The organism is Staphylococcus sp. HMSC070D05, from assembly GCF_001815595.1.
Taxonomy (GTDB): Bacteria; Bacillota; Bacilli; order Staphylococcales; family Staphylococcaceae; genus Staphylococcus; species Staphylococcus hominis.
This window is the reverse complement of the sequence record NZ_KV821145.1, coordinates 24,394-82,064: the sequence shown is the minus strand read 5'-3', so window position 1 is coordinate 82,064 and position 57,671 is coordinate 24,394. Positions and strand designations below refer to the sequence as shown.

At 30.9% G+C, this 57,671-nt stretch carries 48 protein-coding genes, 1 pseudogene and 1 riboswitch (1 of these 50 running past the window's edge); of the genes and pseudogenes, 15 read left to right on the top strand and 34 right to left on the bottom strand.

Annotation, left to right across the window (positions count from 1 at the left end; genetic code table 11):
- The 3 genes in view from HMPREF3046_RS07585 to HMPREF3046_RS07575 are tightly spaced (at most 38 nt apart) and all read right to left on the bottom strand, a layout consistent with a single transcriptional unit that may run on beyond the window.
- Positions 1-780, bottom strand: the 5' portion of a protein-coding gene (locus HMPREF3046_RS07585; protein WP_070718263.1) for a toxic anion resistance protein. 360 nt of this gene lie to the left of the window's left edge; the window shows 780 of its 1,140 coding nt (coding positions 1-780); the start codon lies at positions 778-780; its stop codon lies off the left edge, out of view.
- Between the two features lie 38 nt (positions 781-818).
- The gene (locus tag HMPREF3046_RS07580; RefSeq protein WP_070718259.1) at positions 819-1,442 is read right to left on the bottom strand and encodes a 5-bromo-4-chloroindolyl phosphate hydrolysis family protein; all 624 of its coding nucleotides are present in this window, start codon (positions 1,440-1,442) and stop codon (positions 819-821) included.
- Positions 1,443-1,459: 17 nt separating this feature from the next.
- Positions 1,460-1,732 carry an acylphosphatase gene (locus HMPREF3046_RS07575; protein ID WP_070718257.1) on the bottom strand — a complete coding sequence of 91 codons (273 nt, stop codon included), beginning with the start codon at positions 1,730-1,732 and terminating at the stop codon, positions 1,460-1,462.
- Positions 1,733-1,899: 167 nt separating this feature from the next.
- On the opposite strand from HMPREF3046_RS07575, the gene msaA reads away from it, so the two are divergent.
- Positions 1,900-2,208 (top strand): regulatory protein MsaA, encoded by a 309-nt coding sequence (gene msaA, locus HMPREF3046_RS07570; protein WP_070718252.1) that lies wholly within the window; start codon positions 1,900-1,902, stop codon positions 2,206-2,208.
- Between the two features lie 205 nt (positions 2,209-2,413).
- Entirely contained in the window at positions 2,414-2,614 is a 201-nt protein-coding gene (gene cspA, locus HMPREF3046_RS07565) for a cold shock protein CspA (RefSeq protein WP_001831260.1), read from the top strand.
- A gap of 333 nt (positions 2,615-2,947) precedes the next feature.
- On the opposite strand, the gene lysA is transcribed toward cspA, so the two are convergent.
- The 9 genes from lysA to HMPREF3046_RS07520 all read right to left on the bottom strand — a co-directional run bounded on the left by lysA (position 2,948) and on the right by HMPREF3046_RS07520 (position 13,292).
- Positions 2,948-4,213 carry a diaminopimelate decarboxylase gene (lysA, locus tag HMPREF3046_RS07560; protein ID WP_070718249.1) on the bottom strand — a complete coding sequence of 422 codons (1,266 nt, stop codon included), beginning with the start codon at positions 4,211-4,213 and terminating at the stop codon, positions 2,948-2,950.
- 1 nt (position 4,214) lies between these two features.
- Positions 4,215-5,288, bottom strand: coding sequence for an alanine racemase (locus tag HMPREF3046_RS07555; protein WP_070718246.1), 1,074 nt, complete (start codon positions 5,286-5,288; stop codon positions 4,215-4,217).
- Positions 5,289-5,294: 6 nt separating this feature from the next.
- Positions 5,295-6,446 carry an amidohydrolase gene (locus HMPREF3046_RS07550; RefSeq protein WP_070718244.1) on the bottom strand — a complete coding sequence of 384 codons (1,152 nt, stop codon included), beginning with the start codon at positions 6,444-6,446 and terminating at the stop codon, positions 5,295-5,297.
- A gap of 108 nt (positions 6,447-6,554) precedes the next feature.
- Complete coding sequence (gene dapD, locus HMPREF3046_RS07545) at positions 6,555-7,274, bottom strand: 2,3,4,5-tetrahydropyridine-2,6-dicarboxylate N-acetyltransferase (RefSeq protein WP_070718240.1); 720 nt, start codon at positions 7,272-7,274, stop codon at positions 6,555-6,557.
- A gap of 24 nt (positions 7,275-7,298) precedes the next feature.
- Positions 7,299-8,024 (bottom strand): 4-hydroxy-tetrahydrodipicolinate reductase, encoded by a 726-nt coding sequence (gene dapB, locus HMPREF3046_RS07540; RefSeq protein WP_070718238.1) that lies wholly within the window; start codon positions 8,022-8,024, stop codon positions 7,299-7,301.
- A 2-nt stretch (positions 8,025-8,026) separates the two neighbouring features.
- A complete protein-coding gene (gene dapA / locus HMPREF3046_RS07535) occupies positions 8,027-8,908 on the bottom strand; it encodes a 4-hydroxy-tetrahydrodipicolinate synthase (RefSeq protein WP_070718235.1) in 882 nt (293 codons plus the stop codon).
- Position 8,909: 1 nt separating this feature from the next.
- On the bottom strand, positions 8,910-9,899 hold the full coding sequence (locus tag HMPREF3046_RS07530; RefSeq protein WP_070718232.1) for an aspartate-semialdehyde dehydrogenase: 990 nt from the start codon (positions 9,897-9,899) through the stop codon (positions 8,910-8,912).
- Positions 9,900-9,957: 58 nt separating this feature from the next.
- Positions 9,958-11,163 (bottom strand): aspartate kinase, encoded by a 1,206-nt coding sequence (locus HMPREF3046_RS07525; protein WP_176746079.1) that lies wholly within the window; start codon positions 11,161-11,163, stop codon positions 9,958-9,960.
- Between the two features lie 77 nt (positions 11,164-11,240).
- Positions 11,241-11,416: riboswitch (Lysine riboswitch) on the bottom strand.
- A 271-nt stretch (positions 11,417-11,687) separates the two neighbouring features.
- Positions 11,688-13,292, bottom strand: a complete 1,605-nt coding sequence (locus HMPREF3046_RS07520) for an ABC-F family ATP-binding cassette domain-containing protein (RefSeq protein ID WP_070718225.1) — start codon at positions 13,290-13,292, stop codon at positions 11,688-11,690.
- 148 nt (positions 13,293-13,440) lie between these two features.
- Between HMPREF3046_RS07520 and cvfB the strand changes: the two genes are divergently transcribed.
- The 6 genes from cvfB (at position 13,441) to phoU (ending at position 19,233) form a co-directional block, all read left to right on the top strand.
- Positions 13,441-14,337 carry an RNA-binding virulence regulatory protein CvfB gene (gene cvfB / locus HMPREF3046_RS07515; RefSeq protein ID WP_070718222.1) on the top strand — a complete coding sequence of 299 codons (897 nt, stop codon included), beginning with the start codon at positions 13,441-13,443 and terminating at the stop codon, positions 14,335-14,337.
- Positions 14,338-14,571: 234 nt separating this feature from the next.
- Positions 14,572-15,522 carry a PstS family phosphate ABC transporter substrate-binding protein gene (locus HMPREF3046_RS07510; protein WP_070718220.1) on the top strand — a complete coding sequence of 317 codons (951 nt, stop codon included), beginning with the start codon at positions 14,572-14,574 and terminating at the stop codon, positions 15,520-15,522.
- Positions 15,523-15,705: 183 nt separating this feature from the next.
- Positions 15,706-16,632, top strand: coding sequence for a phosphate ABC transporter permease subunit PstC (gene pstC / locus HMPREF3046_RS07505; protein WP_070718217.1), 927 nt, complete (start codon positions 15,706-15,708; stop codon positions 16,630-16,632).
- A gap of 1 nt (position 16,633) precedes the next feature.
- On the top strand, positions 16,634-17,554 hold the full coding sequence (gene pstA, locus HMPREF3046_RS07500) for a phosphate ABC transporter permease PstA (protein WP_002449903.1): 921 nt from the start codon (positions 16,634-16,636) through the stop codon (positions 17,552-17,554).
- A 77-nt stretch (positions 17,555-17,631) separates the two neighbouring features.
- Positions 17,632-18,576, top strand: coding sequence for a phosphate ABC transporter ATP-binding protein PstB (gene pstB, locus HMPREF3046_RS07495; protein WP_070718214.1), 945 nt, complete (start codon positions 17,632-17,634; stop codon positions 18,574-18,576).
- A gap of 6 nt (positions 18,577-18,582) precedes the next feature.
- Positions 18,583-19,233 carry a phosphate signaling complex protein PhoU gene (gene phoU / locus HMPREF3046_RS07490; protein WP_070718211.1) on the top strand — a complete coding sequence of 217 codons (651 nt, stop codon included), beginning with the start codon at positions 18,583-18,585 and terminating at the stop codon, positions 19,231-19,233.
- A 105-nt stretch (positions 19,234-19,338) separates the two neighbouring features.
- Here the strand turns inward: phoU and pepF are convergent, their stop codons facing one another.
- Positions 19,339-21,147, bottom strand: coding sequence for an oligoendopeptidase F (gene pepF, locus HMPREF3046_RS07485; protein WP_070718208.1), 1,809 nt, complete (start codon positions 21,145-21,147; stop codon positions 19,339-19,341).
- Between the two features lie 167 nt (positions 21,148-21,314).
- On the opposite strand from pepF, the gene HMPREF3046_RS07480 reads away from it, so the two are divergent.
- Positions 21,315-21,659, top strand: a complete 345-nt coding sequence (locus HMPREF3046_RS07480) for a hypothetical protein (RefSeq protein WP_070718205.1) — start codon at positions 21,315-21,317, stop codon at positions 21,657-21,659.
- Between the two features lie 66 nt (positions 21,660-21,725).
- On the opposite strand, the pseudogene HMPREF3046_RS07475 reads toward HMPREF3046_RS07480, so the two are convergent.
- The 10 genes and pseudogenes from HMPREF3046_RS07475 to HMPREF3046_RS07430 all read right to left on the bottom strand — a co-directional run bounded on the left by HMPREF3046_RS07475 (position 21,726) and on the right by HMPREF3046_RS07430 (position 34,610).
- Positions 21,726-22,740 (bottom strand): annotated as a pseudogene (locus HMPREF3046_RS07475) (ABC transporter substrate-binding protein).
- Positions 22,741-23,923: 1,183 nt separating this feature from the next.
- Complete coding sequence (locus HMPREF3046_RS07470) at positions 23,924-25,183, bottom strand: aminoacyltransferase (protein ID WP_070718202.1); 1,260 nt, start codon at positions 25,181-25,183, stop codon at positions 23,924-23,926.
- A gap of 18 nt (positions 25,184-25,201) precedes the next feature.
- A complete protein-coding gene (locus HMPREF3046_RS07465; RefSeq protein WP_070718200.1) occupies positions 25,202-26,464 on the bottom strand; it encodes an aminoacyltransferase in 1,263 nt (420 codons plus the stop codon).
- A 343-nt stretch (positions 26,465-26,807) separates the two neighbouring features.
- Entirely contained in the window at positions 26,808-27,542 is a 735-nt protein-coding gene (trpA, locus tag HMPREF3046_RS07460) for a tryptophan synthase subunit alpha (RefSeq protein ID WP_070718197.1), read from the bottom strand.
- Positions 27,535-28,749 carry a tryptophan synthase subunit beta gene (trpB, locus tag HMPREF3046_RS07455; protein WP_070718195.1) on the bottom strand — a complete coding sequence of 405 codons (1,215 nt, stop codon included), beginning with the start codon at positions 28,747-28,749 and terminating at the stop codon, positions 27,535-27,537. The genes trpA and trpB overlap by 8 nt, the downstream gene beginning before the upstream one ends.
- Entirely contained in the window at positions 28,730-29,380 is a 651-nt protein-coding gene (locus tag HMPREF3046_RS07450) for a phosphoribosylanthranilate isomerase (RefSeq protein ID WP_070718192.1), read from the bottom strand. The genes trpB and HMPREF3046_RS07450 overlap by 20 nt, the downstream gene beginning before the upstream one ends.
- A complete protein-coding gene (trpC, locus tag HMPREF3046_RS11545; protein ID WP_256278226.1) occupies positions 29,377-31,107 on the bottom strand; it encodes an indole-3-glycerol phosphate synthase TrpC in 1,731 nt (576 codons plus the stop codon). The genes HMPREF3046_RS07450 and trpC overlap by 4 nt, the downstream gene beginning before the upstream one ends.
- Positions 31,052-31,681: an anthranilate synthase component II gene (locus tag HMPREF3046_RS07440; RefSeq protein ID WP_070718190.1), complete on the bottom strand. Its 630-nt coding sequence runs from the start codon at positions 31,679-31,681 to the stop codon at positions 31,052-31,054. The genes trpC and HMPREF3046_RS07440 overlap by 56 nt, the downstream gene beginning before the upstream one ends.
- On the bottom strand, positions 31,678-33,087 hold the full coding sequence (locus HMPREF3046_RS07435; protein ID WP_070718188.1) for an anthranilate synthase component I: 1,410 nt from the start codon (positions 33,085-33,087) through the stop codon (positions 31,678-31,680). The genes HMPREF3046_RS07440 and HMPREF3046_RS07435 overlap by 4 nt, the downstream gene beginning before the upstream one ends.
- A 488-nt stretch (positions 33,088-33,575) precedes the next feature.
- Positions 33,576-34,610, bottom strand: a complete 1,035-nt coding sequence (locus HMPREF3046_RS07430; RefSeq protein WP_070718184.1) for a M42 family metallopeptidase — start codon at positions 34,608-34,610, stop codon at positions 33,576-33,578.
- 135 nt (positions 34,611-34,745) lie between these two features.
- Here HMPREF3046_RS07430 and HMPREF3046_RS07425 point away from each other — a divergent pair, with 135 nt between their 5' ends.
- Positions 34,746-35,837, top strand: a complete 1,092-nt coding sequence (locus tag HMPREF3046_RS07425; protein ID WP_070718180.1) for a prephenate dehydrogenase — start codon at positions 34,746-34,748, stop codon at positions 35,835-35,837.
- A gap of 51 nt (positions 35,838-35,888) precedes the next feature.
- On the opposite strand, the gene HMPREF3046_RS07420 is transcribed toward HMPREF3046_RS07425, so the two are convergent.
- Complete coding sequence (locus HMPREF3046_RS07420) at positions 35,889-37,151, bottom strand: Y-family DNA polymerase (protein WP_070718179.1); 1,263 nt, start codon at positions 37,149-37,151, stop codon at positions 35,889-35,891.
- 148 nt (positions 37,152-37,299) lie between these two features.
- On the opposite strand from HMPREF3046_RS07420, the gene HMPREF3046_RS07415 reads away from it, so the two are divergent.
- Positions 37,300-37,485 (top strand): 2-hydroxymuconate tautomerase, encoded by a 186-nt coding sequence (locus HMPREF3046_RS07415; RefSeq protein WP_065581262.1) that lies wholly within the window; start codon positions 37,300-37,302, stop codon positions 37,483-37,485.
- A gap of 78 nt (positions 37,486-37,563) precedes the next feature.
- Here HMPREF3046_RS07415 and HMPREF3046_RS07410 read toward each other — a convergent pair whose 3' ends face one another.
- Positions 37,564-38,547 (bottom strand): LCP family protein, encoded by a 984-nt coding sequence (locus tag HMPREF3046_RS07410; RefSeq protein ID WP_070718176.1) that lies wholly within the window; start codon positions 38,545-38,547, stop codon positions 37,564-37,566.
- A 140-nt stretch (positions 38,548-38,687) separates the two neighbouring features.
- Between HMPREF3046_RS07410 and msrA the strand changes: the two genes are divergently transcribed.
- Positions 38,688-39,203, top strand: coding sequence for a peptide-methionine (S)-S-oxide reductase MsrA (gene msrA, locus HMPREF3046_RS07405; RefSeq protein WP_070718174.1), 516 nt, complete (start codon positions 38,688-38,690; stop codon positions 39,201-39,203).
- A gap of 37 nt (positions 39,204-39,240) precedes the next feature.
- On the opposite strand, the gene mprF is transcribed toward msrA, so the two are convergent.
- From mprF to parE, 6 genes are all read right to left on the bottom strand, one after another.
- Positions 39,241-41,763 carry a bifunctional lysylphosphatidylglycerol flippase/synthetase MprF gene (gene mprF, locus HMPREF3046_RS07400; protein ID WP_070718172.1) on the bottom strand — a complete coding sequence of 841 codons (2,523 nt, stop codon included), beginning with the start codon at positions 41,761-41,763 and terminating at the stop codon, positions 39,241-39,243.
- A 211-nt stretch (positions 41,764-41,974) separates the two neighbouring features.
- On the bottom strand, positions 41,975-43,204 hold the full coding sequence (locus HMPREF3046_RS07395; protein ID WP_002455368.1) for an AI-2E family transporter: 1,230 nt from the start codon (positions 43,202-43,204) through the stop codon (positions 41,975-41,977).
- A 63-nt stretch (positions 43,205-43,267) separates the two neighbouring features.
- The gene (gene glcT / locus HMPREF3046_RS07390) at positions 43,268-44,122 is read right to left on the bottom strand and encodes a glucose PTS transporter transcription antiterminator GlcT (RefSeq protein ID WP_070718169.1); all 855 of its coding nucleotides are present in this window, start codon (positions 44,120-44,122) and stop codon (positions 43,268-43,270) included.
- Positions 44,123-44,251: 129 nt separating this feature from the next.
- A complete protein-coding gene (locus HMPREF3046_RS07385; protein ID WP_070718166.1) occupies positions 44,252-45,712 on the bottom strand; it encodes a glutamine transporter AlsT in 1,461 nt (486 codons plus the stop codon).
- Between the two features lie 209 nt (positions 45,713-45,921).
- A complete protein-coding gene (gene parC / locus HMPREF3046_RS07380; RefSeq protein WP_070718161.1) occupies positions 45,922-48,321 on the bottom strand; it encodes a DNA topoisomerase IV subunit A in 2,400 nt (799 codons plus the stop codon).
- Positions 48,318-50,306 (bottom strand): DNA topoisomerase IV subunit B, encoded by a 1,989-nt coding sequence (gene parE / locus HMPREF3046_RS07375; protein WP_070718282.1) that lies wholly within the window; start codon positions 50,304-50,306, stop codon positions 48,318-48,320. Before parE ends, parC begins: the two co-directional genes overlap by 4 nt.
- A gap of 216 nt (positions 50,307-50,522) precedes the next feature.
- On the opposite strand from parE, the gene plsY reads away from it, so the two are divergent.
- Both plsY and HMPREF3046_RS07365 read left to right on the top strand, forming a co-directional pair.
- Positions 50,523-51,131, top strand: a complete 609-nt coding sequence (plsY, locus tag HMPREF3046_RS07370; RefSeq protein ID WP_037555986.1) for a glycerol-3-phosphate 1-O-acyltransferase PlsY — start codon at positions 50,523-50,525, stop codon at positions 51,129-51,131.
- Positions 51,132-51,289: 158 nt separating this feature from the next.
- Positions 51,290-51,589, top strand: coding sequence for a HesB/YadR/YfhF family protein (locus HMPREF3046_RS07365; RefSeq protein ID WP_002449780.1), 300 nt, complete (start codon positions 51,290-51,292; stop codon positions 51,587-51,589).
- 48 nt (positions 51,590-51,637) lie between these two features.
- Here HMPREF3046_RS07365 and menI read toward each other — a convergent pair whose 3' ends face one another.
- The 3 genes from menI to HMPREF3046_RS07350 form a co-directional block, all read right to left on the bottom strand.
- Positions 51,638-52,108 (bottom strand): 1,4-dihydroxy-2-naphthoyl-CoA hydrolase MenI, encoded by a 471-nt coding sequence (menI, locus tag HMPREF3046_RS07360; protein ID WP_002449842.1) that lies wholly within the window; start codon positions 52,106-52,108, stop codon positions 51,638-51,640.
- Positions 52,109-52,304: 196 nt separating this feature from the next.
- Positions 52,305-55,010 carry an aconitate hydratase AcnA gene (acnA, locus tag HMPREF3046_RS07355; RefSeq protein WP_070718158.1) on the bottom strand — a complete coding sequence of 902 codons (2,706 nt, stop codon included), beginning with the start codon at positions 55,008-55,010 and terminating at the stop codon, positions 52,305-52,307.
- Positions 55,011-55,382: 372 nt separating this feature from the next.
- On the bottom strand, positions 55,383-57,029 hold the full coding sequence (locus HMPREF3046_RS07350) for a glycine betaine uptake BCCT transporter (protein ID WP_070718155.1): 1,647 nt from the start codon (positions 57,027-57,029) through the stop codon (positions 55,383-55,385).
- Between the two features lie 217 nt (positions 57,030-57,246).
- On the opposite strand from HMPREF3046_RS07350, the gene mscL reads away from it, so the two are divergent.
- Positions 57,247-57,603 (top strand): large conductance mechanosensitive channel protein MscL, encoded by a 357-nt coding sequence (gene mscL / locus HMPREF3046_RS07345; protein WP_070718152.1) that lies wholly within the window; start codon positions 57,247-57,249, stop codon positions 57,601-57,603.
- The last annotated feature ends 68 nt before the right edge of the window (positions 57,604-57,671 follow it).

The following is a 57,671-nucleotide window of genomic DNA, read 5'->3' as shown; positions in this document are numbered from 1 at the left end:
AATTTTTTCAGCTAATGCTTGATTCACATTTTGAATCATACGAATTTGCGGCGCTGTTTGAATTGCAATTTGACGTGATAATTGTAAGTCATAAATTTTTTTATCTAATCGATCAACAAATTGCTCCATATCAGCGACATTTTGAATATCCATTTGATTACCAGTTTGTTCTGCATGTTGACGCAATTTAGGTAATTCACTAGCATTTATTTCTTGTTTTTTACGCTGTGCAGCAGCAATATATAGAGAAACATCATCAAAATATACTTTATTTTGTTCATAAAGATGATCGAGTAACTGAATGTCTTTAGTTAAATTTCCTTTATGCTTATCCAATTGAATGGTGATTCTATCAACTTGTGAACTTACTGATTGCATTCTAGAGAATACTTCGTTTATTGAAGCTTTTGTTCGTCTAAATAAACGTTTAAGTTTAGATTGATTGTCTTGATTCAAGTCATCAGGATTAACTTCTCTTAACTTAGACATTAATTGATTTAAAGTATCACCAATAGGACCTACATCTTTCGATTGAACTTCATCTAACATTTGATGTGAAAATTGAGACATGTTCTGTTGTAAATGTGTCCCAAAAGATAATAGGCCTTCACTATCTAATGGTTTGATTTGTTGGCTAATTGAATCAATTTTTTTTAAGTCTTGTTCGTTAAATTGTTGTTCAAAGTCTTGCTTAACATTTTGAGTTGAAACATCATGCGTTTGATGATCTATGTAATCATCTAATGGATGTGAGTTAATAAATTGGTCTTTTTGATTCATTTAAAAATTCTCTCCATTCTTATCTTAACTTTAAATTATTATTTTTTATATCGTTTTTGTTGTAACCGATTAAGTTCCATTTCAATATCTAAACGTTCATAATCATCTTCATTAAGTCTTTTTAAATCTGCAATCAGTGTACGTTTCACTTCATCTAAAGTAATACGTGTTTGCTCTAATTTTTGCTTTTCTTTAGCAGATTTTTTTGGCATTTTAGATAAACGGGTATATGCATCAATTAAATTTAGTGCATTATCTATATGCGAATAAAAGAAACTTTCTACCTTGAAGAATGATGAAGGTCTCTGTTTAACAGCAAAATGAATAGACTTAGAAATTTTATAAATATCATTAATTTGACGAAAATCTTTAATCGATCTGATATTAATATATGATTTTAAAATATTACGAATTTTATTATGTGCTTGATTGAGTTGCTGATTAACAAAACGATAGTCTCTACGTGATAATCCAATTTCATTTAAATATTTTTTGGATGTTAATCTTTGAGTAGGAAAATAAGATACAAAAAACATTCCAATACCTATTAGGGCATCAAGTATAAAGGATAAATCAAATCCAAATACACTTGTCACCCATGAGATAATAGCTATTGGAATTCCTACTAAAACACCCAGAAGCCGAGAAAGGTTATATCTCAATAGTCATCTTCCTTTATTTAATAAATCGTTTTAAATTCTGAGTATCTATTTGTTGTGTCTAAATTTTCAATACTATAATCAGAAACTGAAGATGCAGGAGAAGCACCAGCAATCACTTTATCAATAAACGATTTTATTTGTTCCTCGTCACCTTGAGCATATATATCTACATAACCCTCAACATTTTGAACAGTACCAAATATATCAAGTTTTTTTGCAATTAATTCAGTATGATGACGGAACCCTACACCTTGGACAGTTCCAAATACTTGTATATGTTTATGTTGCATCATTATCACCTCTTAATTATATTATACGTATTTTTCCTACAAAAAACTAATAATTAATATACATATCATCTCTATCTCAATTAAAAGAACGAAGTCTTTAAGCTTGAATTCGTCTAAAAAAAAGTTACAATATTTATTAGAGTTTTAATTTGAGAGGGGACTTAGTCATGTGGACAGTTGCAAAGATTCGTGCTGACTACGAGGGATGGTGGTTATTTAGCGACTGGACAGAAAAAATCGTAGAACAACATCATTATAGTAGCTATGAAGAAATGTTAGAAGATTATCAATCAATTATTAAAAAAAGTAAAAAATATTATAATAATTATGTTATTGGGAAATATAATATTTATGCATTTTATAACAATTGTGATTTAAATTTTTGTGAAGATTGTGATGAAGATTTACAAATATTTTATAGTTTTATTGTTTTAAATAATAAAGAAGTTTTTTATAATCTACCAAAAATTAATTAAAAGAGAATTTTCTATAATTATATTGCAATTTAGTTCAAATTAACATATAATAGTTACCAAGCAATAGTTTTATTCCATATTGCAAAGAATATATGTAATATTGATTAATAGCATTTTGTTATTTATACATATTTATAACACGTATTTTTTGTAATATGCGAATAACGCATATTGAATGAATTTTAGTCTTGGAGGTTTCACAATTATGAAACAAGGTACAGTTAAATGGTTTAACGCTGAAAAAGGTTTTGGCTTCATCGAAGTTGAAGGAGAAAACGATGTATTCGTACACTTCTCAGCAATTAACCAAGAAGGTTATAAATCATTAGAAGAAGGTCAATCAGTTGAGTTTGAAGTAGTTGAAGGCGATCGCGGTCCTCAAGCTGCAAACGTTGTTAAACTATAATTTATAGATTGCAAAATTGACTTTAGTAACACCTTACCAAGATGTAGGGTGTTTTTTATATATAAATGAGGCTGGGACATAATCCCAGAAAAATAGCCAGTAAATGAGTTTTAAAACTTATTTACTGGCTTCTTTATTTATGATACTTTCTGTTGTTTTCTTACTTTCTTAAAGGGCAGCTTCATCCTGTAGTCTTCAGCTTCTCCTGTTCCTTCAAGAATCTCAGCAACATATTTTATCTTCAGTTAAAACAATTCTTGATATTTGAATTCAATGAATTCAGATATCATCATGGTGCAACATTAACGGGTAATAAGCATAAAAACTTTCTCTTTATTTTGTATCATTAATTATTAATTGACGTAATGATTGACGTTTAATAACTTCACGTGCTTTTCCATCTTTTAAGAAGAAAACAGGTGGTTTCTGCATTTGATTATAATTAGATGCCATAGAGTAATGATATGCGCCAGTAGATAAAATGGCTAAATAATCGCCACGTTTTACAGAAGAAGGTAGCATAGCCTCTCGAATAATAATATCTCCAGATTCACATAACTTTCCGGCAATGGTTACCGTTTCGTCTGCCTTCTCATGACGATTTACAAGTAATGCTTGATATTTGGCTCCATATAAAGCAGTTCTAATATGATCACTCATACCACCATCAATAGAAACATATTTATTTACTTCAGGAATGTCTTTAATTGTTCCAACTTCATATAAAGTAATACCCGCTTCGCCAACAATTGAACGTCCTGGTTCAATACCAATTTCAGGAACATCGTAGTTTAATTTTTCTGATTCAAATTTAATCGCATCTGTAATTTCAGCAATACCTTCTTCAATAGGGAAGCTTACGTCACCTTCGACATATTTAATACCAAAACCGCCACCTAAGTTAAGTAATTCAACTTGGATATGATGCTCATTAAGCCAATTTAAAACAATTTTAGCTGTTTCAATCATAGCTTCAGTACCCTCAATTTGTGATCCTACATGGAAATGTATTCCTTTTAAATGAAGGTGTTTTGATGCTTTGACTTTTTCAACTGCTTGAATTGCAAGACCATGGCGAATTGAAAGACCAAATTTACTATCTTCTTGACCAGTTTGAATAAATTCATGTGTATGGGCCTCTACTCCAGGATTCACACGAATGACAACATTAACTGTATCACTTGCATAGCGATCGATTAATTCAATTTCTTCTAAAGAATCAATAACAAAGTAGCCAACGCCACTTTCTAAAGCATATTGTATTTCACGTTTCGTTTTATTATTGCCATGGAAGTGGATGCGACTAGGATCAAATTTAGCCTCTAATGCTGTGTAAAGTTCGCCTTCAGATACGACATCTAATTGTAAGTTTTCTTCCTGAACTAACTTTACCATTTGAATACAAGTAAAGGCTTTAGAAGCATATGAAATATTGTATTTTAATCCACTTTTTTGAAAAGCATTATGAAATCGACGCATTTGATTGCGAATTTCATCTTCATCATAAACAATGGTAGGCGTACCAAAACTTTGAGCTAGTGTTTTCAAACTTGTACCCGCCATTGTTAATTCACCGTAATCATTATATTTAACTGACATTTTATCTAAACTCCTTTATAAGAGAATTATGATTCATCGCACTAAGTTGTTCTGAATTAGCGCCAACACCTTTGAATGTGTATTCATCAATGCGTATATCATTATTATATAGTATCACTTCATCTTGTGCATGAACATCATCATCGACTTCAACAAACATATGACTCATCATTAATGCTCGAATAGGGTAACGTTTACCATTAATTAATACTTCGTGTGTTGCACGTTTTTTTAAAATACCATCACCATAGCCAATATCAACAACTGCAAGATGTGTATGATTATGCGTTGCTTCAAATGCAAAACTATAACCACAATAATCCCCTTTATTTACTTCACGAACTTGAATTACATTTCCTTTTACGGTTAAGGCTTGTTCAATCTCATGTTCATCTAATTTGCTATATGGTCTTGAACCATATAAAGCGATACCTACACGTGCATGTGTATGATAGGGAAGAAGTTGTTGTCCTTCGCGATAATAACTTGCACTATTTTGCGCATGGATAAGTTTAAATTGGTATCCTTCATTTAATAATGTATTAACGACGTTTAACCATGCTTCCCGTTCAATCCCATATTCTGGAACATCAAATTCATCTGCATACCCAAAATGCGTCCATAGGCCAACGATATTCATTTCACTTTCATTATCATTTTCATGATGATGAAGTACTTCTTTAATTTCATCAAGATTTTTGAAACCTGAACGATGGAGTAAATTTTCAAATTCTAAGTGAACATTAATATCTTTTAATTCGCTTTTGTACTGATAATAATATTCTAAAGAGGGAAGCGTCATTTGAATATTATTATTTCGAACTGTATCAAAGTCATAAACTGCATTCATTAAAAAGATTGTAGCATGAGGCGCAAGTTTACGAACTCTCACTGCTTCTTTTAAAGAAGTAGTACTAAATGTATTGATACCTGCTTCTAAAAATGTTCTTACTGCAAACTCTAATCCATAATGATAAGCATTATTTTTTACAACTGCCATTATTGATTGATTATTCTTTACTTTAGTTGCATTTCTTAAAAAGATTTTTGAATCAACTGACCAAACTGCTGTCACTTTAATTTACTCCTTTCCATAATATTTCAATATTTGTTCATAGTAATTCGCAACATCAATAAGCACTTTTTCGTCAAAATTTAAATGTGATGTATGTAGGCCTGTGATAAACCCTTTATCTTCATTTCGAGTTCCTACAAATGCAAAGTAAGATGGTGCTAATTGTTGGACATAAAAACTAAAGTCTTCGCCGAATAAAAATGGCAGAGGTTTTTCAATAACTTCTAAATTAGCAGATAGAATAGATTGTTCAACGATATGACGTAGTTTAGGACTATTCATTGTAGCAGGATATCCTTCTTCAAATTTGACTTCACAATCAACATTGAATAATAATTTCACACTTTTTGCAATTTTATTCATTTGATTTTTCACAATATTTAAATCAGTGGCATCATAAGTACGAATAGTTCCTTCTAAATAACCATTACTAGGCACCGTATTAATTGCTTCGCCTGCATTAAAGTGACCCATATGAATAATATTACGTTTTAGTCCATTTAAATGATATTGCTGTATTTGACCAACTTGATTTAAAACATGAATCAGTGCTTCGCCACATGAATGACCTTGCTCTTTATCAGCTACATGACTAGATAATCCTTTTAGGAAAAAACGATATTCAGTAGCACTTGCTGTAATTTCTTCATCTCGTATCACGACTTGTCCTTCGTCAGCGAAAGGATTTACATGAATGCCAAATACTGCTTCAATAGGGTATTGATTAAAAGCTCCCGCTTTAATTAAGCGATTTGCACCTCCGCCTGTTTCTTCAGCTGGTTGGAAGATAAATACGACATTATGAGGTAATTGATGTTGATCAGCCATCGCTTTACATCGTTTAACAAATAACATCAATGCTGTTGTATGACCATCGTGACCACAAGCATGCATCACATTATCTGTTTGACTACGATAATTAACATTATTTTCCTCAAAAATGGGTAGGGCGTCAATGTCTGCACGAAACGCAATGGTATGGTCACTATTACCTTCTAAATATGCAATAGCGCCCGTTTCAAGAGGTTGTTCGTAAGATACATTTAATTCATCTAGAAATCGAGTAATATATTGAGTTGTCTCAAATTCATGAAGACTTAATTCTGGATGTTGATGTAAGTGTCTTCTATGTTGTGTGACAAATTCTAATTCGCTCATCTTAATCAATCCTTTATTCATTTATTATTCAGCTTATGTATTCATTTAATCGTAAAGGCTGAGAACATGTTGTCCCAGCCTTTAGCATTCAATTATTCAAGTTTGTCATTAATCATTTAATTTTCTTAACGCTGCAACGATTTCTCGTTTAGAGTCTTGAACTTCAGATGTTTGTTTAATGACTTTAGCAGGTGTACCAGCTACAACCGCACCAGCAGGAACATCTTGAGTCACGATAGCACCAGCAGCTACAATAGCGCCTTCGCCAACTCTTACACCTTCTAGAATAACTGCGTTTGCACCAATTAATACATTATCTTCGATGACTACTGGAGAAGCACTAGGTGGCTCAATAACACCGGCTAATACTGCACCGGCACCTACATGAACATTTTTACCTGTTGTCGCACGACCACCTAATGTTGCATTCATATCAATCATAGTACCTTCACCTACAACAGCGCCAATATTGATTGTTGCTCCCATCATTACAACGGCACCGTCTTCGATAATAGCTTGTTCACGAATGAATGAACCTGGTTCAATACGTGCATTTGTATTGGTTAAGTCTTTTAAAGGAATAGCAGAATTACGACGGTCCATTTCAATTTCTAAGTCAGTAATATGTGATTGATTAGTTTCATAAAATGTTTTCCAATCATCAGCTTCACAGAATATTACTTTTGAATCATCAGATCCGAATACTTTAAATGTATTAGGAAAAGTGACGTCATTGAATTGTCCATTTACGTATACTTTTAATGGTGTTGATTTTTTAGCTTCACTAATATATTGAATAATTTCTTGTGCAGATAAGTGTTGTACCATAGTTTAGAATCTCCTTAAGTTATTTTATAAGTTGTCAAATGTATAGAAACCATTTGATTTTGTATTTAATTTTTCAGCAGCTGTAATTGCGCCATTTGCAAAAATATCCTTAGATTGTGCTTTATGAGAAATGGTAATTGTTTCATCTGTGCCAGCAAATAAAACATCATGTTCGCCTACAATTGTACCGCCACGAACTGAATGAATACCGACTTCATCTTTTTCACGTTTTTCAGTTCGCTCATGTCGATCGTAAACAGGCGTTACATTTTCACGTAATTCTTTAATAACATCATAAAGTTTGACTAGTGTGCCACTTGGCGCATCCACTTTTTTATTATGATGAGCTTCAGTTAACTCAATATCATAATCTTGTAAAAGGGGAACAGCTGCTTCTAGAATTTTAGTTAATGCATGGATGCCATAACTCATATTTGCACTGAAGAAAACAGGCATACGCTCGCTTAATTGTTCTAATTTTTGAATCAGTTTTTCTTTTTCACCAGTAGTAGCAATCACTAAAGGTAATTCAAAATCTTCATCTAATAAAGGTAATAATAGATTAGGATTAGAGAAGTCGATCGCCACATCGGCTTCATTTTGCGCGTCTGCAATATGATGATAAGCTTTATATGGTGAATGTTGATGGTCTTCTGGCTCAATTGTACCAACAATCTCATGACCTTTTTCTTCTGCTAATCTGGCAACACGTTGATTCATTGTGCCATATCCAATGAGTAAAATTTTCATTTTTATTCCTCCGCTTTAAATGCTTTATAAGCATTCACTAATACATTTGCTTTTTCTTTCTCTAATGGTAATAAAGGTAATCTTAATTCATAATTTCCAAATCCTAAATGACTTGTTAGAGCTTTAATTGGAATAGGGTTGACATCAACTGAAAGGGCTTCTAACAATTGACCAATCGGTTCAAAGTCCTTCTCAATTTCTTTCCCATGTTGTTTTGCATCATAAAGTGCTTGAAATTCTTTCGGAATAACGTTAGCAATGACAGAAATTACGCCATTACCTCCGCGATTATAGAATTCTACGACATTATCATCATTACCACTGTAAAGAGCAAATTCATCTTGATGAATACGTTTTTTCACTTCTTCGTAATAGTTAAAGTCATTTGTAGCATCTTTAATAGCTACAATGTAATCATTATGACTTAATGTTTCGACTGTTTCAGGATCAATTGTCATATTCGTTCTTGAAGGTACATTATATAAAACAACAGGTAACTTAACTTCATTTGCGATGGTTTCAAAATGTTTAATTAAGCCACGTTGGTTCGTTTTATTATAGTAAGGTGTGATTAACATAATACCATCTACACCTAATTCTTTAGCACGTAATGAAGCTTGAATAGATTTGGCTGTATTATTTGTACCAGTTCCAGCGATAACAGCCACTTGATGATTAACTTGTTTAATCACTGCTTGAAGTACTTTTTCTTTCTCTTCTTCAGTTAAAGTAGGGCTCTCTGCTGTAGTACCGTTTACAATAATTGCTTTAACATTATTATCTAGTAAAAATTGAACATGTTGTTCTAATGCTTTATAGTCAACTTCATTATTAGTAAATGGAGTAGCAAGCGCTACACCTACACCTTCAAAAATATGTGCCATATTATCTAGCTCCTTTTAATTTAATGACTTGTTCTAACACTTGAACTGCATTTAAAGCTGCACCTTTAAGTAGGTTATCTGAAGTACACCAAACATGGAAAGTATTATCAAGTGAGTCATCCCGACGAATTCTACCTACAAACACTTCATCTTTACCTGTTGAATTAATAGCTAAAGGATATTCATTATTTTCAGGATTATCTACTAAAACAACACGATTATCGTTTTCAAATAAATCTTTAATTTCTTGGACTGTTGCTTCTTTATCAAGAGTGACATCAATTTCTACGCTATGACTATCTTGAACAGGTACACGTGCACATGTTGCAGTTACACGTAAGTCAGGTTGTCCCAAAATTTTTCGTGTTTCATCAATCATTTTTTGCTCTTCTTTTGTATATCCATCTTCTAAGAAAACATCAATGTGTGGTAAAACATTATTATAAATAGGATGTGGATAAGCTTCTGGAGCTTTACCATTAGCACCTTCAGCTAAATCTCTCTTACCTTTAACTCCTGAACCTGAAACTGCTTGATATGTTGTATAAGCTACACGTTTTAATCCAAAAGCATCGTATAAAACTTTAAGTGGCACGACCGACTGAATGGTTGAGCAGTTAGGATTGGCAATGATACCACGTTTAAATTCTGGTTGGTTAACTTCTGGTACAATTAAATCTACATCGTTTGTCATACGCCATTGACTTGAATTATCAATAACAATTGCTCCAGCTTTTTCAAAAATAGGGGCAAATTGTTTGCTTGTTCCGCCACCTGCACTCATTAGCACGTAATCAAATTTTTCACTTGCTGCTTCTTCTGTAAGTTCTTGAACTATATATGTTTTCCCTTGGAACTCAATTTCTTTACCTGCTGATCTTGCTGATGAGAATAATACTAACTCATCAAATTGAATATGTTTACGATCAATTGTTTCTAGCATTTTTGTTCCGACTAATCCTGTTGCTCCAACTACTGCTAATCTTGTCATAAAGAATCACTCCATTTAAATATTAATTGAATTTTGAATTACTTATTTAAACTTAAGTTTAAATATCAAAAGCATCGTATAGAACTTCAACCGCTTTATTTCCATTTTCTGCATCAATAACATAAGAAATACTAATTTCAGAAGTTGTTGTTTGATAAAATGGAATATTAGAATTAATTAACGTAATAAATGCTTTTGAAGCTACACCAGACATATCACGCATTCCTGAACCAATTAACGAAATTTTGACATATGCTTCATTAATTTTATAATCTAATGCATCAAATGTTGTAGAAAGTTCCTCTAAGATACTTGAAATTTGTTGTGCATCACTATCTTTAATAGAAAAAGATAGTTGTAAACCTTCAACATTTACAATTTGAGAAATCATATCCACATTAACTGAACCTTCATCTAAAGCAGTAAATAATTGAGTTAGAAGGCGATTATCTGGAAGAGGATAACTAATTGTTACATGCATCATATGTGTATCTAATGCAACTCCAGTTACGGCTTTTTTTTCTAATATTTCTGTTCTTGGCATAATCCATGTTCCTTTCACATTTGATAACGTTCTACCTAAATACAAGGGGATGTCATAATTTTTAGCAAGTTCTACACTTCTTGTTTCTAATACACCAGCACCTAAAGCACTCATTTCCATCATTTCTTCATAAGACACATAATCTAAACGTTTCGCTTCACTCAAAATTCTTGGATCAGTAGCATACACGCCTTCAACATCCGTGTAAATTTCACAAGGGACTTGATTACTAGCTGCTAATGCAACAGCAGTCGTATCTGAACCACCACGACCAAGCGTAGTTAACTCTAATTCGTCGTTCACTCCTTGGAAACCTGCTACAACTAAAACATCTTTGTCTTTAAATTCCTTGTTAAATGTTTCAGGATTAATTGCTGCAATTCGACTTTTTAAATGATGACCTACTGTTTTGATACCTGCTTGATATCCAGTCATAGCTCTAGCACTTACGCCAATATCATTTAATACCATCGACAAATAAGAAACTGTTTGTTGTTCACCAGTTGTTAATAATAGAGCAAGTTCTTCATCTTTTGGAGCTGTTGTAAGATGAGACACATTTTCCATTAATTGATCTGTTGTTTTGCCCATAGCACTTACGACAACAATAAGTTGTTCATCGTCATCTACACGGCGTTTAAGCATTTCTGCAATATTTTTTATCTTTGTAAAATCGGCGACAGATGAACCACCGAACTTCAAAACACTTCGTTTCAAGATTTTACCTCCTAGAATTTAGGGGCACACGTCATAAAAAAGAGCAAGTTCGGAATGTGCGAACTTGCTCGTAATTTATATACAAGTGATGCACTCCATTATTAAATAATAATGACAAACTCTCAGCTCTTAACCACAAAGTCCAACGAACGCTTACTGCGGTTGCAATTCGTTTCGGCATCGCACCCTTTCTATATTAGCCGTAGCAGACAGTGTTCTAATATATACTAATGATTGATGCGCCTCATCAATTTCTTATTCAATTACTATGTTTTTAATTATACATAAGCACCTTTTAACTGTAAACAGATTATTGTGATTTTTTGAAATAAACTGAAAATTATTGAAGTAATATTACTATTAAAGAAAACAGATAGTAATAATAAGTAATTTGTATAACTAATAACAATAATTCAAAAATAATAGTATTTTATAAAAAACTGTCGCTAAAGTTCGTTATTTAGCGACAGTTTTATGCATATTCTAAATTTTAAAAATAGAAAATGCTTTATTAACATCCTGTTATTTTATTTTTGTAACACACCAATTTCTTTTAAATATTCTTCATATGGCAGTTCTTTAGATAAACTACCTGGTTGGTTTAAGTCAATTACGCGATTAGCGATTGTGTTAATAAATTCAAAGTCATATGAAGTAAAGATAATTGATCCTTTGAATGAAGCTAATCCATCGTTAACAGCTGTAATGCTTTCTAAATCAAGATGGTTCGTTGGCTCATCGAGTAGTAAAACATTGGCACTTGACAGCATCATTTTACTTAACATACAACGTACTTTCTCTCCACCTGATAATACACTTGCTTTTTTCTTAACTTCTTCACCGCTAAATAGCATACGTCCTAAGAATCCGCGTAAAAATGTTTCAGTTTGTTCATCTTCAGGAGCATATTGACGTAACCATTCAACTAAATTCATATCTACGCCTTCGAAGAAATCAGAATTATCTTTAGGGAAATAGCTTAATGAAGTTGTCACACCCCATTTAAATGAACCTTCATCTGGTTCCATTTCACCAGCAAGTATTTTTAGTAGGGTAGTTTTAGCAATTTCACTATCGCCAATTAAAATAGCTTTATCATTTGGGTTCATAGTAAATGAAATATTATCTAAAACTTTTTCACCATCAATTGTTTTTGAGAGACCATCAACTACTAATAAATCATTACCAATTTCTCTTTCTGGGGTGAATTTCACGTAAGGATAACGTCTTGAAGATGGTTGAATATCATCAAGCTCAATTTTTTCTAATTGCTTTTTACGACTTGTTGCTTGTTTTGATTTTGACGCATTTGCAGAGAAACGAGCAATGAAGTCTTGTAATTCTTTAATTTTTTCTTCTTTTTTCTTGTTTTGTTCTTGAGCCATTTTTTGAGCAAGTTGGCTTGATTGATACCAAAAATCGTAGTTACCAACATAGACTTTGATTTTACCAAAATCTAAATCTGCAATATGTGTACATACATTATTTAAGAAATGACGATCATGAGATACTACAATGACAGTATTTTCAAAATTAATTAAGAAATCTTCTAACCAACTAATGGCAGGGATATCAAGACCATTGGTAGGCTCATCGAGTAATAAAACATCTGGATCACCAAATAAACTTTGTGCCAATAATACTTTTACTTTTTGATTATTTTCTAACTCTGACATTTGCTTGTCATGTAAATCTGGGGTAATACCAAGTCCTGATAGTAGGGAAGCTGCATCTGCCTCGGCATTCCATCCATTCATTTCAGCAAACTCACCTTCTAATTCAGCTGCACGAATGCCATCTTCATCACTGAAGTCAGGTTTCATATAAATTTCGTCTTTTTCTTTCATCACTTCAAATAGACGTTCATGACCTTTTATAACTACATCTAATACACGTTCATCTTCATAAGCAAAGTGATCTTGTTTTAATACTGCTAAACGTTCATCTTTTCCAAGAGAAACATGACCTGTTTGTGAATCAATTTCTCCAGATAAGATTTTTAAGAAAGTAGATTTACCTGCGCCATTCGCACCGATAAGTCCATAACAATTACCTTCAGTAAATTTAATATTTACATCTTCAAATAGTTTACGATCACCAAAACGTAAACTTACATCCGTAACTTGTAACATTCATTTACTCCTTTATTCATCGTTTATCTAACGCAAAAAATTATATCATATAATGTTCCTATATTCGACCTTATATCATTTATGTCAATGATACTTTACAAAACTCATGTTATAATACTTAGAAATACACTGCTTAAAGGAGACAACTATGGCATTAGACAAAGATATCGTTGGTTCAATTGAATTTCTAGAAGTGCTTGGATTGGAAGGCTCTACTTATTTATTAAAAGGACCAAATGGTGAAAAAGTGAAGTTAAATCAGTCAGAAATCAATGAGGAAGATGAATTCGAAATTGGCGAAGAATATAGTTTCTTCATTTATCCAAACCGTTCAGGTGAATTATTTGCTACTCAAAATATGCCTGACATCACAAAAGATAAATATGATTTTGCAAAAGTGTTAAAAACAGATAGAGATGGTGCAAGAGTAGATGTTGGTTTACCAAGAGAGGTGCTTATTCCATGGGAAGATTTACCTAAAGTTAAATCATTATGGCCTCAATTAGGAGATTATGTATTAGTCACATTAAGAATCGATAAAGATTATCAAATGTTCGCACGTTTAGCTAGTGAAACAATTGTGGAAAAAATGTTTACACCTGTATTTAATGATGATATGCAAAATCAAGTATTAAAAGCAAGACCTTATCGTTTATTACGTATCGGTACTTTTTTATTAACTGAGGATGGTTACAAAGTGTTTGTACATGAGTCTGAACGTAAACATGAGCCAAGACTAGGCGAAGCTGTAGAAGTACGTATTATCGGGCATAATGAAAAAGGTGAATTGAATGGTTCATTCTTACCACTCGCACATGAACGTTTAGATGAGGATGGTCAAGTTATCTTTGATTTGTTAGTAGAGTATGATGGTGAACTTCCATTTTGGGATAAATCCAGTCCGGAAGCAATTAAAGAAGTATTCAACATGAGTAAAGGTTCATTTAAACGTGCAATTGGTCATTTATATAAAAGAAAAATTATAAATATTGAAACCGGAAAAATCACATTAACTAAAAAAGGTAAAAGTCTTATTCAAGAATAATGAGTTCATGAAAAACGAGTTTCTACTATATTATATAGATAGTTCAAAACCATTGAAAGGTAACACTTTCAGTGGTTTTTTTATGGATTTTATTTATATAAAACATAAGTTTTTTTATAAATTAACAAAATATTTACAATTACTCTATTTTATATTAACAAAAGGTATGTAATATAAGCATTGTAAGAAATACATATAACATTTTGGGTTATCTATAATTAGGAGGATGTTTTAATGAAGAAATGGCAATTAGTTGGTACAACTGTTTTAGGTGCTACTGTTCTTTTAGGCGCATGTGGCGGTGGAAATAGTGGTGGCAGTGGTTCAGGAGATGGAAAAGATCTTGAAGGTTCTGCAAAAGGTGAAGGTTCATCTACTGTTGCTCCAATCGTTGAAAAATTAAATGAAAAATGGGCTAAAGATCATCCAAGCGCAACTATTTCATCTGGTCAAGCAGGTACTGGTGCTGGTTTTGAAAAATTCATCGCTGGTGAAACAGACTTCTCACAAGCTTCTAGACCTATCAAAGATGAAGAAAAACAAAAATTAGAAGACAAAAACATTAAATATAAAGAATTTAAAATTGCACAAGATGGTGTAACTGTTGCTGTTAATAAAGATAATGACTTTGTAAAAGAATTATCTAAAGATCAACTGAAAAAAATCTACAGTGGCGAAGCTAAAACTTGGAAAGATGTAGATTCTAGCTGGCCTAACAAAGAAATCAAAGCTTTCTCTCCAAACTCAAGTCATGGTACTTATGACTTCTGGGAAGAAGAAGTTATGGATAAACAAGATATCAAAGCTCAAAAAAATGGAGATACTAACGTTATCGTTCAATCAGTTGAGAAAAACAAAGAAAGTATTGGTTACTTCGGTTATAACTTCTATAAACAAAATAAAGATAAATTAAAAGAAGTTAAAATTAAAGGTGACGATGGTAAATCTGTAGAACCTACTAAAAAGACTATCCAAGATGGTTCTTATCCTTTAAGTAGACCATTATTCTTATATGTTAAAGAAAAATCATTAGAAGATAATGATGTTATGAGAGAATTCTTGAAATTCACTTTAGATGACAAAGGTAAATCAGCTGAAGATGCTGGATACGTTGCTTCCCCAAGCAAAGTTTATAAAGATGGAATTAAAGAATTAGATAAATACAAAAAAGATTCTGACAAATAATAATCATTATTAATATAAAGGGCTGGGAATTAACAACTCATGTAACAATTACATGAGTTGTTCAGGACATATACATGGGTGATTGTTAAAGTGCTTTAAATTAATTTGAACTCATTCGTTACCTGATAATTTCCTGCTCTTTTTTTAAAATCTATTGGGAGAAATAAAAAGAGAGGGTTATATATGGCTTCTAACACTAATGTTAGAGAGATGATAGCTAAAAATAACGCTAAAAAAGGCGGTTTTTCTGATAAAATCGTGCCAATTATTTTAGGGATTATTGCTGCCATCTCTATTTTAACAACTATCGGTATATTATTTACGTTAATTACTGAAACAATCACATTCTTTACACGTGTTTCAATTACTGATTTTCTTTTTACTAAAGATTGGAACCCTACAAGTTCAGATCCTAAATATGGTATTTGGGCATTAATTCTTGGTACTTTAAAAATCACTTTCATTGGTACTTTAGTGGCTGTTCCTATCGGATTAGGCGCTGCAATTTACTTGAGTGAATATGCAAGCGATAAAGCAAGACGTATTATTAAGCCTATTCTTGAAATCTTAGCTGGTATTCCAACTATCGTATTCGGTTTCTTTGCTTTAACTTTTGTAACACCTTTGTTAAGAACATTTATACCTCAACTCGATAGTTTTAACTCTATCAGTCCTGGCATCGTGGTTGGAATAATGATTGTTCCAATTATTACAAGTATGAGTGAAGATGCAATGGCTTCTGTACCTAATAAAATGCGTGAAGGTGCTTTTGGTTTAGGTTCAACTAAATTTGAAGTTGCAACTAAAGTCGTATTACCAGCTGCCGCTTCCGGTGTAGTTGCTTCAATTGTACTTGGTATTTCTCGTGCTATTGGCGAAACAATGATCGTATCATTAGCTGCAGGTAGTTCACCGACATCATCTTTAACATTAACAAGCTCTATTCAAACAATGACAGGTTATATTGTTGAAATCGCTACAGGTGATGCGACATTTGGTTCAGATATTTACTATAGTATTTATGCAGTTGGTTTCACATTGTTCATCTTCACATTAATTATGAACTTAATTTCATACTGGATTTCTAAGCGTTATAGAGAGGAGTATTAATATGACAGCAACGACTGATCCAAGAGCTAAAGGTTTAGTTGACAAAAATAAAGTCGAAAAAAACCTATCTAGTCGCGATAAAAAAAATAGTCTTAATAAATGGCTATTCTTTGCATGTATCGTATTTGCTTTAATCGTTCTTGCAGCACTACTGATTCAAACACTTGTAAAAGGTGTAGGACATTTAACACCTGAATTCTTTACAAGTTTCTCATCTTCAACACCATCACAAGCTGGGATTAAAGGCGCATTAGCTGGTACATTATGGTTAATGATTACTATTATCCCAATTTCTATTATCTTAGGCGTTGGTACAGCTATTTATCTTGAAGAATACGCACGCGATAATATGTTTACAAGTTTCGTTAAAATTTGTATTTCTAACTTAGCTGGTGTGCCTTCAATTGTATTTGGTTTATTAGGTTTAACATTATTTGTACGTGGCGCTGGTATTGAATCATTATCTTTAGGAAATACTGTTATCGCTGCTGCTTTAACAATGTCATTACTTATCTTACCGATTATTATCGTTTCAAGCCAGGAAGCGATTCGTGCCGTACCTAATTCTGTAAGAGAAGCATCTTATGGTCTAGGTGGAAATAAATGGCAAACAATTAGAAAAGTGGTTTTACCCGCTGCTTTACCTGGTATTTTAACGGGATTTATTTTATCACTTTCACGTGCATTAGGTGAAACAGCACCATTAATCTTAATCGGTATTCCAACTATTTTCTTAGCAGTACCATCTGGTTTATTCTCAATGTTTACTGCTTTACCAACTCAAATTTATACTTGGGCTAAAATGCCACAAGCTGAATTCCAAAACGTGGCTTCAGCAGGTATTATCGTATTACTTGTTATCTTATTATTAATGAACGGTTTAGCAATTTTCTTACGTAATAAATTTTCTAGAAAATATTAAGCATTTTATTATAAAAGTTATTTGGGATAGAGAGAAAGGTTTCTGCTTTCTCTCTTAAAATAAAAGGAGTTTTATATATGGTAAAAATCAATGTAGATGAAAAGAAAAAGAACGTTGAACAACATACAAATGATGTTGTTGATCAACACTCAAATCACACTCATCCAACAAACGACACACAACAACATAACGACAATCAGTCGCAAAAGACAACAATTGTAACAACTAATAGCGAAAATAAAAAAGATATTAAACCTGACAGTGAAAGAAAAGTAGTTTATTCAACTCAAAATTTAGATTTATGGTATGGTGAAAATCATGCTTTACAAAACATCAATTTAGATATCTTAGAAAATAACGTCACTGCTATTATTGGTCCCTCTGGTTGTGGTAAATCAACGTATATTAAAACATTAAATCGTATGGTTGAATTGGTACCATCAGTTAAAACTGCTGGTAAAATTTTATACAGAGGACAAAATATTTTTGATAACAACTATTCAAAAGAAAAATTAAGAACGAATGTAGGAATGGTATTCCAACAACCCAATCCATTTCCTAAATCAATTTATGATAACATTACTTATGGTCCAAAAATTCATGGTATTAAAGATAAAAAATTACTTGACGAAATTGTTGAAAAGTCATTACGTGGTGCTGCAATTTGGGATGAATTAAAAGACAGATTACATACAAATGCGTATGGATTATCAGGGGGACAACAACAACGTGTTTGTATTGCTAGATGTTTAGCAATTGAACCAGATGTTATTTTAATGGATGAACCTACGTCTGCTTTAGATCCTATCTCTACTTTAAGAGTTGAAGAACTTGTTCAAGAATTAAAAGAAAATTATTCTATCATTATGGTTACACACAACATGCAACAAGCTGCACGTGTTTCTGATAAAACAGCATTCTTCCTTAATGGTTATGTAAATGAATATGACGATACTGATAAAATCTTCTCTAATCCTTCAGACAAACAAACAGAAGATTATATTTCTGGTCGTTTTGGTTAATGCTTAATGAAAATTATTAGACAAAAATATGAAGGCCAATTGGAGGATTTAATTAAAGAACTTCGTCGTCTTGGCCTTCGTGTTTATTCAAATGTTAACAATGCTATTGAATCATTAAGTGAAGATGATAGAAACTTTGCTAGACATGTCATTGAAAAAGATAAAGAAATTAACAAATTTGATTATGACATTAACGAACAAGTAATCATGTTAATTACGAAACAACAACCAATTGCTACTGATTTAAGAATGATGATGGCAGCTTTAAAAATTTCTACTGATTTTGAAAGAATGGGGGATAATGCTGCAAATATCGCCCATATTCGACTAAGAGTAAAAATTACAGATCATTATGTCTTAACACGTTTAAAAACAATGGGTAAACTTGCATTATTAATGTTAGAAGACTTAAATACTGCTGTTAAAAGTGAAGATTTAACATTGATTAAAGAAATTATCGAACGTGATAAAGATATTGACGATTTATACGTGAATATTGTTAACACAACTTATCTAATTGATAATGATCCATTTGTAGCTGGTCAAGCTCATCTAGCTGCACGTAACTTAGAAAGAGTAGGGGATCATGTAAGAAATATAGCAGAAAGTATTTATTATTACTTTACTGGTGAACATTTTGATAAATATGATCGTTAAACTACTTTATGGTTGATAGTTTTATTAAACTAAAAAAATCAAAGTACAGGAGTGAGACACTATTCAAAATGAATGGTGTCTCACTCCTTTATACTTTATAATATATTAATTATGTTCAATTTCATTTGTAAGTGTTTCTACGTCATCTACTAATTCTGAAATATACGCAATAGTAGATTTAAGTGGGGCATTTGTTGTTATATCAACACCTGCTATTTTTGCAAGTTCAACTGGATTTTTACTCCCTCCAGCTTTTAACGTTTCTAACCATGCATCGACTGCTTTTTGTCCTTCTTTTTTGATTTTTTGAGAGACCACAGTGCCAATAGTTAATCCAGCTGAATACGTATATGAATATAATCCCATATAATAATGTGGTTGTCTCATCCAAGTTAATTCCATTCCATCAGTAAGTTCAACCGCGTCACCAAAGAATTGTTCATAAACGTTTCTCATTAACTTATTAAGAACGGGTGCTGTTAAAGATTCACCGTTATCAACTTTTTTGTATACTTCTCTTTGGTATGCTGCTTCCAGTAAATGCGTGACCATATTATGATAATATGTGCGAGATATGATTGAGCCAATCACCCATCGTTTAAAACGTGCATCATTACTATTACTAAATAAATAGTTTGCCATTAGCATTTCATTCATTGTAGAAGGTGCTTCTACAAAATACATAGATGCTTCTGAATCTAATAAATGTTGATGTCTTTGTGATAATGTAAAATGACCAGCGTGACCCAATTCATGTGCCAATACGAAGGTTTCTGCCATTTTACCTGTCCATGAAATAAATACATAGGAATGCGTAAAATAAGGGCTAGCACAATACGCACCAGTATCTTTACCTTTATTTTGAGCAAAATCAATCCATTGATGATTATAAGCATTGTCAACCATTTTAATATAGTCATCGCCTAAAACACTTAAAGCACCGTGAATATATTGTTTTGAGTCTTCTATTGAAATATCTGGTTCATAACTAGGATCAACTGATATTTTTAAATCTTCAAATCGCATTTTATCTAAGTTATGAATTCTTTGCAGTATTTTGGCATATTTTTGCATCACAGGTGCTAAGTCACTCATGATGACATCAATTTGTCTATCATACATTTCACGTGTAACTTCTTGTTCTTGTAGTAAATAATCTATAACAGAATCATAGCCTCTTAAATTAGCCTCAATTTTTTCTTGTTGTACATGTTGATTATATGTTGCAGCTGTTGTATGTTGATATTTACGTAATGCATTACTAAAAGCTTCGAAACTTTTACGTCTAAACTCTGGATCTGAACTGTCCTCATATTCGTTTTCAAAAGTTGCATAATCTAAAGGATATGTTTCATGATTATGTTCAAACGATTCAAACGCAATATCAAGCATTTTAGTTGTTCCATAGAGTTCATAAGCACTTTGAAAAGTAGGTGACAAACTAGCAAGTACTTCTTCAACTTCTGAAGATAATTGATAAGGTTTACGTTTTATTAATTTTTCTAGATAATGAGGACTATTAAACTGCTCTTTTAGCTCTTTTAATTTATCATCAGAGAGTATCATTATTTCAGATTCAACAAATGATAATAAGCTAGATATCTTGCCATAAGACGTTGATAGTTTGGCATTTAACGTTTGCGCTAATTCATTTGTAGTATCGACACTCAATCTAAGTTCAGCATAATTACCTAATCGATCAAATTGTATAAGTAAGTCTTCATATTCTTTAAGCGCATCTAGAATAATTTTAGTGTCCGATAAATTATTTTTATATTTTTGATTAAATTGAGCAGATTTCTCTAATACATCATTTAAAGTATTATAAAATGCTTCATCATTCGTAAATAAATCTTCTAAATTCCATTTTTCATTATCTGGAACATGTTTTCTGAGTGGTAAGCCTGTGTTCATTTTATTCACTCCTAAATAGTTAGTCTCATATATATTATACATAATATTATTTGTAAACTCAGTTTTAAGCCTTTAGTCTGAGTCATTTTAATGACTAAGAAGGTATAATTATTTATAAAAGTATTGTATATTACATATTATAAAATATAAAAGTTGAGGCGTTTTTTATGACGATATTTGATATGCCAAATTATCTTTGGATCACAATCGTAGCAATGATGATATTAACTGTCTTTTGTACAATGGTACTTAAAAAATGGTTTTCGGCAGCAGTAATTACATTCGTTGTTTTAGCAGTATTAGCTTTCTTTATTCCTAATTTTTATAATATAACGTTCCAGCCTTTATTAGGCTATGCCGCTTTTCTTGCAATTATAAGTTTAATGATTAGTTTCCTTTTATGGTATTTTACAAGAGGATGGCGTCGAGAACGTAAAGAAAAGCAATTGGAAAAAGAGATGAAAAAATATCATGACGACGAATACATGTATCGTCGTCATGATAGAAGATAAGTATAAGGGAGTAGGATAAATTCATTATCCCACTCCCATTTATATTATTAATGGTGTATAACATGATTATTTTTTAAAGGCTTTTTCAATTTTGTTTAATTGATGAATACTTGTTTCAATGCCACCTTCACTAAAATCACCAAGCATTAGCTTCAAATTGATATACTTGGTGATTTTTTATTACTTTCATATCTTTTATCACTTTATTATTTAAAGCAGAAGATAACGTTTTGTCATCCGCATTTTTATTTCGATTAATTACAAATAATTTATCAGGATTAATTTTATTTAAATACTCATTAGTAACTATATTACCAGCTGAATTTGCTTTCATTTTAGGATCAGCGTGGTTAATTCCTAAATCTTTATTTAAGAAGCCTCCGAATCTACCAATTGGTCCGAAGGCACTAATGCCTTTATCATCAACATTTAAAAGTAATACGGTATCATTATTGATTACTTTTTTAGCCTCTTTCACTTCTTCACTTAATTTATGATTAAGCGCTTTTGCTTTTTCTTCTTTTTTGAAAATTTTACCAAACAATGTCGTATGTTCTTTAATTGATGAAATATAATGATCATTATCGGGACTAACAAATAAAATCTTAGCATTAGGCGCCGCTTTTTTCATTTCATCTATTGTTTTTGTATGTGCTTGTCTAAATGAAGCAAAGATAATATTAGGTTTTGATTTAGCTAATTCATCATAATTAGGTCTTCCTGGATTGCCTAGATTTGTATATTTACTGTTTTTAAATTCCGAAAGGGAAGAAGGTAAGAATGAAGCACCTTGTCCTTTAGCAATAGAAACTATTTTGTCTTGAAGTCTCATTTGTTGCATAATATCTAACGCGCCATAATCTAGTACTGCTACACGTTTTGGATTAACTGGTACTTTAACTGTTTCTGTTTTATTTTTGCCTCTACTATGTGTATTATTCTTATCCTTAAATTCATATGTATTTTTTACTGTAATGATATTTTTACTAGATGAAGAATTTGAATCCGATTGCTTACCACATGCTGATAAAATTAAAATAACTGATAAAATTAATAGAATATATTTAAATGATTTTTGCATTTTCTTACCTCCTAGAGAACATTATAATAGAAAATGATAATCATTATCAATTAAATATTTATGTTTTATAACTTTATTTTACCTAAAATATTACACATTCTTTTTATATTGGTGGTGATTTCTTTAATACGTGTATTAAAGTGATTTTAAAAAAGTATATTGCTCATAATACTGGAAAGATATATTTAGTAAAATCATCTTAATAGACGATAATCAAACTTATAAGAATAGATCACTTTTTGTGATATTAAAGTCTTTCTTTGAAATAATTGTTATTATAAATCATGGTTCCAATATCATCGATAGGCTGTAAATTAATTAGGTAGAATAGGTAATAAATTATTTATCTGCAAAAATAATGTGATATCTTACATTATGTAAACTAGATAAGCATTCAATAATTGATTCAATATTATATTCATTATCACAATATATTGTGTCATAAATATCAGTACTAAATTCATATTAGTATAATCTACGTTATATATAAGGCAGATTATTTTTATCATAACAAATTATAACTAAGTCAATCATTTTAGATAGAGATCAGTGTTAACCAAAGAATGATAACTAAAATATATCATTAAAGTGTAATTAAAATAGAATAGGTCCCCTAATTGTCATGCACATAACTTCCTATAATATATATTATGTAAACTAAATTGTTAAAATTTGTATTTCTGTACGACTATCTTCAATTTGAGCTTTTTTAACAAAATACAGATATTTAAAGTTATTATATACCTTAACTCAATTACATATGATCATACATTCTAATTTTATTAGTATTTATTTAAAGTTATTATTTTCTACAGTTCGGTCATCATCATTTAAAGTATTGAATCATAAATATTGGCATTACGATTCTTATAATCGTTCTTAATTATTTCACAAATCAATCAAAGCGGAACGATTTCAATTAGATTCGTTATTTGATGATATAATAGTTATGTATTTATTATTCAAATGATAAAAACTATAAAATTTATTTATTATAAAATATCAAAAATAAATTTCTTTTGATGTATCATTGATAAAAATGATTGATATGCTATTATTAATTTGTAGGATACAACTTGTATTTACATCTTAGAATTTACCTACACTATTTATAATTAGTCTCTATCACTAATTATAAAAAAGCATACTGGCAAGATTGCCAATATGCTTTTTATTCTAATTGTTATTTTTTAATCTTCTTACGTATACGATTCAATGTTTTAAATAGCCAATATTTAGGTTTATTAATTGGTTTATAGAAGTCCCCAATTAACTCCTCGATATATACATTAAATCCTCTTTTAAAGCGATAAACACCATAATCTTCACTATTTTCAGTGAAATCACCAGATAAACCATAAAAATTATATCGATCATACCCATGATCAAAACAATAATTCATCATAAACCAATGCATCATGTATGGTCCCATATAATTATTGTATTTTTCTGATGAACCACCTGAGAAATAGTTTGCTTCATAAGCATTTGCAAAGTATACTCCAGAAGCTAAGTTTAAAATTTGTCCATCAGTTTGACGTAATTCACTTGCCTGTAAGAGTTCTTTTTGGTCATGTTCTATTTGTTTATCTAATTCAGCAATTTTTTTCAACTGTTTGTCACTTTTATTTTCTTTAGACATCATTTGATCACGACGCGATTCTTTATCATTTAAAGAGGTTTGCAATGATTTAATATAATCATCTAAATCAATATATGCTAATGGCACTAATGCTTTATCGCCGTATGTATCTATAAAATTATAAAAATATTCATCTGTTTTTGATACAAAACCAGTTCGTGCCTCTGTTTCACGATACAAGTCTAAGAAAATGTTTAGTTCATCTCTTTTAAGAAATCTTACTTTTACTCCATAGTTTATCGCTTTATTTATATTTCTTTTACGTTGACTATCAAACTGCTTTTTCAATGATGCAGGTGTTTCACCTTTTAGATAATTTACACCCATCCATCTCACTTGACTAGAGCGATCATATTTCGTAGTGAAACCATGATGTTCGTAACCATGTGATTTAAATAAATTAACTAAAGCATCATTTTTTTCGCGACCTTCAATCGAATTGATATCTTTATCGTAAATTTGATAAATCCAATATGGATCAAGTTTTACATATAAACATTGGTGTTGGTGTAGGTATTTTTCTAATTCTCGTAGGTAAAAATCAACAAGACCTAAATCGGAATAATCCATCACTGGTCCACGATTTGAATAGTATACATAACTTCCCATAGTTGGAATTTTTGAGAAAAGACTTGCAGCAATCACTTTATTACTTTCATCTTTTACGCCTAATAACACAACTTCAAATCCGTCATTTTCTCTAGTTTTTATATTTTCAGTAACTTGGAAGTAATGACTCTCTAATGATGGATTTTGTACGAAGGTTTCATATTCTTTAACTGTTAACTCTGTAAATTTCATATTCGCACTATTCCCCTCTTAATTCAATCTCTTTTTAATTTTTTTAAGTGTTGTATATAGTGAATACATTGGTTTATTTATAGGTTTAACGAAATCACCAACATATTCAATTACATCTGCATTAAATCCCTTTTTAAATTTTACAACACCTGCATCTTCAGCATCATCTGTAAAATGACCACTAATCCCATAAAAATTATAACGGTCAATGCCATGATCAATTGCATAATTAATCATAGTCCATTGAACTGCATAACTTCCAGCGAAGTGTCTATATTTATTTGACGTTCCGCCTGCATAATATACAACTTCAAATGGATTAATAAAGAAGAACCCAGCAGATATTGGTAATTCGTTACCGTGTTCTAATTGAAGTTGTGTTGCTTCATCAATTTTTTGCTGGTTTGCGTTTAATTGTTGTTCTAAATTTATTTTTTTATTTTGTGCTTTTTTGTTATCTGGTCGTTTTTCAATATCTTTTAGAGCTTTGTTTAAGTCTTTATTTAATGTCTGACGTTCTGCATGAAGTTCTTCAAGATATTCATCAAATTTTATATATGCAAGAGGTACTAATACTCTATCTTTAAAATAATCAAATCGATTATAGTAGAAACTATCCTCTCTATCAGAAAATTCTTTAGTCTCTGATGTATCCTCCATAAATGATCTGAAAATAGGTAATTCTTCTTTAGTAAGAAATCTTACTTTAACACCATTTTTTTGGACTTTTTTAGTATTTCTTTTTCGTAAACTATCCATTCCATTTAATACATCTTTAGCAGTTTTATCCTTTAAATTTAAAACTGAATGGAATCGAATTTGTAATATTGGATCAAATCCTGTTGTAAACCCTTCGTGTTGATATCCTAATTGTTTCATTTTATCGAAGAACCAATCATTCCCGGCATTTCCTGTAATATCACCGTCATGATTACGATATTGATAAGGCAAATAAGGGTCTATACGTACATATAAACAATGTTGTTGTTTTAAATATTTACTTAATTCGTTAAAGAAAAAGTGAACGAGCTCCTTGTTTTCATAATCAATGACTGGACCACGATTTGAATAAAAATATTTAAAAATTTTCATAACGGGTACAGCAGTTAGCATACAAGCAGCAATGACTTCATTATTTTTATTTTTAATTCCTACTAAATGAGTTTCAGTTTTCTCAGCAACTTTTAACTCATAATTTTCAGTCATTTGTGTAAAATGGCTATATGGCATTTTTTCAGTAAAATCGCCAAATTCTGTAGCTGTTAAATTTGTAAACTTCATTATCTCTATAACTCCTAATTTAGAATCTTTATTTAATTTGAGTTGACTAATTTTAAAATTTTAGCTTATGTATATATTGTGAATACGCATCGGTCTAATCTCAATAAGTATACAATAGATAAGGTTAAAACTAAAATATAAACCTGTATACACTTCCAATTAACCTAAATGCGCTTAAATTCTTGGCTTCTATCTTCTACAAATAATAAGAGCTGAAAAAGAATGATTTTCAGCTCTTAAATTCATATCTAATTTCATTTTAAATCAATTAATACTACATTGCTACTAATTCTTAAGTATTTCATGTTATGAATACTCTAAATAGCTTTTATTTTATACTATACTAATAATTATCTAAAATTTGTCTAATCTCCCTTAAGTATTCTCCTGTTTGACTTAAGTCATCATTTTCAAATCTTCGAACGATTTCACTTCCAATAACAACACCATCTACATCTTTTACCAAATCTTTTATATGGTCTGTCGTTCTTATTCCGAATCCTACTACAACTGGAAGATTTGTAAAAGATTTAATCATTTTTATCTGGTCTTTAAGCTTTGGATGAAACGTTCCATCTTGTCCTGTAGTAGCATTCATCGTTACAGTATAGATAAATCCTTCAGCATGTTTTGCTATATTTTTTATACGATTTGTATCTGCCGTCATTGCTATTAATGAAATTATTTTTACTATTCTATTATGATTTACTTGTTGTTTTAATTGTTCTATTAATTCAAATGGTAAGTCTGGAATAATTACTCCATAAACACCAATATCATCGCATTTTTTAAAAAAGGCTTTTTCTCCATAACTTAAAATAACATTATAGTACGTCATTAGGACATATTTACAATTAATTTCGTTTTGATGTTTATCTAACTCATCAAATATATAGTCGATTGTTATATGATCTTGAAGTGCTTCATGACCAGTTTTCATAATGATGGGTCCATCAGCTACAGGATCTGAAAACGGAACACCAATTTCTATCACATCTGCTCCACTTTTATCAAGTAATTTTACATTTTCTAAAAATTGTCTATTACCCATGATATAAGGAATAAATAATTTACTCATTTTTATCCTCCTTTCTTTGTTGTATATATTGTTGAATCGTTTCCATGTCTTTATCTCCACGTCCAGATATTGTCACTACTAATATATCGTTCTGTTTCATTTTAGATGCTAATTTTTCTACATAACTTAATGCATGTGCACTTTCTATAGCGGGGATAATACCTTCTATTTTGGTGAAGCGGACAAGTGCTTCCATTGCTTCTTCATCGCTAGCACATTCATAGGTTACTCTTCCAATATCATGATAATATGAATGTTCAGGTCCAATACCTGGGTAATCTAATCCTGCTGAGATAGAATGTACCAATTCAATTTGTCCATGTTCATCTTGGATTAAATACATTTTTGATCCATGAAGCACGCCAGCCTTTCCCTTCCCTATTGCAAGTGCATGTTGATTAGTATCCTTACCTTTGCCAGCTGCCTCTACACCGTATAATTTCACATCATCTTCGATAAAAGGATAAAATGTTCCTATTGCATTAGAACCTCCGCCTACACAAGCAACTACTGCATCTGGCAAACGATGTTCCTTCTCTAATAGTTGTGATTTTATTTCTTGACCAATTATACTCTGAAAATCTCTAACCATCGTTGGAAATGGATCCGGCCCTAAAGCTGATCCTAATAAATAATGTGTATCTTCCACGTGACTTACCCAATACTGTAGCGCTTTATTAACTGCATCAGATAAAGTTCCTTGACCTTCATCCACAGCTTCAACTTTAGCTCCTAATAATTCCATTTTAAATACATTAAGTTGTTGTCTTTTGATATCTTCTTTTCCCATAAAAACAATCAATTCCATATCAAATAATGCAGCCACTGTGGCACTTGCAACTCCGTGTTGTCCAGCTCCCGTTTCTGCAACAAGTTTATGTTTACCCATTCGTTTAGCGAGCAATGCTTGACCTATGGCATTATTGATTTTATGGGCTCCAGTATGATTTAAATCTTCTCTTTTTAAATAAATTTTAGCCCCACCTAAAGTTTCTGTATATGATTTCGCATACGTTAATGGAGTTTCTCTACCAACATAATCCTTTAAATAATATGCTATCTCTTGTTGGAATTTAGGATCATTTTTTGCTTTTTTATATGCTCTTTTTAATTCAATGATAGCTGGCATTAATGTTTCTGGTACATATTGTCCTCCGTATTCACCAAAAAAACCTAGTTCATTTGCTTCAGTTTGTATCTGTTTCATATTCTAAGCTCCTTTTAACGTAATTTATAATTTCTTCCATTTTCAATTTATCCTTGCATTCATTTGTCTCTATACCACTGGATATATCATAGCCTTTATGTGATAAATCTAGCTTTTCAATCTGTTGAATAGCACTTATATTTATTCCTCCTGCAATAAGATAAGGAATGTCTTGGCTTACTGATTCTAATATTTTCCAATTAAACGTTTGACCCGTACCACCAAATTGAATTGAAGGAGTATCAATAATAAATAAATCCACCCATGGCTTATATTGATTAATATCTCTATTCAAATTTTCTGTGGCCGGCAACGCTTTAATTATCTTAATATTCTTAAAATTCAATTTAACTTTTTGGATTAATTCAATTTCCTCATTACCATGAAATTGAATGGCATTCACATTGGTTTGTTGTAACAATGTATTTAATTCTTTATATGTAGGATTCACAACAACTATAACTCGATGAATGTGCTTTGCTACAAATTGATTTAAATAATTAATTTGTTCTATATTTAAATGACGTTTACTTTTTGGATAATGAATAAAACCTATCATATCTATGTCTAAAGAATTGGCTTTTAAAATATCACTTTTTGTTTTAAAACCACAAAATTTTAGTATATTCATTTCTCTTTATTTAGTTTTAATGAAGGTAATAACGATGATATATTATTACTGTTCATTAAAGCTCCTCCCACAAGTAATCCGTCTATTCCACTACTTACAATTTTTTTTACATCATTTAAAGTTGTAATACCACTTTCAGAAATATAGTAATAACCTTCCTTTTTCATTTCCAAAATGTCATTAGTATGTTCTACTTTAGTAATAAATGTTTTTAAATCTCTATTATTTATACCAATAATTTTAGGTTTAATTTGATATGCGCGTTCTAACTCTTCTTTGTTATGGACTTCAACTAAGACTTCTAAGTTTTGAGATATTGCATAATGATATAAAGACTGAAGCGTATCAATGGTTAAAATATTTACTATTAATAAAATAATAGAAGCTCCAGCTCTCTTAGCAAGATCAATTTGAAGCGGATCAATGATAAAATCCTTACATAATACTGGTAAATGTGTGAGTTGTGTTAACGTTTGTAGACGTTCAAAACTTCCTCCAAAATATTTTTCATCGGTTAAGATTGAAATAGCACTTGCTCCATGATTTTCATATTTAGCAATTTGATGCTCTAAGTTAATGTCCTTGAATGCTTTTACAGAAGGACTTTTAGATTTTATTTCTGCAATAATACTCAATGTTGATTCCCTTTTCAAAGTGGTTTCTAGAGCTGACTTATAAGATACATCAACTTTTTTAATATGTTTTATTTTATCGGTATAATACCCATCGCTTTTCATCAACTGATATTGTTTTAAGGCTTTGCCACTATCAATTAAATCTTTTGCTAAATCAACGCCCTTTTTAATACTATCCACTCTATTTGATATATATAAGGCTAATGCTGCATTCAGCACTACGACATTTCTTTTAGGGGAATGATCTTTTCCATTTAATATATCAATGGTAATATTTTTATTTTCTTCAGGTGTACCACCTTGAAGTTCTATATTATTCGCATTAGCTATGCCGTAATCTCGTGCGTTTAAAACATAATGTGAAATAGTTCCATCTTCATGTAATTCATATATTTCGTTATCCCCAGATAACGTTGCTTCATCCATTCTATTCGCGCCATGAAGTACGATACCTCTTCGTCGTCCTAAATCTTTCATAGTTTTAATAATCATAGATAATTGGGAAGCATCGTATACCCCCATTACTTGATAATCTAATTTGAAAGGATTGATTAATGGTCCGACAATATTGAAAATAGTTGGTTCATGAATGAGTTTTCTAATAGGTTGAATATATTTCATAATTGGATAAGATTCCATAGCACTGATAAATGCTAAATGCGTTTTAGATACTTGTTTGGCTACATTTGCTACTTTCGTAGTAGGAATGTGTAATTGTTGTAATAAATCGGTACTTCCAGAATTAGATGTAATGCTTTTATTTCCATGTTTAATGACTGGAACATCTGCACTTGCTACTACAAATGATACTGTCGTTGAAATATTGAAACTATTTGATTTATCTCCTCCTGTTCCACAAACGCATATACTTCCTTTATATTCAGGTTGAGTTGAATACATCGTATGAATAAGACTTTTCACTATATAAGTTAATTCTTTTTGTTGTATCGACTTATTTGTGAAAGCTTGTAATAACTTTACTTTATCTTGAGTATGATATTCTGGATTGATGAGATATTGAATAAATTCAGTCGTTTCATGTTGTGAGAGTGTTACATGCTTTTGAATTTGGTTGAGTAATGTTAAGGTCATCATTTTTACCTCTTTCCTTTACGATGTCGATAAAATTTTTAATTATTTGTTGTCCTTGGTCTGTTGCAAACGACTCGGGATGATATTGAATACCAAAATGTAACCCATTTTTTGTTTCATAAGATTGAATGCAATCTTTTGTTCTTCCAGTAATTATTAATTGTGATGGAAAAGAGATCTCATCACTTATTAATGAATGGTAACGTATTATATTAAATTGATTTGCTAAGTTATTATATAATTTAGTTTGTTGAATAACTGTTAATATATCGACTTTACCATGCATGACTTTTTCACCTTGAATAACATGGCCACCGTAATAGCATGTTAATGCTTGTGCACCTAAACATACGCCTAATATCGGTAAAGATTTATACCTTTCAATAATATTCAATAGATGGTTACTATCTAAAGGATGACCAGGTCCTGGAGATATGATGATACCATCACTTTGGTTAACGTAATTAAGTACATCTTTATCATCTGGATATTTAACAATGACGTCGTCTAATTGACTTACTATATCAACTAAGTTATATGTAAATGAGTCATAATTATCAATGATTAAAATCATGGTGTTACCTCCAATAAACTTTTTGCTTTTAATAATGTTTCTTCTAATTCTTTTTCTGGTACTGAATCATAAACCACCCCACATCCTGCTTCGACTTTCACGGTAGTGTCATCGATTAACATTGTTCTTATTGCTAAGGCAAAATCTAAATTCTGATTGCAATTAATGTAGCCTACACCACCACTATATAGGCCACGTTTATATGGATATGTCTCATATATACGCCTAATTGCTCTAAGCTTTGGAGCTCCTGAAACAGTTCCTGTAGGTAATAAATTAGCAATTACTGTCATAGGAGACAATTCTCGCTTAATCTCACCTCTTACTTCGCTTACAATATGCATGACATGCTCATATTTTTCGATTTCCATTAATTTTGTAATTTTTGAACTACCGGTTCTACTGACTCTATGTATATCATTTCTGCCTAGATCAACAAGCATTCGATGTTCGCTTAATTCCTTTTCATCACTCAATAATTGCTCTGCATTTTGCTCATCTTCTTTTATGGTTTTACCTCTTTTAATTGTTCCAGCGATTGGATTCGTAATGACCGTTCCATCTTGTATAGCTACAAAACTCTCTGGAGAACTGCCTATAATAATTTGTGTAGTCATATTAATATAGTACATATATGGACTTGGATTACGTCTTTTTAAGTTTTGGTATAATTGATAACTTAATTGTAATGTATTATTTTTAAAATAATGATTGTAGCTATATATTCTAGATGGTACAACTTGAAACATATCGCCTTCTTTTATAAGTTCTTTTAATTGTTTTATAGTATTTATAAATTCATCATCTGATACATTTGGCATGATATTTGAAGGCGTAGGAGGATGAATATAATCATCTGTATAAGCTTTAATTTGAGATAGTTCCTGTACTCTATTTTTTACTCTTTCTTCTAAATCTTTCTGTTCTACTTCTGAGAATTGATTTGTAGCAATAACATATAATTCATCTTTATAATGATCAAATACATATACATCTTCTATCATGTAAAATTCAATATCATTGCTATCCTTAATTTCTTGTATAGATTGCTGTTTTAAAATTGGAAATTCATGTCTTATTAAGTCAAAACTACACGTACCAATAAAGCTAGATACAAATGGTAAATGTTTTAATTTTTCATCTGTAATCTGAATATTAAATTGATTGATATAATCTTTTAAATATTCATAAGGTTTTTCAGTAATTTCAATATTTTGTTTTTTTGTTTTTATCGTTAGTAAGTCGTTATTCAATACAACAGAACCATAGCTTTCGAATGCTACAATAGAATATCTACCTTTAACTTGTTTTTGACTGGTACTTTCTAAAATAATCTTATTTTTCTTTAACTTTCCTAATACTTCGGGTGTAATATTTGCTCTAAGTATTTCATAATATATTTTCATTACGTTTTAGTCCTTTCTCAAAAAAAATATCAGCATCCTTATATAAAAGGACGCTGACGCGCGGTACCACTTTAATTAACTAAATATTTCGAATTATCAAAATATTTAAAGTTCACTTATTTTCTATTCAACTTTTTATAAGTATAAACCCAATTTCATTATTAGTGATGTTAGTTTTCATCAACCACTAACTTTCTATGATTATCTAGCTAATAATTACTATATTTATACCAAAAAGACACCACGATTACGTTCCATAGATAAGGACGCGTTACCGTGGTGCCACCTTAATTAACATTACATGTTCTCTTTACTGTTATTAAATTTAACCTTCTAAGTCCAATTCAAACATATGCTGTGCTAATTTACATCATCCATTAGCTTTCTATTTGCTACATTACATATCTTCTACTCAATTCTCAGAATTATTAAAATATTATTATAATTCAGTATAATACATAAATAAATCTTCCTTGTCAATATTTATTTCAATTTATTGATGACAAGCAATAGGCATATAATAAGTTTTGAGTGGCATGTATAGAATCAATATGTGTGCGTTCAAGTGCATGAGAGGACTCAATACCAGCTCCAAATAACCCATGTTTAATATCTGATCCTGCTTTTAATGCTGCAGATGCATCCGATGTATAATAAGGATAAATATCTATTTTATACGGAATATGATTAAACTTACATAAGTTTATTAGATGTGTTTTTAATTCTTTATGATAGGGTCCAGACGCGTCTTTAGCACAAATAGATACTGTATATTCGTCAGAAGATTGTCCTTCTCCAAGTGCCCCCATATCAAGAGCAATAAATTCTACAATTTTATTAGAAATAGATGCATTCGCTCCATATCCTATTTCCTCATTATTAGAAATATAAAATTGAATAGTATGGGGTAATTTAATTTGTTCATTTTTTATTCTTTCTAATAAATCTAATATCATTGCTACACTTGCTTTGTCGTCTAAGTGTCGGGATTTAATAAATCCAGATGATGTTATTTCTGTTCTTGGATCAAAGCTAATAAAATTACCTACTTCTATTCCTAAATCTTCTGTCTCTTGCTTAGAAGACGTTTTTTCGTCTATACGGACTTCCATGTGTTCAATATCTCTTGGAATTTTTTCATTTTCGTGATATACATGAACACTTGTTTCATGTAAACATATTGTCCCAGTGTACGTTTCGCCAGAGTCTGTTTCAATCTGACAATATTCTCCTTCAATCGCATTATATTTAAACCCACCAATTAAATCGATTGTTAAACGACCGTCTTCTTTAATTTCTTTTACCATTGCACCTAAAGTATCTACATGAGCAGTAATACAACGTTGACGCTCATTATCTTCACCCTCAACTGTGATAATTAAAGCACCTTTATTTGTTAATTGAGTTGAATATCCTAAATGTTCTACTTTTTGTTTTACATAGCTTATTGCTTTATAAGCATTTCCCGAAGGACTATTAATATTAGTTAAGTTTTGAATTAATTCTAATATTTTTGATTCCATTCAACTTCCCCCTTTAACAATTTAAATATATTTTAACTTAGATAAATAGCGAACTCTAATGAATCGTATTGTTTAAAATGAATGACTCATTTAAAATATAGATATTCTGAATATTTAGAAATAAGGAGGGCTCATATGAAAAATATTTTATTTGTTGGTTTAGGATTAATTGGTGGAAGCTTAGCTAGTAATTTAAAATTTTATCAACCTGATCTTATAATTTCTGCCTATGATACTGATGTAACTCAATTAGATAAAGCAATGTCTATTGGTATAATTGATAAAAAGATTAATGATTATGCACTTGGTGTTAAGGAAGCGGATATTATTATCTTTGCTACCCCAGTTCACCAAACAGCAATATATCTAAATTCATTACCTAATTATGAAACCAAATCACATTTGATTGTAACGGACACAGGCAGTACAAAGCTTATCATTCAAAATTTTGAAAAACGTTTATTAGAATCAAATATTCATCTTGTTAGCGGACATCCAATGGCTGGTAGCCATAAATCTGGTGTGCTTAATTCTAAAAAGCATTTATTTGAAAATGCATACTATATTTTAGTTTACGATGATGAACATAATACACAAGCAGCTAAAACATTACAAGACTTGCTCTCCCCTACACAAGCTAAATTCATTGTTACTAATGCAAAAGAACATGATGACGTAACGGGGATTGTCAGTCATGTTCCACATATTATTGCCTCCAGTTTAGTACACTTGAGTTCAAGCCATGCAAAAGATCATGCTTTAGTCAAACAGCTTGCTGCTGGTGGATTTAGAGATATTACAAGAATTGCAAGTAGTAATGCTGAAATGTGGAAAGATATCTTACTTAGTAATAAACAAAATATCATTAGTTTACTAGAGGATATGCAAACTAATATTAAGGATATGATAGTTAAACTTAAAAATGAAGAAGAACAACAAATATATCAATTCTTTGACGAAGCAAAAATATTTAGAGACCAATTACCTCTTAAGCAACATGGTGTAGTGAATGTTGGGTATGATTTATATATTGATATTCCAGATAAAACGGGTATGATTAATGAAGTTACTTCTACACTTAGTTTACATAATATTTCTATAAGAAACTTAAAAATTTTAGAAGTTCGTGAGGATATTTTAGGTGCTTTACAAGTTACCTTTAAAACTCCAAAAGATCGTGAATTAGGTATTATTGCTTTAAACGAATTTGATACGTATATTCCATAAAAATGGAAGTGGGCCAAAATTCAAAATGAGTTTTGACCTACTTCCGTTGTTTTACATCTTATGACCTGCCATCAATCCTAATCTATTATGTTTTGTTCCAGATGCAGTATAAGAAATTGCTTTTGAAACAATGCCTTTGCCATATTTTCTTTGTAACGTATCAATCGTTTTAGCTAAATTTTCATCTCTTTGTCTTTTATATTCATTTACAAATAAATTTAATTGTCGATTTTCTTCATGAATGAACTGTGTTAGTGAAACACTTAACGTACGATACAAAGCGTGTTTATCACACAACTGATTCGCATAATCATTAACGACTTTAAATATATCTTGTTCTAGATTTGTAGCATCAGTTAAAGTGTGTTGTTTATGTATTCCTCCACCTTCAGTATATCCAAATGAAAAATGTATAGTACGTGCTAATTGCTTTCTTTCTCTTAATCTACAAGTAACATCTTCAATCAACTCTTGCATAACAATTTTTGTTTCTTTAAATTGATAGTCTCTCATCAAAATTTGGCTTTTACATATAGCTGGATTATTAATTTTACTTTTTTCTCTTATTTTACTTTGATCTATACCGTTAGCATGTAAATGCATATCAGTGCCTAATATACCAAAGTCTTTCTTCAAATATCTATGAGGATAATGTGCTAAATCACCTATTGTAATAATTCCTTTTTTATTTAACTTTATTTCTGTTTTTTTATTAATTCCCCAAAATGATTTCAATGGTGAAATACGCCATAATTTATCGGGTATGTCATGATACCGCCACTCAGTAATACCTTCTTTTATGTGTTTAGCTTCGATATCCATAGCTACTTTACTAAGTAACAAGTTAGAGCCAATACCTATCGTACAGTATATTCCTGTCTTATCTAATACTTCCTTTTGGAAACACTTAGCAAAAGAATATACTGTAGTATTAAAAAGATGATAGCTATTTGTTACATCCATAAAAAATTCATCAATACTATACTGATGTAAATCTTCCTTTGGAACATATTTAAGAGCAATTTTAGAAATTTCTAAAGATATTTCTAGATATCTTCTCATACTTGGATTAATAATATATATATCATTACGCTGTGGAATTTCAAATAATCTAGATCCAGTTTTAATGCCAAGTTCTTTTAATTTAGGTGTTGCTGCCAACACAACAGATCCTTGTCGCTTAGTGTCAGCTACCACTGCTAATTTTGTCGTTAAAGGATCTAATCCTTTTTCAATACAAGACACACTAGCATAAAAACTTTTATGATCTACACATAATATGTCTCTATCTTCAAGTAAATTATAATCATACATATCAAGCCCCTCCTTAGATAATTCAATTATATAAGAACAAGTGTTCTATCTCAACATTAAAAAGAACAAGTGTTCTATTAAAAAATCTTGAAGTTCATTTTTTAAAAATGATATACTAAGCACATGATTATGTAAGGAGGAAAATATCATGCCAATTGTAAATGTAAAATTATTAGAAGGACGCTCAGATGAGCAATTAAAAAACTTAGTCACTGAGGTTACAAATGCAGTGGAGAAAACAACAGGAGCAAATAGAGAAGCAATCCATGTAGTTATTGATGAAATGAAGAAAAACCACTACGGTGTAGCTGGCATAAGAAAATCAGAGCAATAGTATTATAACGATTTAAGTTTACATAATAATATTATTGTAGTTAAAAAGATAAGAAATAAGCAGGCCACTTTGGCCTGCTTATTTCTTATCGTCTAAAAATGACTCTATTGTTTTTTTATTTTTCTCTTTATCAATATCTAATGCACTACCATCGTTATTAGTATTGATATTTTGATAAGAATTTTTTAACGGTACAGTTAGTGCTTCCACATTTTTATCGCCTCGTATTCCAAAACTTAGTCCTGTTTGGAAAATAGCTGAGTTTGGCATATCTGTGTTAATATATCCTCTTAATATACCGGCTACTTTAGGTAATTTCACGATTGTACTTGGGGTAATCAATTCTTTCTTAAGTGTTTGCATAACTTGTTGTTGTCGTCTCACACGTCCAAAGTCTCCCTCTGGATCATGTCTAAATCTAGCATAACCTAATAATTCTTTACCGTTTAATCGATGGTGTCCTTTTTTTAATGAAACTCCAATATTTTCTGACATATCTTTTTCAACATCAATTGGCACACCATTAGGTTCTAACTCATCAATCATTTTTTCAAAGCCAGTGAAATCTATGACTGCATAGTATTCAGGGTTAATACCTAAATTTTTATTTAGTGTTTGTCTCAACAACTCTGGTCCACCAAGTGAGTATGCAGCGTTAATTTTATATTTGTCATAACCAGGAATTTCCGCATAAATATCACGCATAATTGACATCATTTTCATTTTTTTCTTAATATAGTCATACTGTACAACCATAATAGAGTCAGTTCTTGATTTCCCACCATTAGCTTGGTCAGCACCGAGCATTAATACTGTAATTTTCCCGTCATTTTTAACGGCTCCATTAAATTTATGAATTTTAATATCTTTTGCATGTTCTTGTGCATATTTCATACCACTTTGATATCCATGAACGACATACGTAATCATTACAATAAGTAAAACTACAATAATCAGTATTACAAAAGGTAATTTTCGAAATTTTTTCTTCTTGCGTCGTTTAGAAGGTATCGTTGTCCCCGTTTGCCGTCTTAATATTGTATTATCCTTCTCTTCTGTCATATTTACCTACCTTACACTCTTTAAAATCTTCAAAATAATATTCGGATATACTATAATATATAAATAAGTTATATAAAATGTCTTAAAAAATCAAGTGTTTTCAATAAATATTACAAAGGTGTTATGAAAGGATGGCGTAAATGAATATTAATACAGCATACTTTGCAGGAGGCTGTTTCTGGTGTATGACAAAACCATTTGATCAATTTGAAGGTATTGAATCAGTAACATCAGGTTTTATGGGAGGATCAGTTAAAAATCCAACCTATGAACAAGTAAAGAGCGGAACGACTGGACACTATGAAACTGTTAAAATAGAGTATGATGTTGCTTTATTTTCTTATCATAAATTATTAGAAATATTTTTTTCAGTCATTGATCCATTAGATGCTGGCGGTCAATTTCAGGATAGAGGGTCACAATATCAAACAGCTATTTTTTATACAAATGACGACCAAAGAAAAGTTGCGATTAACTATATCAAAGATTTGGAACAAACGATGCATTCTGATAAAGCCATTGATACTAAGGTTTTGCCCGCTTCAAATTTTTATAAAGCTGAAGAATATCATCAAGACTTCTATAAAAAGAATCCTGAACGTTATGCACAAGAACAACAAGATCGCGCAAATTATAATTCTCGTTCTAACTCATAATAAAAAAGATATCCGAAATTGTTTTCGGATATCTTTTTTATTTATGTCTAATCACCCGCATTACTTTTAACATACTATACCAAAGAGAACTATCTTTTCTATATACTAAAAATCGTGGTTCCCACTGAGGACTATATTTTTCCTTATATCTTCGTAACCCTTGGAAACGATATAAACCATTAAAATGTTCAAATACACGTCCCGCAATACGTTCTCGTAAGTAAGAATAATCGAGTTGACCTACATTTGATAAGGTAGCCATACCCATATTAAAAGCTTTATACCCTTTTTCTTTACCCCATAATAACATATGTAGATATAATCCATCCATTAGAGGTAAATCTAATTCAGGTAACCAACGAATTAAATCTACTGAAATTGCTTCGTTATAGTACGTCGGCATTAATGTACAAAATGCAATAATCTTACCTTCTTCATTTTTCATAATTCCAATTGGTGCTTTGTCTAAGTACTGTTCAGTAAATTGACCAACAGAAAAATGCATTTCAGTACGTCCATCGAGCCACTTATCACTTACTTTACTAAGCTCTTCTATAAACGCTTTAGAAAATGGTGGTTCTATAATTTCAAATTTAATATTTAAATCATTAAACTTATTCAGTGTTGCTCTAAAACCACGTCGTTTTTTTCCAGAAGTCGTAAATTGTGTTAAATCAATAATAGCCTCTTCACCTAATTTGAAAAATTGATTTCCAAAATTATGATACAACGGCATAAAACGATCAGATACTTGATAGAAGATGACATCATAACCTAACTTTTCAGCATAATTATAGAAATCATACAACAATGATTGGAATGATGCTGTATTTCCAATTGGATCTCCTAATACGACTAGCGCATTTGATTTATATCTATACATAAGAAAAGCTTGCTCATTGTCATACATAAATACATCTTTATCACCGCTATATATCAAATGACTTAAATAATTCCCTCCATATGTTTCTATGATTGATTTACATTGAGAAAATTCTTGTAATTGATGTGGTCGTTCAAAGCGACGACCAAATAACCATGCAATACCAACAATTAATAATATAACAACGATCACAGTTAACCAGAAATAGTATTTTAATAATGATGTATCCATTTCCAAGTGATATAAATCTAAAGCATATAAGGTTTCAGAAATAATGAAATGATTAATATATAAAACAATCACACTGATAACTAAGGTAAATATTAAGTTTTTTAATCTAAATGGACGTTTAAATACTTTTGCACGTCGATAAGCTAAAATAAGTAAGATAAAAATAATGATGAGCCATGTAAGTAACATGACAGAAGCATACGTGTATAACGTTGTAAGAAATATTAAAACAAGTGAAATCATTGAATAAATAATTGCTCTCTTACTTTGCTTATATATTCCCCTTACACTAACAAGTAATATTAAACATGCACTTGTATGAATAGACAACATGATATAGTAAATAAAATGATCTGCATCATATAATCCATCATACACAATCGTCACATTATTAATAAAGAAAATAAAACTTGTTAATAGTGCGAGAATAGATAAAGCAAATGCTGGGATTTTTGAAATAATATCTTTTTGATAAGACAGTATGAATGAGGTAACATCTTTAGCGGGTACAAAATATTTAGACTCTTCAAAGTACTTACGCGCAGAATTGCCAAATTCAAACGTAGATAGAATTAAAGCAATAATAACAGGTACAAAATAATAAGCAAAACGATATAACAGTAAGGCAATCAATATTTTTTCTTCAGGAATATCTAAGGATTTTAGTCCTAATAAAACAACTAAATCAAATGCTCCAAATCCACCTGGAATAAAACTAATTAGTCCAGATAGTGCAGCAATAATAAAAATACCAAGTAATGTTGTAAAAGCGACATGAATATCAATAATCCATGCCGACAAATAAAGTACAACAGCAGCAGCTATCCATTCAATACTTGAAATAAACGTGCAATATATCCCTACCCATTTATTATGTTCAGTAACCGGTTTAACGACTGTATACACTATAAAAATAGGTAAAAATAAAGCTACTACATACAATACCCATTTTACAAAACGTACTTTATCAAGAATATGAGAAGCATCGAAAATATGAAGTACGACTAAAATAGATAAGAAGCTTAAACCAGTTAACATTGAAACTAATATGATTGAAATAGCGTGAAGTAATCTTTTTCTATCAGAAGTATAATTTTTATAAATAAATGTTCTAAATCCTGCGCCTATAAATCCACCAAATCCAACAATAGCATTAAATGCATTAATAATATAACTCAAACGAAATACTTTATTTAGTGGTATACTCAACTTTAAAGTTTTAACAAGAATGACATCATATAAACTTAAAAGTATCATTGATGCGCCACCACATATAAATAAACCAATTAAAAACCATCGATTGATTTTACTAAATGCTTCTAATGTTTGTTTGAAGTTAATATATGATAATTCATGATATAAAGTAGCAACTACTACAGTAAAAAGTGTGACAGCAAATACCACTTTTAATATAGATATTAATCTATTTTTATGTTCTTCAGTCATTATTCGTTATTATCCTTTACATTATATTAATATAAAATATATCATATCATATTCTAGATATATATCTTTAGACTATCGAACTAACATAATTGTAAGATAAAAGGAAAAGGGAGTAGAAGAGAATTCATTGTTCCACTCTAGCAACATGACTATCACTATATTAAAAAGCCCGAGACAACTCATTATGTCTCAGGCTTTTTAATATAGTAATTTATTCTGCTTCTGTGTAATTTTTATGTTCTTCTTTTTTAATCTCATATTGACCTGCATCGTCACCATAGTATTTATTGTAACGACGCTTAAATAATAAGAAGATATGAGAAACTAATACTTTTAAAATAGCGTAGCCAGGAATACCTAAAATAACTCCTACAATACCTAACAAATTACCCGCACTTAATAAAATAAAGATAATTGTTAGAGGATGAATTTTTAACGTTTTTCCCATAATATTAGGAGAAATAAAATGACCTTCAATAAATTGAACCAACGTCCACACAATAATCAATTTTAATAACATGAATGGTGAAGTAATAATCGCAATAATAATTGCCGGAGAAATTGCAATTGTTGGTCCTAAGTATGGGACTACGCTCGTTACTGCAGCAATTGAAGCTAGAACTAATCCATAATCTAAACCAATAATAGAATAACCAATAAACAATAAAATACCAATACAAAATGATACGATAATTTGGCCTTGAATATATGAGCCGACCTGTACACTCATTTTTTCTAATAAATCATGATAGTCTTTTCTAAATTTAGGCGGCACAATTTTAGTTGTATAATCTCTAAATTTAGTTCCATCTTTCAACATAAAGAATAATACAAATGGAGTAGTTGCAATCACAACACCAACATTCACAACAGCTTCTGCAAATGTTCTAATTTTAGTTCCAAATCCACTAAAATAATCTGACGTTAACGATGGAATCTTTTTAGAAGTAGAATCAAGCCAGTCCTGAATTTGATTATAAAATGAAGATAAAATAGACATATGTGTCACTTTATCAATAGCTCTATTAAATTTTTCAATATATTTTGGGAAGTTATTTGCAAGTTGTTTAATTTGATCACCAATCACAGGAATTAATAAATCGATAATTAATGTTGCTCCTCCAATAATCACTAGAAAGACGATTGTAATTGCTAATAATCTTGGAATATTATACCGTTCCATCAAATTAATCACTGGATTTAACAAATAATACAAAATAAGCGATAAAATAATTGGCGCTGCAATAGTATTAAAGATAATGACAAAAGGCTGAAAAACATAAGAAATTTTGTCAAAGATGAATATAGTAATACCAAGTAATACTAATGAAACTAGCGCAAATAATAAATCTTTACCACCTAGAAACTTCATAAAGCGTGTTTCAGAAAAGCTTAGCTTATTAGCTTTCTTTCCTTCAACTTTATTGTGGTCCATTGACATATCATTTTCACCGTACCTTTTAATCTAAAATAAAATAATCTATATTATATCATACCATGTAGCTTATTCATTTTGTGTGTTATTTTGAGATTGAAAATGATAAATATGCAAAGCTAAATAAACAATTTCTGAATCATCTACCTCAATATCTAGATTTTTTTGAATAACTTTAGAAATCTTATATGCTGTACTGTAACAATTAGGGTAATATGTTTTGACCATGTTGATAAATTCATCTTGTGCATGAACGTATTCCTTTTTATTTAAACGACGAATTAGAAATTGAATATGTCTAATAAATCGTTGATATTGGACCGTTCGAGGATTTACAGGATACCCTATGTCATTTTCGATAATTAATACACATTTACTTATCATTTTATTAATTAAAGATATTTCACTCATAGGTAAATCTTCTTTATTTGATGCAATATGCAATGCTATAAAACCTATTTCATCCTCAGGAAATGTGACATCTAATTTTTCATTTAATCTCTGTATAACTTGTGTGGCAATATCATACGCCTCACTATATAAATGTTTAGTTTCCATTGCAAAGGGATTACTAATTATTTGATTTTGTTTTAAGCGTTTATATGCAAAAATAATATGATCGGTTAAGGCAATAACTAGTTGTTTATCATCGTTCGTATAAGTTGTACTTGTAATATAGTTAACTGATTCAATAATTGCTTGTAAGACCTCTTCATCAGCTATTTCAACTAGAGATTTGTAATATTCTTGTTGTTGTTTTTGATCTAATTTATACACTTTCTCAATAGAAGCATTATCATCTACGACCATTCCAGGCTTTTTATTAAAACCAATACCTTTACCGATTAAAATAACTTCTTGATTACTATTGATGCATATGATGACGTTATTATTTAAAATTTTTGAAATATGATATTTACTCATCATTATCATCCTTTTTTTACTATTAAAATTATATAGTTAAACATTATATTTGAAAAGTCGTCCTTTTAAAAAACACTTCTTTCTCGCATTACTCTAAAAGATGGAGAAAAGAAGTGTTGATTTAAATTATTAATGTTTTTTAGATATTTTATCTTCACGTCCCCAAGATTCAATACCAAATAAATTAATCTCAAGGTTTTCTGGTTTAAATACAGGTTTTAAACCAGCACGTTTTTGTTGAATGTAATCTTTCATAACAGCAAATGCAATATTTGAAAGACCTATAATGGAAACAAGGTTTACAATGGCCATTAATCCCATAAATAAGTCCGCTGTACTCCATACGGTTTCAGTTTTAACAACTGCTCCTGTAAATACTAATACAACAACTAAGCATCTAAAAATAAATAAAATTGCTTTGTTTTTAGATAGAAATTCTATATTAGATTGTCCGTAATAGTAATTACCAACTACAGAAGAAAATGCAAATAGAGTAATCGCGACAGTTAAGAAAATACCGCCCGGAGAACCAAGATGTTCATTCAATGCAGATTGTGTAACTTCTACACCTTGTGGCGCTTTTTCACCAAATTTTAAGCCTGAGTAAAGTAAAATCATAATAGCTGTTGCTGTACAAACAAGCATTGTATCGAAGAAGACACCTAAAGATTGAAGTAACCCCTGTTTTACTGGATGTGGTACAGCAGCAGTAGCAGCCGCATTGGGTGCTGAACCCATACCTGCTTCGTTAGAGAATAAGCCACGTTTTACACCTTGTAAAATCGCTGTACCTACTGCGCCACCTGCGACTTGTTCCATTCCGAATGCACTTTTAATAATTGTACCAATCATTGGAATGATTTGATCAAAATTCATTAGTAAGATAACTAAAACAATACCAACATAAACGATAGCCATTATTGGAATAATTAAAGATGATAACGTTGCAATACTACGTACACCGCCGAAGATAATGATTGCTGTAATGACAGCCAAAATAATACCAGTAATGACTGGACTAATATGATATTGGGTTCTTAAAGATTCAGCAATAGTATTCGATTGAACTGTGTTAAATACAAATGCAAATGTAACAGTAATTAACACAGCAAATGTAATACCAAGCCATTTTTGATTTAAACCTTTGGTTATGTAATAAGCTGGACCTCCTCGGAAGCCACCTTCTTTATCATGAACTTTGTAAACTTGTGCAAGTGTTGCTTCTATAAATGCACTCGCAGCTCCGATAAATGCGATAATCCACATCCAAAAAACTGCCCCAGGGCCACCTAACACAATCGCTGTTGCTACACCAGCAATATTTCCTGTTCCAACACGGGAACCTGCACTAATAGCAAATGCTTGAAAAGGTGAAATACCTTTCTCTCCATTTTTCAGAGTTTCTGGTTTTTCGACTAATGCCTTAAACATTTCAGGTAGCATTCGTAGCTGAACAAATTTAGAACTAATAGTAAAGAAGATACCTACTGTCAATAGTAAACCTATTAAATACTGTGACCAGATTAAATCATTTCCAACTTGGACGACGGATTTAAACCAATCAGGTATTAAACTATCAAAATCTCTCAATTAAATCCCTCTCATCAAAATTATTGTTATGATATACATTACAAGAGATTTATATTGTAGTATTAAAGGGCAAAATGTACATATTTCTCATGTAATCACTTTGATATACTTACCAACAATATAAATCTCTTGTGAGTTATAAATAATTAAATATTAAATTAATTTTATCATCTTATGAATTACTTGAAAACAAAAATTTTAAAATCATATTAATTTATTATCATTGATTTTACATTTCCAAATTCATTTGTATCAACCACAAATGAACCATTTGTATATTGTTCAGAAAGATGAATACGAGAAATTTCACCTGTTTCAGCATGTTTATCTGAATAAAGTGTATAGTATGTTTCATCTCTGACAACATGTGCAGCTACAATACGATGAGGATTTTTTTTCAATTCTTTTAAAAGTGTAATACCTCTTTGTGCGCGTTTGGCATCTTGTAATATATCTTTAGCAATACGTTTTATTGCTCCTCTTTGCGTAGCCATAATGATTGAATTATTCTTATCAACAGTATCAGTCATAATAACGTAATCTTCATCTTTTAAATTGATAGATTTCACACCAGCCGCTCTTAATCCTGTATCTGAAAGTTCTTCTGTAGAATACGTTAATGACATGCCTTTATGTGTAATAACAGTAATCATTTGTTCTTGAGTTATGCGAAGTACATTTGCCACTTCATCTTCATTTTTTAACTTTGTTGCAATGAGTGGCTTATTAAATCGCGTGGTTTTAAATAATGATTGATTACTTTTTTTAATCATGCCATTACAAGTTGCAATAATATAAAAAGCTTTACCATCAAATGTTTTTTCGTTAAATACATCTATAATTCTCTCGTTTTCTTCTAAAGGCACAATTTGCGATACATGCTGACCTAACTCTTTCCATCGCACATCTGCAATTTTATGAATTGGAATAAAGAGATATCTTCCTTTATTCGTAAATACTAAAGCTGTATCTTGAGTATTTACAGTTTGGTATTTGAGTAAACTATCTCCCTCTTTTAAACCTACTTCTGTCACACCACTTGCATTAAAGCTACGTGTAGACGTACGTTTTATATATCCATGTCTAGTCACACTTAAAACAACTTCTTCACTTGGTACAATAACTTCTTTATCAATTTTAATTTCTGATATTTCCGCTTCAATTGAAGATAAACGTGATGTTTTAAAACGTTTTCGAATCTCTGTAAGCTCTTTTTTAATAACATTTAATAATGCGTCATGATTATCAAGAATATTTCGGTACTCTTCTATTAATGTTTGTAATTCTTTATGTTCTTCTTCAAGTGCAACAATATCAGTATTAGTTAAACGATATAATTGAAGCATTACAATGGCTTCTGCTTGTGCTTCAGTAAAGTCAAATTCTTTTACTAAATTATCTTTTGCATCTTTTTTATTTTTAGAATGACGAATTAGCGCGATCACTTCATCTAATATAGATAAAGCTTTCATAAGACCTTCTACAATATGCATACGCTTTTCAGCATGATTTAAGTCATATGTGGTACGATTAGCTACAACTTCAATTTGATGGTTTAAATAGCTGTCAATAATTTCACGTAGACCCATTAATTTTGGACGTCCATCACTAATAGCGACCATATTGAAATTATAAGTAATTTGTAAATCAGAGTTTTTATATAAATAGTTTTTAATAGACTCTGAATTAATATCTTTTTTTAATTCAATAGCAATTCTTAAACCTGTACGATCTGTTTCATCACGTATTTCAATAATACCATCTACTTTTTTATCAGCACGAAGCTCATCAATACGTTTCACAAGTGAATTTTTATTCACTTCATAAGGAATTTCTGTCACAATTAATTGTTTACGTCCATTTCTTAACGCTTCTTCCTCTACTTTTGAACGAACAACAATTTTTCCTTTTCCTGTTTCATAGGCTTTCTTTATACCATCAATGCCTTGAATAATACCGCCCGTTGGAAAATCAGGACCTTTAATATATTTCATTAATTGATTTACTGAAATATTAGGATGATCAATATATTTTAATGTTGCTTGAATTACTTCATCTAAATTATGTGGAGGAATATCAGTAGCATATCCTGCCGAAATACCAGTCGAACCGTTTACTAGTAAATTTGGAAATCTTGCTGGTAACACCATAGGTTCAAGTGTTGTGTCATCATAGTTTGGTACAAAGGACACTGTTTCCTTATTAATGTCACGAACCAACTCTTCAGAAAGTTGACTTAATTTCGCTTCTGTATAACGCATTGCAGCAGGTGGATCATTATCAATACTACCATTATTTCCATGCATTTCGACTAATACATGACGCAACTTCCAATCTTGGCTTAAACGTACCATTGCATCATAAACTGAAGAATCACCATGTGGATGATATTGACCAATAACATCCCCAACTGTTTTCGCACTTTTACGGAAATTTTTATCATACGTATTGCCACTGCTATACATAGCAAATAAAATTCTACGTTGTACAGGTTTTAAACCATCACGCACATCTGGTAACGCACGTTCTTGAATAATATATTTACTATATCTTCCAAAGCGATCGCCAATAACATCTTCAAGTGATAGGTCTTGAATTATCTCACTCAATTGATTTCCTCCTCATCATATTCTTCAGTATCTAGTATTTGAACTTCTGTATTATCTAAAATACTTTGATCTTCTTGCATGCCAAATTCAACATGATTTTCAATCCATTCACGTCTTGGTGCAACTTTATCTCCCATTAATGTTGTTACACGTTTAGAAGAACGTACTTCATCATCGATTTGAACTCTAATCAACGTTCTTGTCTCAGGATTCATTGTAGTTTCCCACAATTGTTCAGGATTCATTTCACCTAAACCTTTATAGCGTTGTAAAATAAAACCTTTACCTAATTGTTTTTGAAGTTTTTCCAATTCATCATCTGTCCAAGCATATTCTACTTTTTTAGATTTCCCTTTACCTTTTTCTAATTTGTATAACGGAGGTAATGCAATAAAAACACGACCTGCTTGAACAAGAGGTCTCATATATTTGAAGAAAAATGTTAATAATAACACTTGAATATGGGCGCCATCTGTATCAGCATCAGTCATAATAATAACTCTATTATAATTACTATCTTCTAATTTAAAATCATTACCAACACCAGCACCAATGGTATGAATAATTGTATTAATTTCTTCATTTTTGAAAATGTCTTCAAGTTTTGCTTTTTCAGTATTAATCACTTTACCTCGTAAAGGTAAAATAGCCTGGAATTTTCTGTCTCTTCCAAGTTTAGCTGATCCCCCTGCTGAATCACCTTCGACAAGATATAATTCATTTTTCTCAGTATTCTTACTTTGAGCAGGCGTTAACTTTCCTGATAATAATGTATCTTTACGCTTGTTTTTCTTGCCAGAACGTGCATCCTCCCGTGCCTTACGAGCTGCTTCTCTTGCCTGTTGCGCTTTAATAGCTTTCTTCACAAGAGATTTAGATAATTGACCCTTTTCCTCTAAGTAATAAGGTAATTTTTCAGAAACAACAGAATCTACTGCACTACGCGCTTCAGATGTACCAAGCTTAGACTTAGTTTGTCCCTCAAATTGCAATAGTTCTTCTGGAATACGTACAGAAATCACTGCTGTTAATCCTTCTCTAATATCATTACCATCTAAGTTTTTATCTTTATCTTTAAGTTCATTAATACGGCGTGCATAATCATTAAATACGCGTGTCATTGCTGTTTTAAATCCTACTTCATGAGTCCCGCCGTCTTTTGTACGTACATTATTAACAAAACTTAATATACTTTCGGAATATTGATCATTATATTGAAAAGCAACATCTACTTCGATTCCATTTGCAGCACCTGTAAACGTCGTAACATCATGTAATACTTCTTTACCTTCATTGATATAACTTACAAATTCTTTAATACCTTCTTCGTAATGATAAACATCTTCACGTTCTTTTTCATCACGTAGATCTTTCAAAGTAATTTTTAAGTTTTTTAATAAGAATGCAGATTCTTGTAAGCGCTCACTTAATGTATCAAAATTAAATGACGTTGTTGCTTTAAAAATACTTGAGTCTGGTTTAAATGTAACTTTTGTACCTGTTTTCTTAGTTTTTCCCGCTTTCACTAAACCAGAAGTTGGAATACCACCGTTTTTAAAAGATTGCTTATAAATTTGTCCATCTCGATGAATTTCAACTTCTAGCCATTCACTTAAAGCATTAACTACGGAAGCACCAACACCATGAAGTCCTCCAGAAGTTTTATATCCCCCTTGTCCAAATTTACCTCCAGCATGTAATACAGTAAAAATAACTTCTACAGTAGGTTTACCAGATGCATGCATACCAGTTGGCATACCTCTTCCATTATCTTCCACTGAAATACTATTATCTTCATTGATTGTTACATCAATTTCATTACCATAACCATTTAAAACTTCATCGACGGAGTTATCGACAATTTCATATACTAAATGGTGTAATCCACGTTTATCAGTCGACCCAATATACATTCCTGGACGTTTTCTAACTGCTTCAAGTCCTTCTAATACTTGAATCGAATCATCTGAATAATGATTTGTCATTTTTGTTGCCAATGCGTTCGCCTCCTACAAACGTACGTTCGTTTTTTTAACTTTACAATAGTTATTCTTATATAAAATGCATTAAAATGCAAGTATGAGTTATATAAGATACGTATTTAACTTAATATATAAGACGTTTTTTCAATTTTTAATCGTTGTCAGGAATACTTTGTGATAAAATATACCTACATTATATAAGGGATGTGTAAACAAATTATGATGATAGTTCTCATGTTGATTTTAAGCTATCTCATTGGAGCTATTCCAAATGGTTATGTTATAGGAAAAGTTTTTTTAAAAAAAGATATTAGAGAATTTGGAAGCGGTAATACCGGTGCCACAAATAGTTTTAGAGTTTTAGGAAAACCAGCTGGATTTATCGTTACTTTTTTAGATATATTTAAAGGATTCATTACTGTATTTTTCCCATTATGGCTCCCAGTGCATGCGCATGGACCAATTAGTACATTCTTCACACATGGATTAATTGTCGGTATTTTTGCAATAATTGGTCATGTTTACCCTATTTATCTTAAATTTAAAGGGGGTAAAGCTGTAGCCACAAGTGCCGGAGTTGTGTTAGGAGTTAATCCAATCTTACTTTTAATCTTAGCAGTCATATTCTTTGGAATTTTATATTTAACAAAGTACGTGTCATTATCTAGTATTATTGCGGCAATCAGCTGTGTGATAGGTTCATTAGTTATTCATGATTACATATTATTTGGAATGAGTGCTTTTGTATCAATCATTTTAATTTTTAGACACCGTTCTAATATTGTTAGAATTTTTAAAGGTGAAGAACCAAAAATCAAATGGATGTAAAATGGATGTTTCTTGCACCAAATGTGAAGATTCGGATTTAGTTCTATTAATTAAATATGATAAGCAGTTCATGTTTAATAGTGAGAACAATATGTTTTAGTTCAAGCAATTATTACATTATAAATATAATAATAATAATATAAAGGATAGGTCATATAATGAAAATCAAATTGACTGATGAAGCAGTTGAATGGTTTAAAAATGAATTAGATTTACCTGAAGAGAATAAAGTCTTACAATTTTATGTGAGGTATGGTGGAGAATTTCAACTTAAACAAGGTTTTAGCCCAGCATTTCGTGTGGAACCGAGCAATGACGTTGAGATAGGTTATCATGAAAACTATAATGATTTAATTATTGTAGTTTCAGAAGATGACTTATGGTATTTTGAAGATCATGAAGTTCTAGTTGAAAAAGTAGACCATGAAGACGAAATTGTTTATTCTACAACTAATTAAAAAAAGACCATAAGTATCTAATATTTACAGATATTTATGGTCTTATATTTATATATTCAAATCGCTACGTTGTGTGATTTCTAATTCCTTACCTTCGTTATTCAATGCTTCGACTTTACTATATACTTGATGCCATTCTGGAAAATAACGATCTAAACGAATTGGTCTGAAATCACTTGCTTTAATACATAATAGCTGTGTGGAACCTGTAGTAGCTAATTCACCTTTTTCATTATATACTTCATAACAGTACGTTGAACGCAATCTTGAATAATGTTCTACCCATGTTTTCACTTTAACTTTTTCAGGATAAAAAATGGATTTCTTATATTGAACTTGTAAATCCACGACGGGTGAGATAATACCTTCTTTTTCCATATCTGCATAACTAAAACCTAATTTACGAATATAATCAGTACGAGCAACTTCAAACCATGTAGCATAATTCCCATGATAAATTACTCCCATTTTATCTGTCTCTTGGTATCTCGCTTCAATTTCAGTCATACTATAAATCATATTTATGTACCTCTTTCCAATTAAGTTCATTTTCAATATTAACATAAAAAAGTTACTTGCTATAGAATTCCCCATTTACTACTTCTATTATTGAAATAGCTCAATGACACGAATTAAGAAAAAATCCTTAGATGAGATTGTCATCTAAGGATTCAAAATACATTCAACTTTTTAAATACTTTTTCGAATCATTGTATTATTGAGCAAGTTTATTTCTTAATACCATTTGTAGAATGCCACCGTGACGATAATAGTCGATTTCAACTTGTGAATCGAAACGAACAATGACATCAAAATCAACCACTTCTCCACTTTCTTTTTTAGCATGAACTTTAATAATATCATGTGGTTGTACATCTTCGTTAATATCTACAGAGATTTCTTCTCTACCATTTAGACCAAGTGAATCAGCTGATTCTCCATCTTTAAATTGTAATGGTAATACACCCATCATAACTAAGTTAGAACGGTGAATACGTTCATAACTTTGTGCTATTACAGTTTTAACGCCTAATAAATTAGTACCTTTAGCAGCCCAGTCACGTGAAGATCCCATACCATAATCGTTGCATGCTAATACTGCTAAGCCAATACCATCTTCTTTATATTTCATTGCAGCATCATAAATTGGCATGACTTCATCAGTTGGCCAATATGTTGTAAAGCCACCTTCTGTACCTGGTGCTAATTGGTTTTTAATTCTAATATTTGCAAATGTACCACGCACCATAACTTCATGGTTACCACGACGAGAACCATATGAGTTAAAATCACGAATAGGTACGTCATGATCTAGTAAGTATTTACCTGCCGGTGTATCTTTACCAATAGCACCTGCTGGAGAGATATGGTCAGTTGTAACTGAGTCACCAAATTTACCCATTACACGTAAATCTTTTAATGGTTCAATGGTACCTGGTTCTTTTGATAATCCTTGGAAGAATGTTGGATTTTGAATGTACGTTGAATTAGGATCGAAGTCATATAATAAAGAGTCAGTAACATCAATCTCATTCCACATTTCATTGTTGTTGTATACATTTTTATATTCTTCTTTAAATAATTCAGGTGTTACAACACTATCTACTGTATCAGCAACTTCTTTAATTGAAGGCCAAATATCATTTAAGTATACATCTTGACCATCTTTACCTTTACCAAGTGGTTCATTTTGTAAATCTATATCAACTGTACCAGCTAAAGCATACGCAACAACTAATTGAGGTGAAGCAAGATAGTTCGCTTTTACTAATGGATGGATTCGACCTTCAAAGTTACGGTTACCAGATAATACAGAAGTAACTAGTAAATCTTCTTTAGCAATAGCTTTTTCAATTTCTGGCAATAGTGGTCCAGAGTTACCAATACAAGTTGTACATCCATAACCTACTAAATTAAATCCTAAATCATCAAGATATTTTTGTAATCCAGAATCACGTAAATAACCTGTAACTACTTTTGAACCTGGTGCTAATGATGTTTTCACATATTCAGGCACTTTTAATCCTTTTTCAACAGCTTTTTTCGCAACTAAACCAGCACCTAACATCACGTAAGGATTCGATGTATTTGTACATGAAGTAATCGCTGCAATTGCAATATCTCCTGTTTTCATAGTTGTTTCAGAATCATCATTAAATTGAATATGAGCTGATTTATCAAATTCGCTTTCATCCAAACCATGACCTTGGTTTCCAGCAGGAGCTGTTACTGATTTTTCGAATTCTTTTTTCATATCACTTAAGAAAATTAAATCTTGAGGGCGTTTAGGACCAGATAGTGAAGCTTCAACTGTCGATAAATCTAAATGAATTACATCAGTATATTGTGGATCTTCTTTATCTGATGTAAAGAACATATTGTTTTGTTGTAAATAAGCTTTAACTAACTCAACATGCTCTTCAGAGCGACCAGTTAATTTCATATATTTAAGTGACTCTTCATCAACTGGGAAGAAACCACATGTTGCTCCATATTCAGGAGCCATGTTAGCAATAGTTGCCCGATCAGCTAATGGTAAATCGGTAACACCGGGACCGAAGAATTCTACAAATTTACCAACTACACCTTTTTTACGTAGCTCTTGAGTTACTCGTAATGCTAAGTCAGTGGCAGTTGATCCTTGAGGTAATGAATTAGTTAAGCGTACCCCAATCACTTCAGGAATTGGGAAATATGATGGTTGACCCAGCATACCTGCTTCAGCTTCAATACCACCAACACCCCAACCTAATACACCAATACCATTTATCATAGTAGTATGTGAATCAGTACCAACAAGCGTATCTGGGAAAGCAGTTTGTTCACCGTCCACGTCTCTTACATGAACTACCTTAGCTAAATATTCTAAGTTAACTTGGTGTACGATACCTGTTGCAGGCGGTACAGCATTATAATTATTAAATGCTTTTGTAGCCCAGTTTAAAAATTGATAACGTTCATAGTTTCTTTCAAATTCTAACTTCATATTGCGTTCTAACGCATGTGGGTTTGCATAGCTATCTACTTGTACAGAGTGATCGATGACTAAATCAACCGGTACTTCTGGATTAATTTTATTAATATCCCCACCTACATCATTCATAGCTTTACGTAATGAAGCTAGGTCAACAACCGCAGGCACCCCTGTAAAATCTTGCAAGATTACGCGAGAAGGTTTGAAAGGTACTTCTCCTTCATTACCTTCTTTACCAAAATGGGCTAATGCTTTAATATGATCATCTGTAATAACAAAGTCATCTTCTTGTCTTAATACTGATTCTAGTAGAACACGAATAGAATAAGGTAACTTACTGATTTTAGTTAAACCTTGCTCTTCAAGATTTTTTAAATCATAATATGTATATGATTTACCTCGAACTTCAAATGATTTTTTTGCTTGTTCTTTAATGTTAGAAGCCATTTGATTATCCCCCTTGAATATTAAACATTCATAATTATATTCCTTTAATTAAATTGTATAATTATATGTTTTTTAAAACAACTATATATCACTAGAATTTGAGTGATTTGAATTTTGGTTTTATAATCAGTTAATATAAGAAATACTTATCATAGTACATTCAAACTATAAGTATTTTTTATTAAATGAGAATTTTTTTCAATAAGCTAAATTAAATAAAAAGGAAAGTAGAATAGAAATTCATTTTGAATTTTTGACTCCAATCTCAACATCTATTGGATGTGGATTTTCTTTTGAAAGTCTTTATATTTTGATTTGAACATAATAAAAAACGCCTAAGACAAATGGTTTGTCTTAGACGTTTTTTATTAATTATTGTTCTGCTTTCTCTGCATTACGTCGATTTTGACGTTTTTCTAATATATCAGATTCATAGTCTTTTTGTTGATATTCAATATATTCTTTTAGTCTATGTTTATTAGGCTGTAATGTTAATCCTAAGAATTTGCGTTCTTGGTTAGCATCTTTATAGAAACTAATCATCATTAATATGACCACAAAGGAGAATGGTAATGCACTAATAATTGCAGCACTTTGTAGTGCACCTAATGCTTCTGCGCCATCTCCACCACCTGCTAAGAGTAAGATGAAGGCAATAAGAGATTGTGCAATACCCCATGTTATTTTTACCACGTTAGATGGTTCTAATGAGCCATATGATGTTTGCATACCTAATACAAATGTTGCTGAATCGGCTGATGTAATAAAGAATGAACCGATTAATACAAGTGCAACAAGTGATAAAACCATTCCTAAAGGTAAATGATTGAATACGCCAAAGAGTTGTGTTTCTGCTGACATCTTGAATAGCTCAGAATGTTTTTTACCCATTTCAATACCTAATACGCCAAATACACTGAACCATAAGAAGCTTACTAGAGCTGGAACAAGTAATACACCTGAAATAAATTCACGAATTGAACGTCCTTTAGACACACGTGCAATAAATACACCTACGAATGGGCTCCAGCTTAACCACCAGCCCCAATAATATAGTGTCCAAGAAGACATCCATTCTCTTTTTTGAGAATTTAATGCTGCTGTATCAAAACTGTTGAATAAGAATGTATTGAACAAACTACCAATTGAACTTGTAAACATGTTCAAAATTAATACAGTCGGTCCAACAATTAAAGCAACAATCATTAATATTGTACCTAAACCAATATTGGTATTACTTAAATATTGAATTCCTTTACTTAGACCAGACCAAGCACTAATAATAAATAAAATTGTAACAACAACAATAATAATTGATTGAACCCATACATTATTTGGGACACCAAATAAGTAATTTAAACCACCGTTAATTTGTAATGCACCCATACCTAATGATACAGCTACCCCTACTACTGTAGCGAATACTGAAAGTACATCAATAATCGTACCAATAGGTCCTTCTACTTTATCTCCAAGCAATGGGCGTAATGTTCTAGAAATAAGTCCTGGTTCATCTTTTCTAAATTGAGCATATGCTAAAGCAAGAGCTACGACACCATAAACTGCCCAAGCATGAAATCCCCAATGGAAGAAAGTAGAACGAAGTGATTCAGTAAAGGCTTCTGTCGTTTTTGGACTAGCAGTTGGTGGTGCTGCGAAGTGTGACATAGGTTCTGCTGCACCATAGAATACCAAACCAATACCCATACCTGCACTAAATAGCATGGCAAACCATGAAATCGTATTAAACTCTGGTTTATCATCAGGTTTGCCAAGTTTTAATTTCCCAATTGGACTGAAAATTAAAAAGACACAGAAGAAAACAATAATAGTTGTAAGTATTAAATAATACCAACCAAGTTTATCAGTAATCCATCCACTTATTGAACTAGTAATTGAATCGAATTGTTCCGGTACAATTGCCCCAATTAGTACAATAATTGCTACGATAATCGCACTATAAATAAATACCGGCGAAAATTTCTTTCCTTTCTTACTTGATTCAGAAGAAGAATTCATAACTAATATAACTCCCTTCATCTTAATATTAAATTTTTTCAAAATGAAAAATACACAATTAATTATAAAAATAATTAATTAATTTTTCGGTAAACCTCTTTAATATAATAACAAACGTTTTAATCTTAATCAAATTTCATTAATTTCAATATTTACTAATTTATTTATTTTTTGTATAGTATATTGTATAAAAAAAGTAAATAAATAGGAGATTACTATGCTAAAAGAATTTAAAGAATTTGCATTTAAAGGAAATGTTTTAGATTTAGCAATTGCTGTAGTTATGGGAGCAGCATTTAATAAAATTGTATCATCCTTAGTAACTTATATTATCATGCCATTGATTGGTAAACTGTTCGGTTCGGTAGATTTTGCTAAAGATTGGCAGCTTTGGGGCATTAAGTATGGTCTTTTCATTCAATCAATTATTGATTTTATTATCGTTGCTTTTGCATTATTTATCTTTGTTAAGATTGCCAATACAATTATGAGAAAAGAAGAACCAGAAGAAGAAATTGATACAAATACGGTATTACTTACAGAAATTCGAGATCTTTTAAAAACAAATAAATAAATCTAAAAACATGAGTCCGGGCTATAAAGTTTCTGAATAAGTGAAAAAAGACAATTTCTATTGAAATA

What these genes read in the sequence shown, in the direction of transcription:
- HMPREF3046_RS07410 (WP_070718176.1), bottom strand. Translation starts at nt 38,547, where the DNA reads ATGACAGAAGAGAAGGATAATACAATATTAAGACGGCAAACGGGGACA.
- pstB (WP_070718214.1), top strand. Translation starts at nt 17,632, where the DNA reads ATGGTAAAAATCAATGTAGATGAAAAGAAAAAGAACGTTGAACAACAT.
- cspA (WP_001831260.1), top strand. Translation starts at nt 2,414, where the DNA reads ATGAAACAAGGTACAGTTAAATGGTTTAACGCTGAAAAAGGTTTTGGC.
- msaA (WP_070718252.1), top strand. Translation starts at nt 1,900, where the DNA reads ATGTGGACAGTTGCAAAGATTCGTGCTGACTACGAGGGATGGTGGTTA.
- menI (WP_002449842.1), bottom strand. Translation starts at nt 52,108, where the DNA reads ATGATTTATAGTATGACTGAAATTGAAGCGAGATACCAAGAGACAGAT.
- HMPREF3046_RS07395 (WP_002455368.1), bottom strand. Translation starts at nt 43,204, where the DNA reads ATGTCAATGGACCACAATAAAGTTGAAGGAAAGAAAGCTAATAAGCTA.
- HMPREF3046_RS07450 (WP_070718192.1), bottom strand. Translation starts at nt 29,380, where the DNA reads ATGAATATACTAAAATTTTGTGGTTTTAAAACAAAAAGTGATATTTTA.
- pepF (WP_070718208.1), bottom strand. Translation starts at nt 21,147, where the DNA reads ATGAACACAGGCTTACCACTCAGAAAACATGTTCCAGATAATGAAAAA.
- pstA (WP_002449903.1), top strand. Translation starts at nt 16,634, where the DNA reads ATGACAGCAACGACTGATCCAAGAGCTAAAGGTTTAGTTGACAAAAAT.
- HMPREF3046_RS07415 (WP_065581262.1), top strand. Translation starts at nt 37,300, where the DNA reads ATGCCAATTGTAAATGTAAAATTATTAGAAGGACGCTCAGATGAGCAA.
- HMPREF3046_RS07435 (WP_070718188.1), bottom strand. Translation starts at nt 33,087, where the DNA reads ATGAAAATATATTATGAAATACTTAGAGCAAATATTACACCCGAAGTA.
- HMPREF3046_RS07480 (WP_070718205.1), top strand. Translation starts at nt 21,315, where the DNA reads ATGACGATATTTGATATGCCAAATTATCTTTGGATCACAATCGTAGCA.
- mscL (WP_070718152.1), top strand. Translation starts at nt 57,247, where the DNA reads ATGCTAAAAGAATTTAAAGAATTTGCATTTAAAGGAAATGTTTTAGAT.
- dapB (WP_070718238.1), bottom strand. Translation starts at nt 8,024, where the DNA reads ATGAAAATTTTACTCATTGGATATGGCACAATGAATCAACGTGTTGCC.
- HMPREF3046_RS07465 (WP_070718200.1), bottom strand. Translation starts at nt 26,464, where the DNA reads ATGAAGTTTACAAATTTAACAGCTACAGAATTTGGCGATTTTACTGAA.
- parE (WP_070718282.1), bottom strand. Translation starts at nt 50,306, where the DNA reads ATGACAAATCATTATTCAGATGATTCGATTCAAGTATTAGAAGGACTT.
- HMPREF3046_RS07510 (WP_070718220.1), top strand. Translation starts at nt 14,572, where the DNA reads ATGAAGAAATGGCAATTAGTTGGTACAACTGTTTTAGGTGCTACTGTT.
- glcT (WP_070718169.1), bottom strand. Translation starts at nt 44,122, where the DNA reads ATGAGTAAATATCATATTTCAAAAATTTTAAATAATAACGTCATCATA.
- pstC (WP_070718217.1), top strand. Translation starts at nt 15,706, where the DNA reads ATGGCTTCTAACACTAATGTTAGAGAGATGATAGCTAAAAATAACGCT.
- mprF (WP_070718172.1), bottom strand. Translation starts at nt 41,763, where the DNA reads ATGACTGAAGAACATAAAAATAGATTAATATCTATATTAAAAGTGGTA.
- HMPREF3046_RS07520 (WP_070718225.1), bottom strand. Translation starts at nt 13,292, where the DNA reads ATGTTACAAGTTACGGATGTAAGTTTACGTTTTGGTGATCGTAAACTA.
- phoU (WP_070718211.1), top strand. Translation starts at nt 18,583, where the DNA reads ATGAAAATTATTAGACAAAAATATGAAGGCCAATTGGAGGATTTAATT.
- lysA (WP_070718249.1), bottom strand. Translation starts at nt 4,213, where the DNA reads ATGTCAGTTAAATATAATGATTACGGTGAATTAACAATGGCGGGTACA.
- trpA (WP_070718197.1), bottom strand. Translation starts at nt 27,542, where the DNA reads ATGAGTAAATTATTTATTCCTTATATCATGGGTAATAGACAATTTTTA.
- acnA (WP_070718158.1), bottom strand. Translation starts at nt 55,010, where the DNA reads ATGGCTTCTAACATTAAAGAACAAGCAAAAAAATCATTTGAAGTTCGA.
- HMPREF3046_RS07530 (WP_070718232.1), bottom strand. Translation starts at nt 9,899, where the DNA reads ATGACAAGATTAGCAGTAGTTGGAGCAACAGGATTAGTCGGAACAAAA.
- HMPREF3046_RS07365 (WP_002449780.1), top strand. Translation starts at nt 51,290, where the DNA reads ATGAAAATCAAATTGACTGATGAAGCAGTTGAATGGTTTAAAAATGAA.
- HMPREF3046_RS07470 (WP_070718202.1), bottom strand. Translation starts at nt 25,183, where the DNA reads ATGAAATTTACAGAGTTAACAGTTAAAGAATATGAAACCTTCGTACAA.
- HMPREF3046_RS07425 (WP_070718180.1), top strand. Translation starts at nt 34,746, where the DNA reads ATGAAAAATATTTTATTTGTTGGTTTAGGATTAATTGGTGGAAGCTTA.
- trpC (WP_256278226.1), bottom strand. Translation starts at nt 31,107, where the DNA reads ATGACCTTAACATTACTCAACCAAATTCAAAAGCATGTAACACTCTCA.
- plsY (WP_037555986.1), top strand. Translation starts at nt 50,523, where the DNA reads ATGATGATAGTTCTCATGTTGATTTTAAGCTATCTCATTGGAGCTATT.
- msrA (WP_070718174.1), top strand. Translation starts at nt 38,688, where the DNA reads ATGAATATTAATACAGCATACTTTGCAGGAGGCTGTTTCTGGTGTATG.
- dapA (WP_070718235.1), bottom strand. Translation starts at nt 8,908, where the DNA reads ATGGCACATATTTTTGAAGGTGTAGGTGTAGCGCTTGCTACTCCATTT.
- trpB (WP_070718195.1), bottom strand. Translation starts at nt 28,749, where the DNA reads ATGAAACAGATACAAACTGAAGCAAATGAACTAGGTTTTTTTGGTGAA.
- HMPREF3046_RS07350 (WP_070718155.1), bottom strand. Translation starts at nt 57,029, where the DNA reads ATGAATTCTTCTTCTGAATCAAGTAAGAAAGGAAAGAAATTTTCGCCG.
- dapD (WP_070718240.1), bottom strand. Translation starts at nt 7,274, where the DNA reads ATGGTACAACACTTATCTGCACAAGAAATTATTCAATATATTAGTGAA.
- HMPREF3046_RS07440 (WP_070718190.1), bottom strand. Translation starts at nt 31,681, where the DNA reads ATGATTTTAATCATTGATAATTATGACTCATTTACATATAACTTAGTT.
- cvfB (WP_070718222.1), top strand. Translation starts at nt 13,441, where the DNA reads ATGGCATTAGACAAAGATATCGTTGGTTCAATTGAATTTCTAGAAGTG.
- HMPREF3046_RS07550 (WP_070718244.1), bottom strand. Translation starts at nt 6,446, where the DNA reads ATGAGCGAATTAGAATTTGTCACACAACATAGAAGACACTTACATCAA.
- HMPREF3046_RS07420 (WP_070718179.1), bottom strand. Translation starts at nt 37,151, where the DNA reads ATGTATGATTATAATTTACTTGAAGATAGAGACATATTATGTGTAGAT.
- HMPREF3046_RS07430 (WP_070718184.1), bottom strand. Translation starts at nt 34,610, where the DNA reads ATGGAATCAAAAATATTAGAATTAATTCAAAACTTAACTAATATTAAT.
- HMPREF3046_RS07575 (WP_070718257.1), bottom strand. Translation starts at nt 1,732, where the DNA reads ATGCAACATAAACATATACAAGTATTTGGAACTGTCCAAGGTGTAGGG.